This window comes from Collinsella sp. CLA-AA-H302, from assembly GCF_040093305.1.
Classification (GTDB): Bacteria; Actinomycetota; Coriobacteriia; order Coriobacteriales; family Coriobacteriaceae; genus Collinsella.
Map to the genome: position 1 here is coordinate 115,344 of NZ_JBBNJW010000006.1, position 57,457 is coordinate 172,800.

General features: G+C 59.3%; 54 protein-coding genes (2 of these 54 only partly in view). 43 read left to right on the top strand and 11 right to left on the bottom strand.

All coding sequences use genetic code 11. The annotated features are described in order from the left end of the window. The 30 genes from holA to hflX all read left to right on the top strand — a co-directional run. On the top strand, positions 1-411 hold the 3' portion of the coding sequence (gene holA / locus AAAV21_RS06005; RefSeq protein ID WP_117654809.1) for a DNA polymerase III subunit delta. 552 nt of this gene lie to the left of the window's left edge; the window shows 411 of its 963 coding nt (coding positions 553-963); its start codon lies beyond the left edge, outside the window; it ends in the stop codon at positions 409-411. Between the two features lie 134 nt (positions 412-545). Next, positions 546-812 carry a 30S ribosomal protein S20 gene (rpsT, locus tag AAAV21_RS06010; RefSeq protein ID WP_022094714.1) on the top strand — a complete coding sequence of 89 codons (267 nt, stop codon included), beginning with the start codon at positions 546-548 and terminating at the stop codon, positions 810-812. 96 nt (positions 813-908) lie between these two features. Then, positions 909-2,720, top strand: coding sequence for a translation elongation factor 4 (gene lepA / locus AAAV21_RS06015; protein WP_117776228.1), 1,812 nt, complete (start codon positions 909-911; stop codon positions 2,718-2,720). A gap of 4 nt (positions 2,721-2,724) precedes the next feature. Then, a complete protein-coding gene (dusB, locus tag AAAV21_RS06020) occupies positions 2,725-3,768 on the top strand; it encodes a tRNA dihydrouridine synthase DusB (RefSeq protein WP_349108123.1) in 1,044 nt (347 codons plus the stop codon). Positions 3,769-3,770: 2 nt separating this feature from the next. After that, positions 3,771-5,003 carry a radical SAM family heme chaperone HemW gene (gene hemW, locus AAAV21_RS06025; protein ID WP_349108124.1) on the top strand — a complete coding sequence of 411 codons (1,233 nt, stop codon included), beginning with the start codon at positions 3,771-3,773 and terminating at the stop codon, positions 5,001-5,003. Positions 5,004-5,061: 58 nt separating this feature from the next. Next, on the top strand, positions 5,062-6,165 hold the full coding sequence (locus AAAV21_RS06030) for a DnaJ domain-containing protein (protein WP_349108126.1): 1,104 nt from the start codon (positions 5,062-5,064) through the stop codon (positions 6,163-6,165). Between the two features lie 81 nt (positions 6,166-6,246). After that, positions 6,247-7,395, top strand: a complete 1,149-nt coding sequence (gene dnaJ / locus AAAV21_RS06035; RefSeq protein WP_117635252.1) for a molecular chaperone DnaJ — start codon at positions 6,247-6,249, stop codon at positions 7,393-7,395. 9 nt (positions 7,396-7,404) lie between these two features. Beyond that, positions 7,405-8,697: a MiaB/RimO family radical SAM methylthiotransferase gene (locus AAAV21_RS06040; protein WP_349108127.1), complete on the top strand. Its 1,293-nt coding sequence runs from the start codon at positions 7,405-7,407 to the stop codon at positions 8,695-8,697. Next, a complete protein-coding gene (locus AAAV21_RS06045) occupies positions 8,678-9,664 on the top strand; it encodes a PhoH family protein (RefSeq protein ID WP_349108129.1) in 987 nt (328 codons plus the stop codon). Before AAAV21_RS06040 ends, AAAV21_RS06045 begins: the two co-directional genes overlap by 20 nt. Further along, complete coding sequence (gene ybeY / locus AAAV21_RS06050) at positions 9,661-10,170, top strand: rRNA maturation RNase YbeY (RefSeq protein WP_349108130.1); 510 nt, start codon at positions 9,661-9,663, stop codon at positions 10,168-10,170. The genes AAAV21_RS06045 and ybeY overlap by 4 nt, the downstream gene beginning before the upstream one ends. Before the next feature lie 9 nt (positions 10,171-10,179). Further along, complete coding sequence (locus AAAV21_RS06055; RefSeq protein ID WP_118289032.1) at positions 10,180-10,557, top strand: diacylglycerol kinase family protein; 378 nt, start codon at positions 10,180-10,182, stop codon at positions 10,555-10,557. Positions 10,558-10,569: 12 nt separating this feature from the next. Further along, positions 10,570-11,625 (top strand): GTPase Era, encoded by a 1,056-nt coding sequence (era, locus tag AAAV21_RS06060; protein WP_349108132.1) that lies wholly within the window; start codon positions 10,570-10,572, stop codon positions 11,623-11,625. Between the two features lie 14 nt (positions 11,626-11,639). Next, positions 11,640-12,389, top strand: coding sequence for a DNA repair protein RecO (recO, locus tag AAAV21_RS06065; RefSeq protein ID WP_349108133.1), 750 nt, complete (start codon positions 11,640-11,642; stop codon positions 12,387-12,389). 138 nt (positions 12,390-12,527) lie between these two features. Continuing rightward, positions 12,528-12,806: a 30S ribosomal protein S15 gene (gene rpsO / locus AAAV21_RS06070; protein WP_035138510.1), complete on the top strand. Its 279-nt coding sequence runs from the start codon at positions 12,528-12,530 to the stop codon at positions 12,804-12,806. 149 nt (positions 12,807-12,955) lie between these two features. Next, complete coding sequence (locus AAAV21_RS06075) at positions 12,956-15,202, top strand: polyribonucleotide nucleotidyltransferase (protein ID WP_349108135.1); 2,247 nt, start codon at positions 12,956-12,958, stop codon at positions 15,200-15,202. A gap of 621 nt (positions 15,203-15,823) precedes the next feature. Next, entirely contained in the window at positions 15,824-17,494 is a 1,671-nt protein-coding gene (locus tag AAAV21_RS06080) for a ribonuclease J (protein WP_349108136.1), read from the top strand. A 1-nt stretch (position 17,495) separates the two neighbouring features. Further along, positions 17,496-20,273, top strand: a complete 2,778-nt coding sequence (locus AAAV21_RS06085) for a DNA translocase FtsK 4TM domain-containing protein (RefSeq protein ID WP_349108138.1) — start codon at positions 17,496-17,498, stop codon at positions 20,271-20,273. After that, the gene (locus tag AAAV21_RS06090) at positions 20,273-21,766 is read left to right on the top strand and encodes a RodZ domain-containing protein (protein WP_349108139.1); all 1,494 of its coding nucleotides are present in this window, start codon (positions 20,273-20,275) and stop codon (positions 21,764-21,766) included. Before AAAV21_RS06085 ends, AAAV21_RS06090 begins: the two co-directional genes overlap by 1 nt. Before the next feature lie 26 nt (positions 21,767-21,792). After that, positions 21,793-22,290 carry a YajQ family cyclic di-GMP-binding protein gene (locus AAAV21_RS06095; RefSeq protein WP_117654798.1) on the top strand — a complete coding sequence of 166 codons (498 nt, stop codon included), beginning with the start codon at positions 21,793-21,795 and terminating at the stop codon, positions 22,288-22,290. A gap of 27 nt (positions 22,291-22,317) precedes the next feature. Then, a complete protein-coding gene (gene rimO, locus AAAV21_RS06100) occupies positions 22,318-23,667 on the top strand; it encodes a 30S ribosomal protein S12 methylthiotransferase RimO (RefSeq protein WP_349108141.1) in 1,350 nt (449 codons plus the stop codon). Positions 23,668-23,676: 9 nt separating this feature from the next. Beyond that, a complete protein-coding gene (gene pgsA / locus AAAV21_RS06105; RefSeq protein ID WP_349108142.1) occupies positions 23,677-24,315 on the top strand; it encodes a CDP-diacylglycerol--glycerol-3-phosphate 3-phosphatidyltransferase in 639 nt (212 codons plus the stop codon). A gap of 12 nt (positions 24,316-24,327) precedes the next feature. After that, positions 24,328-24,858 carry a CinA family protein gene (locus AAAV21_RS06110; protein WP_349108144.1) on the top strand — a complete coding sequence of 177 codons (531 nt, stop codon included), beginning with the start codon at positions 24,328-24,330 and terminating at the stop codon, positions 24,856-24,858. Positions 24,859-25,115: 257 nt separating this feature from the next. Beyond that, the gene (gene recA, locus AAAV21_RS06115) at positions 25,116-26,264 is read left to right on the top strand and encodes a recombinase RecA (protein ID WP_022094695.1); all 1,149 of its coding nucleotides are present in this window, start codon (positions 25,116-25,118) and stop codon (positions 26,262-26,264) included. Between the two features lie 11 nt (positions 26,265-26,275). After that, on the top strand, positions 26,276-26,968 hold the full coding sequence (locus AAAV21_RS06120; protein ID WP_161154667.1) for a regulatory protein RecX: 693 nt from the start codon (positions 26,276-26,278) through the stop codon (positions 26,966-26,968). A 257-nt stretch (positions 26,969-27,225) separates the two neighbouring features. Further along, entirely contained in the window at positions 27,226-28,776 is a 1,551-nt protein-coding gene (gene rny, locus AAAV21_RS06125) for a ribonuclease Y (RefSeq protein WP_089573375.1), read from the top strand. A 1-nt stretch (position 28,777) separates the two neighbouring features. Then, on the top strand, positions 28,778-29,863 hold the full coding sequence (locus tag AAAV21_RS06130; RefSeq protein WP_006235981.1) for an ATP-binding protein: 1,086 nt from the start codon (positions 28,778-28,780) through the stop codon (positions 29,861-29,863). Positions 29,864-29,937: 74 nt separating this feature from the next. Continuing rightward, a complete protein-coding gene (locus AAAV21_RS06135) occupies positions 29,938-30,255 on the top strand; it encodes a stage V sporulation protein S (RefSeq protein WP_006235982.1) in 318 nt (105 codons plus the stop codon). 45 nt (positions 30,256-30,300) lie between these two features. Beyond that, positions 30,301-31,671, top strand: a complete 1,371-nt coding sequence (gene miaB / locus AAAV21_RS06140) for a tRNA (N6-isopentenyl adenosine(37)-C2)-methylthiotransferase MiaB (RefSeq protein WP_022094691.1) — start codon at positions 30,301-30,303, stop codon at positions 31,669-31,671. Then, positions 31,671-32,609, top strand: a complete 939-nt coding sequence (gene miaA, locus AAAV21_RS06145) for a tRNA (adenosine(37)-N6)-dimethylallyltransferase MiaA (protein ID WP_349108146.1) — start codon at positions 31,671-31,673, stop codon at positions 32,607-32,609. Before miaB ends, miaA begins: the two co-directional genes overlap by 1 nt. Beyond that, entirely contained in the window at positions 32,609-33,898 is a 1,290-nt protein-coding gene (gene hflX / locus AAAV21_RS06150) for a GTPase HflX (RefSeq protein WP_117654789.1), read from the top strand. The genes miaA and hflX overlap by 1 nt, the downstream gene beginning before the upstream one ends. Here the strand turns inward: hflX and AAAV21_RS06155 are convergent. Together AAAV21_RS06155 and lexA are read right to left on the bottom strand one after the other, a co-directional pair. Then, positions 33,883-34,587 (bottom strand): heparan-alpha-glucosaminide N-acetyltransferase, encoded by a 705-nt coding sequence (locus AAAV21_RS06155; protein WP_117800112.1) that lies wholly within the window; start codon positions 34,585-34,587, stop codon positions 33,883-33,885. The two genes, hflX and AAAV21_RS06155, sit on opposite strands and share 16 nt — an antisense overlap. Then, on the bottom strand, positions 34,587-35,231 hold the full coding sequence (gene lexA, locus AAAV21_RS06160) for a transcriptional repressor LexA (protein ID WP_040359862.1): 645 nt from the start codon (positions 35,229-35,231) through the stop codon (positions 34,587-34,589). Before lexA ends, AAAV21_RS06155 begins: the two co-directional genes overlap by 1 nt. A 163-nt stretch (positions 35,232-35,394) precedes the next feature. Between lexA and AAAV21_RS06165 the strand changes: the two genes are divergently transcribed. From AAAV21_RS06165 to dut, 3 genes are read left to right on the top strand one after another with little or no spacing between them, the layout of a single operon-like run. Next, on the top strand, positions 35,395-35,844 hold the full coding sequence (locus tag AAAV21_RS06165) for a LysM peptidoglycan-binding domain-containing protein (protein WP_158566569.1): 450 nt from the start codon (positions 35,395-35,397) through the stop codon (positions 35,842-35,844). Between the two features lie 51 nt (positions 35,845-35,895). Further along, the gene (nrdR, locus tag AAAV21_RS06170) at positions 35,896-36,339 is read left to right on the top strand and encodes a transcriptional regulator NrdR (protein WP_022093781.1); all 444 of its coding nucleotides are present in this window, start codon (positions 35,896-35,898) and stop codon (positions 36,337-36,339) included. A 4-nt stretch (positions 36,340-36,343) separates the two neighbouring features. Then, positions 36,344-36,787 (top strand): dUTP diphosphatase, encoded by a 444-nt coding sequence (gene dut / locus AAAV21_RS06175; protein WP_349108149.1) that lies wholly within the window; start codon positions 36,344-36,346, stop codon positions 36,785-36,787. A 454-nt stretch (positions 36,788-37,241) separates the two neighbouring features. Here the strand turns inward: dut and AAAV21_RS06180 are convergent, their stop codons facing one another. Continuing rightward, positions 37,242-38,543, bottom strand: coding sequence for a glycosyltransferase (locus AAAV21_RS06180; protein WP_349108151.1), 1,302 nt, complete (start codon positions 38,541-38,543; stop codon positions 37,242-37,244). A gap of 118 nt (positions 38,544-38,661) precedes the next feature. Between AAAV21_RS06180 and AAAV21_RS06185 the strand changes: the two genes are divergently transcribed. Both AAAV21_RS06185 and AAAV21_RS06190 read left to right on the top strand, forming a co-directional pair. After that, on the top strand, positions 38,662-39,600 hold the full coding sequence (locus tag AAAV21_RS06185) for an FAD-dependent oxidoreductase (protein ID WP_349108152.1): 939 nt from the start codon (positions 38,662-38,664) through the stop codon (positions 39,598-39,600). 154 nt (positions 39,601-39,754) lie between these two features. After that, on the top strand, positions 39,755-40,366 hold the full coding sequence (locus AAAV21_RS06190; protein WP_192934515.1) for a DUF1836 domain-containing protein: 612 nt from the start codon (positions 39,755-39,757) through the stop codon (positions 40,364-40,366). A 73-nt stretch (positions 40,367-40,439) separates the two neighbouring features. Here AAAV21_RS06190 and AAAV21_RS06195 read toward each other — a convergent pair whose 3' ends face one another. The 6 genes from AAAV21_RS06195 to AAAV21_RS06220 form a co-directional block, all read right to left on the bottom strand. Beyond that, the gene (locus AAAV21_RS06195; RefSeq protein ID WP_117773501.1) at positions 40,440-41,306 is read right to left on the bottom strand and encodes a DegV family protein; all 867 of its coding nucleotides are present in this window, start codon (positions 41,304-41,306) and stop codon (positions 40,440-40,442) included. A 178-nt stretch (positions 41,307-41,484) separates the two neighbouring features. Next, the gene (locus AAAV21_RS06200) at positions 41,485-42,597 is read right to left on the bottom strand and encodes an NlpC/P60 family protein (protein WP_197032151.1); all 1,113 of its coding nucleotides are present in this window, start codon (positions 42,595-42,597) and stop codon (positions 41,485-41,487) included. Between the two features lie 32 nt (positions 42,598-42,629). Then, entirely contained in the window at positions 42,630-43,160 is a 531-nt protein-coding gene (locus AAAV21_RS06205) for an adenine phosphoribosyltransferase (RefSeq protein ID WP_117773500.1), read from the bottom strand. 40 nt (positions 43,161-43,200) lie between these two features. Beyond that, positions 43,201-44,079 carry a MerR family transcriptional regulator gene (locus AAAV21_RS06210; protein ID WP_117773499.1) on the bottom strand — a complete coding sequence of 293 codons (879 nt, stop codon included), beginning with the start codon at positions 44,077-44,079 and terminating at the stop codon, positions 43,201-43,203. A 3-nt stretch (positions 44,080-44,082) separates the two neighbouring features. Further along, positions 44,083-44,517, bottom strand: coding sequence for an FHA domain-containing protein (locus AAAV21_RS06215; RefSeq protein WP_199569376.1), 435 nt, complete (start codon positions 44,515-44,517; stop codon positions 44,083-44,085). Positions 44,518-44,583: 66 nt separating this feature from the next. Continuing rightward, complete coding sequence (locus tag AAAV21_RS06220; RefSeq protein ID WP_349108155.1) at positions 44,584-45,288, bottom strand: CDP-alcohol phosphatidyltransferase family protein; 705 nt, start codon at positions 45,286-45,288, stop codon at positions 44,584-44,586. Between the two features lie 396 nt (positions 45,289-45,684). Between AAAV21_RS06220 and AAAV21_RS06225 the strand changes: the two genes are divergently transcribed. The 6 genes from AAAV21_RS06225 to AAAV21_RS06250 all read left to right on the top strand — a co-directional run bounded on the left by AAAV21_RS06225 (position 45,685) and on the right by AAAV21_RS06250 (position 52,907). Beyond that, positions 45,685-46,413, top strand: coding sequence for a lantibiotic protection ABC transporter ATP-binding protein (locus AAAV21_RS06225; RefSeq protein WP_349108156.1), 729 nt, complete (start codon positions 45,685-45,687; stop codon positions 46,411-46,413). Then, positions 46,410-47,180, top strand: a complete 771-nt coding sequence (locus AAAV21_RS06230; RefSeq protein ID WP_349108158.1) for a hypothetical protein — start codon at positions 46,410-46,412, stop codon at positions 47,178-47,180. The genes AAAV21_RS06225 and AAAV21_RS06230 overlap by 4 nt, the downstream gene beginning before the upstream one ends. Further along, a complete protein-coding gene (locus tag AAAV21_RS06235; protein ID WP_349108160.1) occupies positions 47,180-47,995 on the top strand; it encodes a lantibiotic ABC transporter permease in 816 nt (271 codons plus the stop codon). The genes AAAV21_RS06230 and AAAV21_RS06235 overlap by 1 nt, the downstream gene beginning before the upstream one ends. Before the next feature lie 439 nt (positions 47,996-48,434). Further along, the gene (locus AAAV21_RS06240; RefSeq protein WP_349108162.1) at positions 48,435-49,097 is read left to right on the top strand and encodes a response regulator transcription factor; all 663 of its coding nucleotides are present in this window, start codon (positions 48,435-48,437) and stop codon (positions 49,095-49,097) included. Positions 49,098-49,123: 26 nt separating this feature from the next. After that, complete coding sequence (locus tag AAAV21_RS06245; RefSeq protein WP_349108163.1) at positions 49,124-50,521, top strand: HAMP domain-containing sensor histidine kinase; 1,398 nt, start codon at positions 49,124-49,126, stop codon at positions 50,519-50,521. Between the two features lie 898 nt (positions 50,522-51,419). Further along, positions 51,420-52,907, top strand: a complete 1,488-nt coding sequence (locus AAAV21_RS06250) for a site-specific integrase (RefSeq protein ID WP_349108165.1) — start codon at positions 51,420-51,422, stop codon at positions 52,905-52,907. Positions 52,908-52,997: 90 nt separating this feature from the next. On the opposite strand, the gene AAAV21_RS06255 is transcribed toward AAAV21_RS06250, so the two are convergent. Beyond that, entirely contained in the window at positions 52,998-54,146 is a 1,149-nt protein-coding gene (locus tag AAAV21_RS06255; RefSeq protein ID WP_349108167.1) for a hypothetical protein, read from the bottom strand. 538 nt (positions 54,147-54,684) lie between these two features. Between AAAV21_RS06255 and AAAV21_RS06260 the strand changes: the two genes are divergently transcribed. Together AAAV21_RS06260 and AAAV21_RS06265 are read left to right on the top strand one after the other, a co-directional pair. After that, a complete protein-coding gene (locus AAAV21_RS06260; protein WP_349108168.1) occupies positions 54,685-55,653 on the top strand; it encodes a BspA family leucine-rich repeat surface protein in 969 nt (322 codons plus the stop codon). 274 nt (positions 55,654-55,927) lie between these two features. Further along, positions 55,928-56,779, top strand: a complete 852-nt coding sequence (locus AAAV21_RS06265; protein WP_349108170.1) for a BspA family leucine-rich repeat surface protein — start codon at positions 55,928-55,930, stop codon at positions 56,777-56,779. A gap of 50 nt (positions 56,780-56,829) precedes the next feature. Here the strand turns inward: AAAV21_RS06265 and AAAV21_RS06270 are convergent, their stop codons facing one another. Continuing rightward, a protein-coding gene (locus tag AAAV21_RS06270) for a hypothetical protein (RefSeq protein WP_349108173.1) crosses the window boundary here: on the bottom strand, positions 56,830-57,457 show its 3' portion. The gene runs 65 nt beyond the window's last position; 628 of the gene's 693 nt are visible here — the last part of the coding sequence; its start codon lies off the right edge, out of view — the gene reads right to left on this strand; it ends in the stop codon at positions 56,830-56,832.

Below are 57,457 nucleotides of genomic sequence, written 5' to 3' on the forward strand. Positions count from 1 at the left end.
CAGATTGAACTTGCCGATGTTGAGCGCTGGATTGTACGTACGGCCGAGGTCCAACCCTGGGACTTCCTCAACGCCGTCTCGGCTCGCGATATGCGGCGTTCGCTCGAGCTCTTTAAGCTCCTGCCCTCCAAGAGCTACGTGTGGACTTACACATTGCTGTGCGGTCGCATTCGCGAGCTTATCGTCGCCAAGGCGCTCGACGCGCGTGGGCAGGGTCGCGAGCTGGCCGCAACGCTCAAGCTCCAGTCCTGGCAGGTCAAGAATCACCTTACCTGGGCGCGTCGTTTTTCGATGACCGAGCTCGTCGCAGCGCTCGAGGGTGCCGTTGATGTGGAGCTCGCGCTCAAGGGTTCGGCCGATTCTCAGACGGCGCTTTTGCTCTGGATTACGAACATCTTGAGAAAATCGTGATGATACCTGCCTATTTGACAAATTCGTTCTATCCCTTTGAGGAGGAGCGTGCTATAGTAGGCGCTTGCATGACCTCACCGTGTCTCAGAGGTGTCATACATTTTTTTGCAAGGAACTCGAAAGGAACTCCAGAAGTGGCAAACATCAAGTCTCAGAAGAAGCGTATCCGCACCAATGAGGCAGCTCGCATGCGTAACAAGGCTGTCAAGTCCGAGCTCAAGACGCTGACCAAGCACGTCCAGTCCGCCGTCGCCGAGGGCGACGCCGAGAAGGCCCAGGCTGCCCTCAAGACCGTCACCAAGCGTCTCGACATGGCTGCCGCCAAGCATGTTATCCACAAGAACCAGGCTTCCAACCGCAAGTCCGGTCTTGCCAAGCTCGTGAACAGCATCAACGCCTAAGTTGTAAATTTCACACCACACAGATTACGCGCATAAATGGAGCCTGTTTTATGGAACAGGCTCCATTTTTTGTACCGCTCGGGTAAGATAGTCCGCATGAATACTTCAATTGACATTTCCCACATCCGCAACTTCTCGATCGTTGCGCACATCGACCATGGCAAGTCCACGATCAGTGACCGCATCCTCGAGCTCACCCATACCGTCGACGAACGCGACATGGAGTCGCAGCTGCTCGACACCATGGATATCGAGCGCGAGCGCGGCATTACGATCAAGTCCAATGCCGTCCGCGTTTCCTATGACGCCGACGATGGTGAGACGTATCAGTTCAATCTGATCGATACGCCGGGCCACGTGGACTTTACCTATGAGGTCTCGCGCTCGCTGGCAGCCTGTGAGGGCGCGGTACTCGTTGTCGACGCCACGCAGGGCGTCGAGGCGCAGACCGTTTCCAACGCGACGCTCGCCATGAACGCCAATCTGGACATTGTGCCGGCCATCAACAAGATCGACCTGCCCTCGGCCCATCCCGATGAGGTTAAGACCGAGATCGAGGATGACCTGGCGATCCCTGCCGATGATGCTGTGTGCGTCTCGGGCAAGACCGGCGAGGGCATTCACGATCTGCTGGAGTCCATTGTCTTTTTGATTTCGCCGCCTAAGGGCGATGCAAACGCTCCGCTCAAAGCGCTCATTTTGGATTCGTACTTTGACGAGTATCGCGGTGTGGTGGCTACGGTGCGCGTCTTCGATGGTTCCATCAAAAAGGGCGATACCCTGCTTATGATGCAAGCCAAGGGCGACTTTTTGGTCGACGGCGTGGGCGTCAAGCGTCCTGCCGAGACCCCGGTCGACGCGCTGACGGTCGGCGAGGTCGGATATGTGGTCACGGGCTTGAAGGATCCCGAGGCCGTTCGCGTGGGCGATACCCTTACGTGGGCGTCGAACCCCTGCCCCGAGCCGCTTCCCGGTTATCGCGAGGCCAAGCCCATGGTCTATACGGGCCTGTTCCCGATCGACAATAAGGACTACGAGAACCTGCGTGACGCGCTCGATAAACTGCACGTCAACGACCCGTCGTTGGTGTGGGAGCCCGAGACCTCGGTGGCGCTCGGCTTCGGCTTCCGCGTGGGCTTCCTGGGCCTGCTGCACATGGAAGTCGTCAAGGAACGCCTGGAGCGCGAGTTCAACCTGGACCTCATTGCCACGAGTCCCTCGGTTGATTATCACGTCTACAAGACCGACGGCGAAATGATCGATGTCCGCAGTCCGCAGGACCTTCCCGAGGCCACACGCATCGATCGTATCGAGGAACCCTACCTCAAGGCAAAGATCATCTGCCCGCCTGAGTACACGGGTGCCGTCATGCAGCTCGCCATCGAGCACCGCGGCGTCACAACCGACATGATCCACCTGACGAGCAAATCGGTCGAGATGCGCTTCGATATGCCGCTCGCCGAGCTCATCTTGGATTTCTTCGATCAGCTCAAGAGCCGCACCAAGGGCTATGCCTCGCTCGACTACGAGTTCAACGAGTACCGTCCCTCCGAGCTCGTGAAGCTCGATATTTTGCTTTCGGGCGACGAGGTGGACGCGCTTTCGTTTATCGTCCATAAGGACAAGGCATATGGCCTGGCCCGTGGCCTGTGCGACAAGCTCAAGGAGATCATCCCGCGTCAGCTGTTCGAGGTGCCTATCCAGGGTGCTATCGGCAACAAGATCATCGCCCGTTCCACCGTCAAGGCGCGTCGCAAGGACGTTCTTGCCAAGTGCTACGGCGGCGATATCTCGCGTAAGCGCAAGCTGCTCGAGAAGCAGAAAGAGGGCAAGAAGCGCATGAAAGCCATCGGATCGGTCGAGGTTCCGCAGGAGGCCTTTATGGCGATCCTCAAGGTGGACGAGTAGGTCCATGGGGCTTTCTGATTACAGCAAGCGGCTGCTGGGTGCCTATGCCGAGCAGCCGTTCCTTATGGCTCCCATGGCGGGCGTAACCGACCCTGCCTATCGCATCATGTGTCGCCGCCGCGGTGCCAACCTTGCCTACAGCGAGATGGTGAGCGTGGCGGGCCTTGCCTATGCCAGCAACAAGACCTGGCGCCTGGTGCTACCGGCCGACGAGGAGCAACAGATTTGCGTGCAGCTCTTTGGCTCCAAGCCCGATCAGTTTGCGAGCGCCGTTGCCGCCGTCGAGGAGCGCGTTGGCGATCGCCTGTCGCTCATCGATATCAATATGGCATGCCCCGCCCGCAAGGTCGTTACCAAGGGCGAGGGTTCGGCACTCATGCGCACGCCCGACCTGGCGGAGAAGATCGTCGAGGCCACGGTGGGCGCGGCGCACGTGCCCGTGACCGTCAAGATTCGCAAGGGCTTTTATGCCGAGGACCGTAATGCCGCGACATTTGCCCAGATGCTTGAGAGTGCAGGGGCTGCCGCAGTCGCCGTGCATGGTCGTTGCGCCACGCAGCTCTACACGGGCCAGGCCGATTGGTCGGTCGTCGATGAGGTTGCCGACGCTGTCGAGATTCCCGTGATTGGTTCGGGCGATGTGTTCTCGGCCGAGGACGCTGCTGAGCATCTGCACGGCTCGGGTGCCAGCGCGGTGTTTATCGCGCGCGGCATCTACGGCAATCCGTGGGTGTTCGGCGATGCCCGAGCCCTTGCACTCGATGGCACGCCGGTTCCTTCTCGCTCCTCGGTCGAGCGCCTGGAGGCTCTGCGTGAGCACCTGACGTTGACGCACGAGCTTCTGCCGCTCATGTCGCGTGCTCGCACGTACGCAAGCTGGTACTTAAAGGGCATGCCCCATGCCGCCGCCTGGCGCGCTCAGGTGGTGCGTTGCTCTACGTACGAGGAGTTCATGTCGCTGGTCGATGATATCGAGCGCGATGTGGTGGCCTGCGAGGCCGCGCTTGCCGCCGGTGAATCGGTGCCCTCTCATCCGCTGGAGGCCTAAGGGTGGCCGTTACCGCGCTGTACGTGCACGTGCCGTTTTGCGCTCAAAAATGCCGCTATTGCGACTTTGACTCGTGCAGCTTTGCTGCGTGTGATTTGGATGCCGCGCTCGATTCCTATTTTGAGCAGCTGTATGCGCGCCTCGATTCCTTTGGCGACGCCGGGGCGCTTGCGCAGGTCCGCACGGTCTATATTGGCGGCGGCACGCCGTCGCTGGCTGGGGAGCGCCTGGTGAAACTTGCCCGGCGTATCTCCATGTGGTGCAAACCCGTTGAATTTACTTGCGAAGCCAATCCTGAGTCCCTGACCGCTGAGCTCGCCACCGCGCTTGCCGAGGCGGGTGTCACGCGCATCTCTCTGGGCGTGCAAACCCTCGACGATACCGAGCTGGCCGCTATTGGCCGCATTCACGATGCTAATCGGGCACTTGCGGCTATCGCGACGGTGAAGGATGCTGGCCTTGATGTGTCGTGCGACCTGATGTGCGGCCTTCCCGGGCAGACGGCCGCAAGCTGGCGGAGCACGCTCGATGTCGTGTTGGCAGCGGCGCCTCATCATGTGTCGGTCTACCCGCTCACGCTCGAGGAGGGCACGCCACTCTATCGCATGGCGTGCCGTGACGAGTCGCTCGAGCCCGACGAGGATTTTCAGGCTTCGTGCATGGACGCGGCGCGTGAGCGCCTGGGTGCGGCCGGCTATCATCCGTATGAGGTGGCAAGCTACGCGCTCGATGGCCATGAGTGCGCCCATAACATTGCCTACTGGACCGGACGAGGCTACCTGGGCCTGGGTCGTTCTGCCGCGGGCATGCTCGACGACGAGGATTTCGACCGTCTTGCAGGCTTGTTCCCCGGCGTGTCTTCTCGGGGCGATGCGTACCGCGTGCGTCTGGTGCAACGTGACGATGACGCGACGGCGTTCGAGGCCGAATATCTGTCGCAGCGCGAGGCTGTCGCCGAAGACTTGATGCTCGCTTGTCGCATGACGCGCGGTGTTGCGTCCGACCTGTTGGCTCGTGCAGCTTGCGTCATCCCAACGGGCGAGCTGGCAGCTGCCTGCGATCGCGCGCTCGAATTGGGTCTTGCCACTTGGGTGCCCGAGACGCTCTGGGGTCATGAGGGACCCTTCACTACGGCAGATGTCGTCGCGGGCCATGTTCGAGCTCGTCTGGCGCCGACCCATCTGGGCTGGCTCGATGGAAATGTTCTGTTCGAGCTGTTTTGGGATCTAGCTTAGGCCGCTCGGGTAGAATTACCGGAATATATACGCTGCTGTGAGCAGGAGGTTGCCGCGCATGGCGACGATGAACGAAAAAGATTACTACGAGATTCTGGGTGTCTCCAAGGACGCCACCTCGCGTGATATTCAAAAGGCCTTCCAGCAAAAGGCCCGTAAGCTCCATCCGGACGTCAATAAAGAGCCGGATGCCGAGGAAAAGTTTAAAGAGGTTTCCGAGGCCTACGCCGTGCTTTCGGATGAGCAAAAACGTGCGCGCTACGACGCCATGCGTTCTGGCAATCCCTTTGCCGGTGTTCCTACGGCTTCGCCCTATGGTGGCGGCTACGCCGGCAGCACGGGCTATGGCAATCCCTTTGAGGGCGGCTTTCCCTTTGGTGGCGCCTGGGGCCAGCAGCGTCGCGGCCAGGCTGCCTACAATCCCGAGAACGGCGCCAACGTGGTCGTCGATATCAAACTCGACGCCAAGGAGGCCAAGGGCGGTGCCCGCAAGACCGTCCGCTACACGCGCTTCGATACCTGTAGCAACTGCGGCGGCTCGGGCTCCGTTTCGTCTGAGCATGCCCATACCTGCCCGAGCTGCGGTGGCCGCGGCCACATCGACGTCGACCTGTCCTTCCTGTTTGGTGCGGGCACGTTCCAGTCGGTCTGCCCCGAGTGCGGCGGTTCCGGTAAGGTCGTGGCCGACCCCTGCCCCGATTGCGGTGGCAGCGGGCGAACCCGTGTGACCTCCGAGCAGACGATTGAGTTTCCTGCCGGCACGCACGATGGCGACGAGGTCCGCATTAGCGGCATGGGCCATGCTGGCACTAACGGTGCCGCGGGCGGCGACCTGGTCGGCCGCGCCCATGTTGAGGCCGAGCGCTTGGAAGGCAAAGCTCGTACTGGCTTTTACCTGATGGGCATTGTGGCGCCGTTTTTGGTGCTGTCGGCCATCTCGGGAGTGTTCTCGGCCTTTGCCGTGATGTGCTTTATTCCGTTTACCATGGGCCTGTTCATGGTGCTTTCGGACGGTGTGCTTCATCGCAGCCTGCTGTGGTGGAAGCGCGGTGCGATGCAGTTTGCCAACGGTTTTGCCAACGGCTTCATGTTCGCGCTCGTGTCGGTTTGGTTCGCGAGCTGCTCGCAACGGGCCATGCTTTCGCCGTATCAAATGCAATAACATCAAACCCTTTGTTTGCGGTCGGCCCAGCTTGGGTATAGGACGCACTGTGACAATAATGAAAGTCGGAAGGATTCGGTCGTGTCGGAAAATAGGGATTACTACGAGGTGCTTGGCGTCGACAGGGATGCCGACGCGCGGACGATTAAGCGTGCGTTTTTAAAGAAGGCCCGTACCGTACATCCGGATGTTTCGGACGATCCCGAGGCCGAGGCCAAGTTCAAGGAGCTCAACGAGGCCTATTCCGTTCTTTCCGATGAGCAGAAGCGTGCTAACTACGACCGTTACGGCACTGCCGACGGTCCTGGTGGTTCTGGCTATGTCGACATCAACGATATCTTTGGTGGCATGGGCATGGACGACCTGTTCTCGTCGTTCTTTGGCGGTGGCGCCGGTGGTGGCGCCCGCAGCCGTCGTGAGCGTCGTCGCGGACGTGACATGGCCATCTCCCTTTCGGTGACGCTCGAGGAGGCGGCGCTCGGTTGCAAAAAGACGATCAGCTATGATCGCCTTGCTCCTTGCGAGGACTGCAACGGTACCGGTAGGGCCGAGGGTGCACAGGAAAAGCAGTGCAGTCGCTGCCACGGTACGGGCTACGTCACGACGGTTCAGCGATCGTTTTTGGGCCAGGTTCAGTCTTCCTCGCCTTGCCCCGACTGCCATGGCGAGGGCACGGTTATCGACCATCCCTGCGAGACCTGCGACGGTCAGGGTCGCACGCCTTCGCACGAAAAGATCGACATCGATATTCCCGCCGGCGTTTCGACCGGTCGCCAGCTGCGTGTGAGCGGCTTTGGCGAGGCCGGCCTTCGCGGCGAGCCTTCGGGCGACCTGATTGTCAACGTGCGCGTCGCCGACCATGAGCGCTTTAAGCGCAACGGTGACGACCTGTACCTGGTGAGCGATATCTCGATTGCGCAGGCTGCGCTCGGCTGCGAGATCGAGGTCGAGGGCATTATGCCCGACGAGGTCGTTAAGGTGACGGTTCCCGCCGGCGCCCAGTACGGCGACACCGTGAGCGTCAATAATTACGGCATGCCGCGCATTGGCGGTGGCGGTTCGCGTGGCCGCCTGATCGTGCAACTGCGCGTGGTCGTTCCCACCAATCTTTCCAATAAGCAACGCGAGCTGCTCCGTGCTTTTGCCGATGAGATGGGCGATGACGTCGCTTCCGGTAAGAAGTCGGTGACCGACCGTATCAAGAGTGCCCTCGACGATATCCTCGATTAAGGAGCCCGCGTGCTCGCACCCCATATTTCCGTCGTCAACCTCGGCTGCCGTGTCAACCGGGTTGAGTCTGACCGTATCACTGCCGATCTTATGCGCCTGGGCTTTGCCATTGTGGAGCCCCAGGATGCCGATTTGATCGTCATTAACACCTGTGCCGTTACGGGCGAGGCTGAGGCCAAGACCCGTAAGGCCGTCCGTCATGCGCTGGCCCATCCAAATGAGCCCTATGTGCTCGTGACCGGTTGCGTGGTCAATTTGCATCCCGAGGAGCTGTTGGAGCTTTCGGATCGCGTGATCGCCGAGCCGTCCAAGATCGATGTCGCCGAACGTGTCTGCGAGGTGCTGGGCGTTGAGTCCGATAGCGTTCCCGCCTGCAGCGATGGCGAGGTGGTCGATGCGCTCGGTCGCTCTCGCCTGGGCGTGAAGATCCAGGACGGCTGCAACCATCGCTGCACCTATTGCATTGTGTGGAAGGCGCGCGGCCCCGAGCGCTCCGTGCCCGTCGAGTCCGTGCTTGAGCAAGTTCGCGAGGCCCGGGAGGCCGGCGTGCCCGAGGTGGTGCTGACCGGTGTGAACCTGGGTGCCTACGATGGCAAGAGCGCGACCGACGAGCATGTCGAAATCGATGAGCTGCTCGAGGCCATCATGGAGCGCACGACTATTGCGCATGTGCGCATTTCCTCGGTCGAGCCCATGGATATCTCTGAGCGCCTGCTTAAGGTTATGGCGCGCTATCCGCAGCGTATCGCCCCGTTTTTGCACCTGCCCGTGCAGTCCGGCTGTACGGCGACCCTTCATCGCATGGGTCGTCCCTATAGTGCGGAGGCCTTTGAGGACACGGTGCGTATGATTCGCGCCAACTTGCCCCAGGCGTCTCTTTCGTGCGATGTCATCGTCGGTTTTCCTGGTGAGACGGACGAGGAGTTCGAGGAGTCGCTGGCGCTGTGCCGCCGTGTGGGTTTCTCGCGTATGCACGTGTTCCGCTATAGCAAGCGTCCCGGTACCCTTGCTGCCGACATGCCCGACCAGGTGCCGCCCGAGGTTATGGCCGAGCGCAGCCGCCGTATGCGAGACACGGCGCAGGAGCTCGCTATTGCCGATGCTCGTCGTCGCGTGGGCACTGTCGAGCGTGCCGTGCTCGAGTATGGTGACAGCCTGACGCTCGGTTCGTTCCATCATGCCCGTCTTGACGATACCTGTGGACTTACAGCCCCGTGCCTGCTCGATGTTGCTATCATCGGAGTCGATGATTCCGGCTTGGTCCATGCGCGCAGGGAGGTCCATGGAAGCCTCGAAGATTAGACTTACCGTTCCCGAGGGAGTTGATCCCTCGCGTGTTTTGGGCGCCGGCGACGGCGTCCTTCGTGCGCTCGAGAGCTTGGTTCGCGCTCACGTGGTCGCCCGTGGCGATAGCATCTCCGTGAGCGGCGACCCGGACGAGGTCGAACTCGTGGCGCGTTTTTTTGAACACGCTTTTCGCGAGGCGGCTGCCGGTCGCACGCTGTCTGCCGACGACGTCTCGCGTTGCTTGGCTGTCTTGCGCGATGGAGAGCACGATGCCTCGTCGTTGCGCGATGACGTGCTGCTTTCGTATCGAGGCCGCGTCATTCGTCCTAAGACGCTCGGCCAAAAGCGCTATGTTGACGCCATCCGCTCGCATACCATCACGTTTGGCCTGGGCCCCGCCGGTACCGGTAAGACCTATCTAGCCATGGCGCTCGCCGTCGCCGCGCTCAAGCGCCATGAGGTGGGTCGCCTGGTCCTTACGCGGCCCGTTGTCGAGGCGGGTGAGAATTTGGGCTTTTTGCCCGGCACCCTCGAGGAAAAGATCGACCCTTACATGCGTCCGCTCTACGATGCCCTGTTTGACATGATGGACCGCGAGCGTACCGACGAGCTCATGGAGCGTGGCGTGATCGAGATTGCCCCGCTCGCCTACATGCGCGGCCGAACACTGAGCGACGCCTTTGTGGTACTCGACGAGGCGCAAAACACGACGCCTGAGCAGATGAAGATGTTCCTGACGCGCCTGGGCTTTAACTCCAAGTTTGTGATTACCGGTGATCTGAGCCAGCGCGACCTGGTGGGTCGCCGCGGCGGCCTGGCCGATGTCGAGAAGATATTGGGCCGTGTCGACGATGTGGCATTTTCGCACTTGGAGCGCGCCGATGTGGTGCGCCATGCCCTGGTGGGCAGGATCGTCGAGGCCTATGATGCGTATGATGACGTGCGTGAGCAGCGCTCGCGCGACCGAAAGGAGTCCCGTTGAGTGTATTGATCAGCAACGATGCCGAGCTCGATACGCTGCTCGACGCCCAGGAGGTGGAGCACATCTGCCAGTTCGTGCTTTCTGCCGAGGGCGTTGAGCGTGAAGTCGAGATTTCCCTTTCGTATGTCGACGAGGACGAGATGCACGAGCTCAACCACGAGTGGCGCGGTATCGATCGCACCACCGACGTTCTTTCGTTTGAGTGCGACTCTGCCTTTGACGAGGATATTCCCGCCGACGAGACGATCGAGCTCGGCGATATTATCTTGGCACCGCAGGTCATCGCTCGTCAGGCTCCCGGTTTTGGTAACAGCCCCGCCGACGAGTGCCGGCTGATGCTTGTGCACGGCATGCTGCACCTGCTGGGCTATGACCACATCGAGGACGATGAGGCCGAGGTCATGGAGGCCCGTGAGGATGCCATCCTGCGCGATCTGGCGCTCGAGCGCGGCGAGGACCCCAAGTTGGTCCACGTCGGTCCCATCACCAACCATGCCCACGACTAGGAGCCGTCTATGATTCCCGGATCGAACAAGGACCATCCGTCCTTTCTAAAGTCGTTCTCCTACGCCATGGAGGGCTTTGTCACCGCCGTTAAAACCGAGCGCAACATCAAGGTCATGCTCGCGGCGGGCGTGTGTACCGTCATTGCCGGCTGCATTGTCGGCCTCGACATTGCCGAGTGGGCCACGGTTATCATCTGCTGTGGCCTGGTGATTCACGGCGAGCTGTGCAATACCGCTATGGAGGCGATTGTCGACCTGGCGACCCAGGAACTTCATCCGCTGGCGAAGCGCGCCAAGGATATCGCCGCCGCTTCCGTGTACGTTCTTTCCATCACCGCCGCAATCGTGGGCCTGCTGGTCTTTGCCCACGCGCTTGGCTTTATTTAGAAAGGGATTCCCATGTCCGACAATATGCAGCCTACCGATGAGGTTCTGGACGAGGTCGAGGATGCCGATTCGATTGACGAGGTCGAGGAATTCGACCCGTTTGAGGGTATGAGCGACGAGGAGCTCGACGCCCTATGTGACGAAGACGAGACGTCTCTGGGCTTTGGCGATGTGGAGCCCGGGTTCCGCAGCGGCTTTGTGGCCCTGGTCGGTCGTCCCAACGCCGGTAAGTCCACGTTGCTCAACGCATGCTATGGCAAAAAGGTCGCCATCACCTCGCCGGTGGCCCAGACGACTCGCCGCCGCATGCGCGCCGTGGTTAACCGCTCCGGCTACCAGCTGGTCTTTGTCGATACTCCGGGCATTCATAAGCCCAAGGACGGTCTGGGCTCCGAGCTCAACAAAAGCGCCCTGTTCGAGCTCAACGACGTTGACGTTGTCGCGTTTTTGATTGATGCCACCAAGCCCATCGGCAGGGGAGACGCCTGGGTTGCCGAGCGCGTCAGAGGCGCCCGCTGCAAGAAGGTCTTGGTGCTCACCAAGGCCGACGAGGCCGACCCCGCGCAGGTCATGGAGCAGCTCAAGGCAGCGCATGAGCTTATGGAATACGACGACGAGATCGTGACCTCGTCGGTGAAGAACTTCAACGTCGACGCCTTCATCGAGACCGTTGCGCACTTTTTGCCCGAGGGCCCGCGTTGGTTCCCCGAAGACATGGGTACCGATGCTTCCGACGAGACGCTTGTTGCCGAGTTTGTGCGCGAGAAGGTCTTGCGCCGCACCCGCGACGAGATCCCGCACTCCGTGGGCGTGATCTGCGATGCGCTCGAGCAGACCAAGAAGGTGCTGCGCGTGCATGCCACCATTTACGTGGAGCGCGAGGGCCAAAAGGGCATCATCATCGGCAAGGGCGGCGAGATGATCAAGCATATCGGTATTGACGCCCGTCGCGATCTTGAGCGTATTTTTGGCACGCAGGTCTTTTTGGAGCTGGACGTGAAGGTCAAGGCCGGTTGGCGCGACGACGAGGCCCAGATCCGCCGCTTTGGGTATAACGCCGAAGACTAACCTTTCGAACGCATATGGCAGGTTCTCGCACATATCGCACAAAAGTGCTCGTCCTCGATAAGACCAAGCTCAAGGAAACCGATCTGATTTTGACGATGCTTGACGAGCGAGGCCGCCAGGTGCGTGCCGTGGCAAAGGGCGCGCGCAAGCCTGGCGGTCGCTTGGCGGCGCGCTGCGAGCTGTTCTGCACGGTGGATATGCTGCTCGCGCACGGACGCTCGCTCGACATCGTGTCTCAGGCCGAGTTGTTGGAGGCTCCCCTTGGCGCCGCCCCCGACTATGAGGTGACCTGTGCGGCGAGTGCGATCGCCGAGGTCGCGCGCGTATGTTCGTTTGAGGATGCAGAGGATCCTTTTACCTTTGCCATTTCCTCGCGCGCCTTGGAACTCGTGGGCGGCGGTCTCGATACGGCGCACATGGACCTCCTGGTAGCCGCCTTTGTCTTTAAACTGCTGTCGCATATTGGGTATCGTCCCGATTTTTCTGCCTGTGTGTCGTGCGGCGACCCCATGTTGTCGCATTTTTCGTCTCAGGCGGGCGGCTTGCTATGCGGGTCGTGCGCGTCGAGCGTTCCAGGTGCAGAGCTGGTGTCGACCGGTGAGGTCGCATGGCTGCGCGCCCTCATGTTCATGACCTTCGACGAACTTATGGATCAAAAGATCGACCCGCATACTTCGGCGTTTTTGCTCGGGCTTTCGCATGTCTGGGCGGCAACACATACCGATCAACGGCTCCGTGCGATGGAATTCATGTTGGGTCGGTGATGATGCGCAGGCGCATGCTGCTTGTGGTAACATACCGACCTGTTGGTACCTCGACCTTGGTTGCTCGCTCCACCGGCGACTTCCCAGTCCGAGGCGAATCGAGTCGCCCGCGGGCGACGTAAAACGAAAGGTGAAACAATGACTGTTTCCAAAGAGCGCAAGGCGGAACTGACTGCCCAGTTCGGTAACACCCCGGTCGACACCGGTAACCCCAAGGTTCAGGTTGCCATCCTGTCCGAGCGCATCAAGGAGCTGACCGAGCACATGAAGTCCCACCAGAAGGACTTCCACACCCGTCGTGGCCTGCTTATGCTCGTCGGCCGTCGTCGTCGTCTTCTCTCCTACATCAAGAAGAACGACATCGTCGAGTACCGTGAGCTCATCAAGGCTCTGGGCATCCGCGACAACATCCAGTAGGATTTGTACATGCTAAGAGCGTCCTGCGCAGCGGGGCGCTCTTTTTGTGTAAGGGCGTGAACAATCACGCTCTGAAGCGTGGCGGGGGCAGGGGGCCCGCGTCACATGAGAAGCCCGCAGGCAAGGGGCCTGTGGGGTAAAGGAGAACAATGACACTCGTATCCAAGACCTTTGAGCTGTACGGCAAGACCTACACCTTTGAGTCCGGCGAGCTTGCCAAGCAGGCCACCGGTGCCTGTCTGGTCAAGCAGGGCGACACCACGATGCTCGACACCGTGGTCGTCTCCAAGGAGCGCAAGAACTACGACTTCTTTCCGCTGACCGTCGACTTCAACGAGAAGATGTACGCTGCCGGCCGCATCCCGGGTGGCTACCTCAAGCGCGAGGGCCGTCCCAGCGAGAAGGCCACGCTCACGGCCCGCATGATCGACCGCCCGATCCGCCCGAGCTTCCCGGACGGCTTCCGCAACGAGGTGCACATCGTCGCTACCTCGCTCGTCGCCGATCAGGTCAACCCCTTCGACGTCATCAACGTCATGGGCGCCTCCCTGGCCATGACGCTTGGCGGCGTGCCCTTCGAGGGCCCGCTTGCCTGCGTGCGCATCGGCCGCAACGTGGAGACCGGCGAGTTTATCGTCAACCCCACCTATGAGGAGCGCGAGAACTCCGACCTGGACCTGGAGCTGGGCGGCTCTGCCGACTTCATCTCGATGGTCGAGGCCGGCGCCGAGGAGATCTCCGAGGACGACATGCTCGCCGCCATGAAGTTTGGCCAGGAGGCTCTCGCTGCCTTCTGCCAGGCCCAGGATGAGTTCGTCGCCGAGTGGGAGCAGGTCAACGGCGCCATCGTCAAGAAGGAGTACCCGCTCGACCAGCCCGTCGAGGAGGTCCAGGAGCGCATCTTCGCCCACTACGACGAGATGGCTGCTGCCCTGCGCGACGCCGACAAGCTCTCCCGCATCGGTAAGGTCGAGGCTCTGAAGGAGTCCATCCGCGCGGAGTTCACTGACGAGGAGCAGGCCGCTTGGGAGCGCGAGATCCCTGTCGCGCTCAAGAAGCTCGAGAAGAAGGCCATGCGTACCATGGTCGTTGAGACCGGCGAGCGCGTTGACGGCCGTGCCGCCGATGAGATTCGCCCCATCATGGTGAAGGACAACTACCTGCCGCTCGTTCACGGCTCCGGCCTGTTCCAGCGTGGCCAGACCCAGGTGCTTTCCGTCCTGTCGCTCGGCATGCTCAACGAGGGCCAGCGTCTGGATACCATCGAGCCCACCGAGGGCAAGCGCTACATGCACCACTACAACTTCCCGCCGTTCTGCACCGGCGAGACCGGCCGCATGGGCAGCCCCAAGCGCCGCGAGATCGGACACGGCAACCTGGCCGAGCGCGCCCTGCTTCCGGTGCTCCCCGACGAGAACGAGTTCCCCTACGCCATCCGCGTGGTCTCCGAGGTCATGGAGTCCAACGGCTCCTCTTCGATGGCTTCGACCTGCGGCTCCACGCTCGCCCTTATGGACGGCGGCGTGCCCATTAAGCGCCCGGTCTCCGGTATCGCCATGGGCCTGATCCAGGAGGAGGGCAAGACCGTGGTCCTGTCCGACATCCAGGGTCTCGAGGACTTCCTGGGCGACATGGACTTTAAGGTCACCGGTACCACCGAGGGCATCACCGCCCTGCAGATGGACAACAAGGCCACCGGTCTTACCTTCGACATCTTGGCCCGCGCCCTGCAGCAGGCCAAGGAGGGTCGCGCCTTCATCCTGCAGAAGATGCTCGATGTGATCCCCGAGCCGCGCCACACCACGCGCAGCACCGCTCCGCGCATCGTCTCCATCCAGGTTCCGACCGACAAGATCCGCGACGTTATCGGTTCTGGTGGTAAGGTCATCCGCGGCATCCAGGACGAGACCGGTGCCTCGGTCGACATCCAGGAGGACGGCACCGTCTTTGTCGGCGGCACCGGCGAGTCCGTCGACCAGGCTGTCGAGCGCATCAAGCTCATCATCAAGGTTCCCGAGCCGGGCGAGGAGTACACCGGTCGCGTTGTCTCCATCCAGCCCTTCGGTGCCTTCGTGAACCTTCTGCCCGGTAAGGACGGCCTGCTGCACATCTCCCGCGTCGCCAAGGGTCGCGTGGAGAAGGTCGAGGACGTCCTCAACGTCGGCGACGAGGTCAAGGTCGTCGTTATCGAGGTCGACGATCGCGGCAAGATCTCGCTCGATCGTCTTGACAAGCCCGAGGCCCCGGCTCGCGCCGAGGGTTCCTCCGAGGGCGACGGCGAGCACTTCCAGCGCCGTGAGCGTCCGCGTCGCGAGCGCACTGAGCGCAGCGACCGTCCGCGCCGTCCCGGCGACAACGGAGGCCGCAAGCCCCGCCGTCACCACGACGCCGAGTAAGCGCAGCACATAAGCAGCTCAACAAGGGCGACTCCTCGTGGGAGGGGTCGCCCTTTTGCTAGCACCCGGCTGGGCGGCATATGAAGTTTCCTGCTCTACAGTCCTGCGCAAGACGGAAAGCACATTAAGTGCTTTCCTTTGCGTGCGGAACTCGCGATAAACTTCATATGCCGCCCAGCCGGGTGCTAGCAAAAGGGCTGGTTAACGTTAATGTAAGTCCTCTTTTCTCTGCTGGCGTCTTATCGGTCGGCATTTCCTCTAGATAGAACTGGGCACCCATATAGCTGGTCAAATTCGATAGGCCTTCCGTGGGGCTGGCGCTGATGAAGTTTATCGCGAGTTCCGCACGAACAGGAGGCCACTTAATGTGGCCTCCGTCGTGAGCAGGACTGTAGAGCAGGAAACTTCATCAGCGCCAGCCCCACGGAAGGCCGGTGGGATAGACCGCCTCAGATGGGGCTTTGATGCATGGGTGGTCTGTTGGTGGGCAAATGGGTATCATACTGTGGTTATTGCATCGACTCTGTGATGCATGTTTGTACGTTCCCGGCGGTCGGTTTGCCAGAAGCGCCCCGTCGGTTGTTCCAGACCCGTTTCGAAGAAAGGAAACCACACTTACCTATGGCAGCTAAAAAATCATCTCCCTTGAAGATCATCCCGCTCGGCGGCCTTGATGGCATCGGCAAGAACATGACGGTTTTCGAGTGCGGCGACGACATGGTGCTCGTCGACGCCGGTCTCATGTTCCCGGATGACTCCCAGCCCGGTATCGATCTGGTGCTTCCCGACTACACCTACGTTCTGGAGAACGAGGAGAAGCTCCGCGGTATCATCGTTACCCACGGCCACGAGGACCACACCGGTTCGCTTCCGTACCTGCTGCAGGACCTCAACAACAAGGTGCCCATCTTCTCGAGCAAGCTGACGCTCGGTTTTATCGAGGGCAAGCTTTCTGAGTTCCGCATCCGCGCGCCTAAGTTCCGCGAGGTCAAGGGCGGCAGCCATGTCAACCTCGGCGGCATCTCGCTCGACTTCTTCTCGATGACGCACTCCATCCCCGGCGCTCTGGGCGTGTTCATCCGCACCAATCAGGGCACCGTTATGCACACCGGCGACTTTAAGCTCGACCAGACGCCCATCGACGGCGTCACGCCCGACTACGCCGCTATCAGCCGCTTTGCCAAGCAGGGCATCGACCTGCTGCTTTCCGACTCAACCAATGCCACGGTTCCCGGCTTTACCAAGTCCGAGGCCGAGGTTGGTCCCAACCTGCTGCACGCCATCAAGAACGCCCCGGGTCGCGTGTTCGTCGCATCGTTCTCGAGCCACATCCATCGTTTGCAGCAGATCTGCGATGCCGCCCGCAAGTGCGGCCGTAAGGTCGTTGTGACCGGTCGCTCCATGCTCACGAACACCCGCGTGGCGCGCGAGCTCGGTTATCTCAACATCGATGATGCCGATATCATCGATGCCTTCGATATCGATAACCTGCCTGACGACAAGATCGTCGTCATGTGCACTGGTTCGCAGGGCGAGCCGCTGTCGGCTTTGTCCCGCATGGCCAATGGCGAGCACAAGACGCTCTCCATTCACGAGGGCGATACCGTTATCCTCTCGGCAACTCCCGTTCCTGGCAACGAGAAGGCCGTCCAGCAGGTCGTCAACAGCCTGGCCAAGCTCGGCTGCGACGTGTGGGATAAGAACCGCGCTCTCGTCCACGTCTCGGGTCACGGTAGCCAGGAGGAGCTCAAGCTCCTGATGGCCATGGCCAAGCCTACGTACTTTATGCCGGTTCACGGTGAGGCCGTGCATCTGCGCGCCCATGCCCAGCTGGCCCGCAAGATGGGCATCAAGGACGATCATATCTTTATCCTCGATAACGGTGACACGCTCGAGATGCGCGGTGGTATCGTCAAGCGCGGTGCGCCCGTCGAGTCCGGTGTCGTTTACGTCGACGGCCTGCGTATCGGCGATACCGACCCCATCGTCCTGCGCGATCGCCAGAAGCTCGCCAACGACGGTATGGTCACGGCCGTTGCCATCGTCTCCCTCAAACATAAGAAGATCGAGGCCATCGAGTTCTCGGGCCGCGGCGTCTCGTTTGCCATCGACGACCAGTTCTCCGAGGATGCCTCCGCGTCCATTATGAAGACGATCGAGAAGGGTAAGTTCAGCTTTACCAGCAGCGGTTCCGATGCCATTCGCAAGGCCGTGCGCGATTCGCTCTCTAACTTTATCTGGAGCCGTACGCGCACCCGTCCGATGATCATCCCGGTCGTCATGGAGGTTTAATTTGGCGCGCGGATCTGCACAAAACGCCAAAGGCAATAAGGCCAATAACCAACCGGCATCTGCTAAGGGTGCCGGTTCCCATCTGCGTGCCAATAAGGGCCACGAGTCCGAGTTCGATGAGTTTGAGCCCTTGGTCGAGCCTTCGGCCAATCGCGATATCGCCGGTGTGGTCATCGCCGTTTTGGCGATCGCGTCCTTCATTGCCGTGATCTCTCCGGCAACAGCGCCCGTGACGGCTGCGGTTGCCGGTTTCTACCACCTGGGCTTTGGTCTGGGCGCCTACGTGCTGCCGATCGTCATCTTGCTGTTTGCCGCCACGCTCTTTTTGGGTGAGGACTCGCCGCTCAACGTGCGCTCTGTTGCGGGCGGCGCCTTGGTCTTTATCGCCGTCGTCTCCATTCTTTCGCTGATGGTGCCGGGCACGAGCGATTCGTGCGACCTTATGTTTACGCCGCAGAACCTTTCCGTGTCGGGCGGCTACATTGGCGCCTTTATCGCAAGTGCCTTGCAAAACGCCCTGGGTAAACCTATCGCCATGGTTGTCTTGCTGGGGCTTGTCGTCGTTGGTTTGGTCATTATCGGCTTTTCGGTGGGTGGCGTTTTGCGCTCCGCACGCGATCGCGCTGCCGATTTTGCCGAGCGTCGACGTGCCGATGTCAATGCGAGCCCGTGGGGCGATGAAGAGGCCCTGTCTGTTCCCGGCGTCGCTCGTCCGCACCTGAGCATTCTGCGCCAGAAGGGGACTGACGCCGCGGTGACCACGGTCATGGGTGGCGATGTCGACCCGGTTTTGGATGACGACGAGGACGATGACCCATTTGTCGACGTATCCGAGTCGGTTGAAGCCGAGCGCGCCAAGACCACGCTGCTGCCGCGCCGCCATGCCAAGAAGGGCAAGGCTGCGCCCAAGCTCAACACAAGCGAGCCCGACCCGTCTTGGTCCGATAGCGAGATTGAGCTCACCGAGGGTGACGACGAGGACGACGAGGCTCCGCTCGAGACCGCCAAGACAACCTTGCTGCCGCGTCGCCACGCCAAGCGCGGTCAGGTCACTGGACAGCTTTCGATGGAGGACGATCCGGACAAGGTTGACGAGTCCGAGCCGCCGTTTGTCGTGAATCCCGTCTCGGCCGCACCTCAGATTCCCGACTTCCTGAAGCATCCCAAGGTTGCCGGTGCGCCTGCCACGAGTGCTATCGAATCGGCTGCGGCTCGTGATGGGGGAGTGGACGACGGCGCCGCAGATAACGAGGGCGAAGAAGAGGACGGACTCAAGCTTCCGCCGCTCGAAATCCTGCATGCCAACCCGCAGTCGGCTTCCGCCGCGTCTTCGGACAAGGAGCTGGAGCAGACCGCTGAGTCACTGCAATCCACCTTGCTTGAGTTTGGCCGCAGTGCCCGCGTGGTCGGCTGGATCGCCGGCCCCACGGTGACGACCTTTAAACTGCAGCCCGGTGAGGGCGAGCGTGTGAGCAAAATTTCGAGCCTCGAGGACGATATCGCGCTTTCGCTCGCTGCCCAGTCGGTGCGTATCTTTGCCCCGATCCCCGGCACCTCGCTCGTGGGCATCGAGATTCCCAACCGCAAGCGCCAGAACGTCAATCTGGGCGACGTGCTGCCCTATGTGAAGGGCGGTCCGCTCGAGCTCGCCATCGGCCGCGACGCCGAGGGCACGCCGGTTGTCGCCGACCTCGCCAAGATGCCTCACCTGTTGATTGCCGGTACGACCGGTTCTGGTAAGTCGGTGATGATCAATTCCATCATCACGACATTGCTCATGCGCGCCCTTCCCGAGGACGTTCGCCTGATCATGGTCGACCCCAAGCGCGTCGAGCTTGCGGGCTATAACGGTCTGCCGCATCTCTATGTGCCCGTGGTGACCGAGCCCAAGCAGGCCGCGAGCGCTCTGCAATGGGCTGTGTCCGAGATGGAGCGTCGCCTGAAGGTCTTCGAGCGTCTCAACGTGCGTAAGATCTCGACCTACAACGAAAAGCAGGCTGCTGGCGAGTTTGAGCATTACGACAATCCGCCGCAAAAGATGCCCTACCTTGTCATTATCATTGACGAGCTCTCTGACCTGATGATGGTCGCCGGTAAGGATGTCGAGGCCTCGATCGTGCGTATTGCACAGCTGGGCCGTGCCGCCGGTATTCATCTTATCGTTGCCACGCAGCGCCCCAGCTCCAACGTGGTGACGGGCCTCATCAAGGCCAACATCACCAACCGCATCGCCTTTAACGTCGCTACGGGCATCGATTCGCGCGTCATCATCGACCAGATGGGCGCCGAGAAGCTCACCGGTTTGGGCGACATGTTGTTCTCCAAGGTCGACTGGGGTAAGCCTCGCCGTATCCAGGGCTGCTTTGTCTCGGACGACGAAATCAACGAGATTGTCGAGTTCGTCAAGTCGCAAAGCGAGCCCGACTACCACGAGGAGATCCTGTCTGCCGTGGCGCCCGCTTCCATGTCCATGGCGGGTGGCGGCGGCATTGTCCGCACCGGAGTAGCCGAGCCGCAAGACGATGATCCACTCATTTGGGAAGCCGCCCATATTGTGGTGGAATCGCAGCTTGGCTCCACATCTGGCCTGCAACGTCGTCTGAAGGTTGGCTATGCGCGTGCCGGGCGTATTATGGACATGCTGGAAGAAAAGGGTGTCGTCGGCCCGCCCGACGGTTCCAAGCCGCGCGAGGTCCTGTTGGACGAGGAGGGGCTTGCCGCGCTGGAATCTGTCGACGCCGAGATGGCACGTGAAGATCGTGAGTTTGGAGGATTCTGATGGCTGCACGCTTTGGTGACATGCTGCTCGAGCAGCGTCGCCGAATGGGCCTTTCCATTCAGCAGGTCGCCAACACCATCAAAATCAGGCCGCAGATCATCGAGTTTTTCGAGACCGGTAACTTTGCTTCGATGCCGCCGCGCGGCTATGCGCAGGGCATGATTTCGAGCTATGCTCGTTTTTTGGGCCTCAATCCGCGCGAGGTCGTCAATGCCTACTTTGACGACCTGATGGCATACGAACGCGAGACGTCGCAGCAGGGCGGTCGTTTCCAGGACGCCGCCGGCTACGTCAATTCGCGTTCCTCTGTCGATAACGGGCGCTTCCTGATGGTTCAGGGCGGTCGTTCGACCCGTTATGGACAGCGTCCTCAGCAGGCCGGTTATATTACCGAGACGGGTTCGGGCGAGGAGATTCGCTCACAGCGTGACCGGTTCCGCAGTACGCCGATGCCCGAGGACCGTGCGCTTCCCGCTGCCCGCGGCGTGGCGCGTGACCCTCGTGCCGGCTACGGCGACGGCGGCTATTCCGATCGCGGTTACCGTGGTGTCTCCACCGGACGCTCTCGCGGTGGCTATGCGGACGCCGATACCACGCAGGTGACGCCGCGTCTTCGCTCTCAACCACAGCCGTATGGCCAGCGCTCTTCGGCTCCGCGTGCGGGCCAGCGTGGCTATCAAGGCCGCGGTGAACTTGCGCCCCGCTCGGGTCAGCGTAGCCTTCAGGGCCAGGGTGGCTATCGCGGCCGTTCCGACAGCAATCGTGGTCGTATGCCTCAGGGAGGCGGCCGCAGCAGTTCCAGTCGTGGACGCGGCGGTTCCCGTGCTCCTCAAAACAACGGGCTCGATCCGCGTATCGTCTACGCCGGCATCGGTGCCGTGGCGTTGCTGCTGATCGTGCTCATCGTGGTACTTCTGCGCGGCTGCGCATCTTCGACGCCCGAGGCCACGCCCGAGACGCCCGCTGTTACCAAGACGACGACCAAGAAGTCTTCTAAGAAGACCGAAACGGTCGACGAGGACGAAGACACCGATGAGCCGACTGACGAGTCGACTGATTCGGACGCCGCCAAGACGACGGCCAAGAAGGAAGAGAACGAGGTCACAAAGGTTAAGGTCTCCGTTGCCAAGGGAAAGACCGCGTGGATTGAGGTCAAGGTCGACGGAAAGTCGGTCTATGGCGCTCAGGCGACTGGCCCCTTTGAGCAGGAGTACACGCCCGAGTCCTCGATCGAGATCACCACGTCTAAGCCTTCCGATGTCACCGTTACCAAGAACGGCGAAAAGGTCCGTTACGATACCAAGACCTCGGGCGTGGCGCGCGTGACGATCACCGTTCCCAAGAAGGAGACGACTGATTCCGAGAATGGTGAAAGTTCTGATGGTGCCGACACCACCGACGGCACCGATGCCCAGTCCACGGATGGCGCCGATACCGCAACTGACGGCCAGGCGCCCACCGATTCTACCGACTATTCGTACGATAGCTACTAAGCCGCTCGTACGCGAAAGGAAACATCATGGCTAAAGATTCCAGCTTCGACGTCGTGTCCGAGGTCAACATGCAAGAGGTCGACAACGCCTTCCAGCAGACCACGCGCGAGATTTCCCAGCGCTATGACCTGAAGGATTCCGGCGCCACGATCGAGCTTTCGAAGGGCGACAAGCTCTTTACGATCAACGCCCCGGCCGACTTTGTCTCCAAGCAGATCATCGATGTCCTGAGCTCCAAGCTCATCAAGCGCGGCATCGACCTCAAGGCTGTCTCGTGGGATGCTCCGCAGGCGGCATCGGGCGGCACCGTGCGCGTGCTCGGCCATATCGTCGAGGGTATCGACCAGGCGACCGCCAAGAAGATCAATAAGGACATCAAGGACCAAAAGCTCAAGGTCAAGGTGACCATCGAGGCCGAGAAGCTGCGTGTTTCCTCTGCTTCGAAGGACGCGTTGCAGACCGTGATCCAGTTCCTGCGCGACCAGGACTACGGCCAGCCGCTGCAGTTCACCAACTACCGCTAATATCATTCGAAAGGACTGCTCTCCAACATGGATACACCGTTGGGCTCCGTGCTCTACATCACCCTCGGGTGCGCTAAGAACGAGGTTGACACCGACCGCATGCGTTCTCTTTTGACCGCCGCGGGCTACGAGGAGGCATTCGACCCACAGGATGCCGATATCGCCATCGTCAATACATGCTCGTTCCTCGCCTCCGCAACGTCCGAGAGCATCGAGACCACGCTCGAGTTCGCCAACGAGGTTCAGGACGGCGTTCGTTCTTGTCCCATCGTCATGTGCGGCTGTGTGCCGTCGCGCTATGGCGACGACCTGCCTGACGAGCTGCCCGAGGTCGCTGCCTTTGTGAAGGCCGACGAGGAGGACGGCATCGTGGCGGTCATCGATGGCGTGCTGGGTGTCGAGCGTGAGATCGCTGCCTATATTCCGCAAGTCAAGCGCACTGTCGAGGGCGCCGTTGCTTACGTCAAGATTTCCGATGGCTGCAACCGCTTCTGCAGCTTCTGCATGATCCCGTATATCCGCGGTCGTTATCACTCGCGCAATGCCGAGAGCATTATCTCCGAGGTACGCGACCTGGTTGCCGGCGGTGTGCGCGAGATCGTGCTGATCGGCCAGGACACGGGTATTTGGGGCACCGACTTTGCCGACGAAGACGTCATCGATGGCTCGCCGCGCAATCTGGCGCAGCTGCTGCATGCCGTCGCCGAGTCCGTGCGCCCGCACAACGTCTGGGTCCGCGTGCTCTATCTGCAGCCCGAGGGCATGACCGACGAGCTTATCGATACGATTCGCGATACGCCCGAGGTGCTGCCTTATATCGATATCCCCGTGCAGCACTGCGACGCGCGCATCCTCAAGGCTATGCGTCGCTCCGGTTCGCGCCAGGAGCTCGAGGACCTGTTCCGCGATCTGCGTGAGCGTATCCCCGGCATCGTGATCCGTTCCACGGCCATGGTCGGCTTCCCGACCGAGACCGACGACGAGTTCCGCGACCTTATCGACTTTATGGACACCGTCGGCTTTGACTACACGAGCGTCTTTGCCTACTCGCAGGAGGAGGGCAGCCTGGCCGCTAAGATGGAGGGTCAGGTCGATGAGGAGGTCAAGCTCGAGCGCGCCCAGGAGGCCATGGACCTGGCCGAGTCGCTCGGTTTTGCCGCCACCGCCGCACATGTGGGCGAGCGCGCCCAGGTGATCGTCGACGGCATCGAGGAGACCGAGGACGGCGCCGAGCTGATCGGCCATGCTTGGTTCCAGGCGCCTGATTCCGATGGCGCGGTGCACTTGGACGCCAGCGAGGCGTCCGTGGGCGATATTCTGACGGTCGAGTTTACCGATAGCTTCTGCTATGAGCTTATCGGCCATGTTGTGGAGTAGGAGAGCATCGTGACAAACGAGAGCAATAAGGAACTGACGAGTGTTTGGACGCCCGCCAACATCGTGACGTGTGTGCGCATCGTCTTTATCCCGGTGTTCATGATCGTGTCGGCGCTTTCTCACACGAGTGTTGCCGGTACAGATTGGAGCACCTTCGACGGCCCGCTCGCCGCCGCAGCCTTCATCCTGTATGTCATCCTGTCGTGCACCGATAAAGTTGACGGCTATCTGGCGCGCTCGCGCAACGAGATTACCGACTTCGGTAAATTCTTGGACCCCATCGCCGACAAGCTACTCGTGTTCTCGGCCTTGCTGATGTTCTTGGACTTTGGCGCTGTGTCGGTTTGGTCCGTGTTCATCATCTTGTTCCGCGAGCTGTTGGTAAGCGCCCTGCGCATGGTTGCGAGTGCCGCCGGCGTGGTCGTTGCCGCCGATAAGCTTGGCAAGTACAAGACGGCGACCACGATGGTCTCCATCTGCGGTTACCTGTGCGTCTTTGCGATGGCCGGCTTGCACCTTGGCCCGCTGGCGCTGACGCTCGGCATCTACTCGGTGTCGCGCTTCCTGTACGCCGTTGCCGTTGTCCTGACCGTTATCTCGGGCGCCCAGTACTTCTGGAACTGCCGCAAGATCGTCTTTTCGGTCTAGGTTCAGGTGGGTATGACGGACTCTTTTGAGCAGATTTCCGCACATAACGAGGAGCTGGCGCGTCATATTGTCGAGCGCGCGAGCGCTCGGGGCGTGACGGTTTCGACGGCTGAGTCGCTGACAGCAGGTATGATCGCCTCGACGATTGCCGATATCCCGGGCGCCTCGGCGGTGCTGCGTGGCGGTGCGGTGACCTACTGCGATGAGATCAAGCATCGCGTTTTAGGTGTTGATCAGGAGACGCTCGACCGCTATACCGCGGTGTCGCATCAGACCGCGCGCGAGATGGCGGCGCGTTCGCTGGAGCTGTACCAGAGCGATATTGCAGTGAGCGCAACGGGTTATGCCGGCCCCGGCGGCGGCACTGAGGACGATCCGGCTGGCACTTTCTATATTGGCTGGGCGTATCGCTCGGCTGATGGGGAAGTGCCGGTCGTGGACTCTGTGCGCTGCCACTATGAGGGCGACCGTTCGTGTGTTCGTGCCCATGCGGTCGCGGAGGCATTGGGACGCATTGCCCTTGTGCTTAACTCTATGGAATAGACGTGTTTTAAGGGGCCTTCGGGCCCCTTAATTGTGGAGATAGGGACCCCTGACGAATTTTGCGTTTGCGCTGGTCATAGGTGTATTTTTGCCTTTCTTGTTCTTATTTGCCCCTTTGTGGTCAAGCATTTGGTCAGTGTTTGGTCGGCGTTTGGTTGGGTTTTGGAAAGACTGCCTGCATATGATTGGCCTGAACGGTTGACCACGAACAGCCGTTCGTTTATTATCGATGCAGGTTGTTAAGAGGAGGGCTATTCATGGCCAAGAATTCAGGTCCCGTACGTACCGTTCATGCTCGCACGACGGGTAAAGAGCGCGATGAGATGATCGCCACCACCAAGGCCGAGATCGAGAAGAAGTTCGGTCAAGGCTCCATCATGAGGTATGGTGACGGCGGCCCCGAGCTTGAGGTTGAGGCCATCCCCACGGGCGCTCTGGCACTCGATGCCGCTCTGGGTATCGGCGGTGTGCCGCGCGGCCGTATCGTCGAGATTTACGGTCCTGAGTCCTCCGGTAAGACGACGCTTTCGCTCGAGATCCTGGCCGAAGCCCAGGCAATGGGTGGTGTGGTGGCATTTATCGATGCCGAGCACGCGCTCGATCCCACGTATGCCGCGCGCATTGGCGTGGATATCGACGAGGTACTGATTTCCCAGCCTGATACGGGTGAGCAGGCGCTCGAGATTGTTGACATGCTCGTGCGTTCCGGCGCCATCGATGCCATCGTCGTCGACTCCGTCGCCGCGCTGACCCCGCGTGCCGAGATCGAGGGAGAGATCGGCGATACCACGGTCGGTTTGCAAGCTCGTCTGATGAGTCAGGCGCTCCGCAAGCTCGCCGGCTCGCTGTCCAAGTCCAACACGACATGCATCTTCATTAACCAGCTGCGAGAGAAGATCGGCGTCATGTTCGGCAACCCCGAGACCACGACGGGCGGCCGCGCCCTTAAGTTCTTCTCTTCGGTGCGTATCGACATTCGCCGCATCGACAGCATTAAGCTTAAGGATGAGGTTATCGGTAACCGCGTGCGTGCCAAGGTCGTCAAGAACAAGGTGGCAGCTCCGTTCCGTTCTGCTGAGTTCGACATCATGTACGGTACGGGCATCTCTAAGGAGGGCTCGATTCTGGACATGGCTGTCGAGTGCGGCATTTGCAAGAAGATGGGCTCCTGGTTTGCCTATGGCGAGGACAAGCTCGGCAACGGTCGCGAGGCCGCCAAGGCGTTCCTGCGCGAACACCCCGATTGCGCCGACGAGATTGAGCATAAGGTCCGCCTTGCCTGCGGGCTTGAGTTTGATGACGATGCTCCGTCCGAGGTCGAGCTGACCGATCAGCCTGCGCCTGAGGAGTTTGACGAGCTTTACGCCATCGATGGTTCCGCCATGCTCGATGATGACGACGAGTAGCGGTTACGCTCATGTCGTATACGGTGACCGAGGCCACGGTCGTCTTTCCCGATAAGAAGGCGGCCTCCTCGTTCTCGAGCGGGTATGCGTCCAAAAAGCCTTGCGCACATATCGATTGTGAGCTTGAGGGCGGTTTTGAGCGGTCCATTTGGATTCCCGTGCGGGTCGCGCGCCTGTATGTCAAAAATCGCCCCGATCTTCCCTGTGATTGGGATAACTTTCGTGAAGCGGTGCAGCTCATCGAGCGTAAATGTGCACTTACCATGGTGACTGAGATGCTATCGCGACGCGACCATGCGACGGGTGAGGTCTGTGACAAGTTGGCACGCTACGGCTTTCGCCAGCCCGCAATTGATTTCGCCGTCCAGCGTGCCACAGAGTATCGCTTTTTAGACGAGAACCGCTTTTGCTCGTACTTTATCGAGGAACGCAAACGACGCGGCTGGGGACAGCGCAAGATTGAGACCGAGCTTAAGCGCCGTCATGTCGTACTCGATGACATTCCCGGTTATCCCGAGGATTATTTTGCCGTCGAAGACGATTTGGCGCGTGCGTCAGCCCTGCTCGCCAAGCGGCGTGTTCCAGAGACGCGCGGATTCGAAAAACTGGTTCGGTTTTTGATGGGCAAGGGCTTCTCGTATCACATCGCTGCCGATGCCGTTAAGGCACGTCTTAATGCCGAACGCGAGGAATGTGCGGTTTAGGCGTATGCGTTTTGTGGCCCTGCCGTTCACCGCGTTTTAGCCGCCGTGCTGGGGCCATTTATTTGACAGTTGTTGTGGTTCAACGTACGATAAACACTGTCATTTGCTTTGTGATATGTGCTCATCTGTGATGAGTTTGTTTATATGTTTATCTGTATCCGACCCGCATAAGCTGCGCCCATATTACTCAAATGTCGCGAGCCGTTCGTAAGGACGGTTCGCTTTGTTGTGTAACGAATCCATAAAAAGGAGTGAGCATGCCTATCATCGCAGCGCTCGTTGGCATCGTTTTGGGTGCCATCGCCGCCATTGCCTACATGCGCACCGCCAAGCAGGGTAGTCTTCACGAGGCCGACGAAAAAATCCAGTCGGCACACGCACAGGCTGAGTCCCTGATCGGTGATGCTAAGCGTCAGGCCGAGACCCTCAAAAAAGAGGCTCTGCTCGAGGCTAAAGAGGAGATCATCAAGAACAAGCAGGCCGCCGAGGCCGAGGACAAGCAGCGTAAGAACGAGATTCGTACGCTCGAGAACCGCGTGATGCAGCGCGAGGAATCCCTTGATCGCCGCAACGACGCTCTCGACAAGCGCGAGCATCAGCTGTCCAGCCAGGCCGGTCAGGTCGAGAAGCGCTCCCGTGAGCTCGAGGAGCTCTGTGCAAAGCAGACCTCCGAGCTCGAGCGTATCGCCGACCTTACCCGCGAGGACGCCCACAAGGAGCTCCTCGATAAGGTTCGCGGCGAGGTCACCCACGAGGCCGCCACGATCATTCGCGAGTCCGAGCAGCAGGTTCGCGCCGAGTGCCACAAGACCGCCCAGGAGATTCTGTCTCTGGCGATTCAGCGCTGCGCTGCCGACCACACTGCCGAGGTCACCGTTACCTCCGTGCACATTCCCTCTGATGACCTCAAGGGCCGTATCATCGGTCGCGAGGGTCGCAACATCCGGACCTTCGAGCAGGTTTCCGGCGTCAACCTCGTGATCGACGACACGCCCGAGACCGTCGTTCTTTCGAGCTTCGACCCGGTCCGTCGTGAGACCGCCCGTGTCGCCCTCGAGAACCTCATCGCCGACGGCCGCATTCACCCTGCCCGTATCGAGGAGATGTATCACAAGGCCGCCGACCTGGTTCAGCAGCGCGTGCGCGAGGCTGGCGAGCAGGCTGCCTTCGATACCGGCATCCACGATCTGCACCCCGAGATCGTCAAGACCCTTGGTGCCCTGCGCTACCGTACCTCGTTTGGTCAGAACGTGCTTCAGCATTCCCTCGAGGTCTCTGATCTGTGCGGCGTGATGGCTTCCGAGCTTGGCCTGGACGTTGTGACCGCCAAGCGCGCCGGCCTGCTTCATGACCTGGGCAAGGCAATCGACCACGACGTCGAGGGCCCGCATGCCGTCATCGGCGCCGAGCTTGCCCGCCGTTATGGCGAGAAGCCCGTTATCGTCCACGCTATTGAGGCTCACCATGCCGATGTCGACCCCAACACGGTGCTCGATGTCCTGGTGCAGGCCGCCGATGCTGTCTCTGCCTCTCGCCCCGGTGCCCGTCGCGAGTCTGCCGAGAACTACATCAAGCGTCTTGAGAAGCTCGAGGAGATCGCCAACTCCCATGACGGCGTCGAACGTACCTATGCCATGCAGGCCGGTCGCGAGGTCCACGTCATGGTCCAGCCGGACAAGATCTCCGATGCCCAGTCCACGGTCCTGGCTCACGATATCGCCCATCAGATCGAGGAAGAGATGGAGTATCCCGGTCAGGTGCGCGTCGTCGTGATTCGCGAGAGCCGCGCTGTCGATATCGCTAAATAACATGAGCGACGCGAACGAGCTCATCTCATTTATCGCGTCGATGTCGGGGGAGGGCAACCTTCGCGTCGAGGAGAACCTTGGCGAGGGGTATGTCCGCCTCCGCGTTTCGGAGGCCGAGCGGCGCCAGGCTAAGCACGACATTCAGCATGTCGAGGATATCGTCATCGAAATGCTCCGTAATGCTCGCGATGCCGGCGCCGACAAGGTCTATCTCGCCACGACCAAGGAAGATGGCGTCCGCACGCTTGTCTTTCTGGATAACGGTTCGGGCGTTCCGCAGGATATGCAAGAGCGAATCTTCGATGCCCGCGTTACCTCCAAGCTCGAGAGCATGAAGATGGACCGTTGGGGCGTTCATGGTCGTGGCATGGCATTGTTTTCGATCAAGCAGAACACCGACGAGGCCCGTGTGGTCACGTCCGGCGTCGATCTTGGTTCAGCCTTCAAGGTAAGCGTTGCGGCCGACCGTCTCAGTGAGCGTGCCGATCAGTCCAGCTGGCCCCAGGCCGTCAAGGATGAGGACGGACGTTATGTCTGCGCTCGCGGTCCACATAATATTATTCGCGCTGCTTGTGAGTTTGCGCTCGAGGAGTTGCGTGGTTGCGATGTCTATCTTGGTTCTCCGTCTGAGATTGCCGCGACCCTTTATGCTCAGGCGTCAAGTCGGCTCGATACGTCTCGTCTCCTGTTCATTGATGACGAGAGCGAGCTTCCGGTTGTCGATCGTTTAGGCCTTGCTTCTGATGCCGAGGACTTTATCCGTATTTGTTCGGGTTTGGGTCTTGAGATGTCCGAGCGCACGGCCCATCGCATTTTGGCAGGGCAGATTAAGCCCGTTCGCGGTGTGACCGCGCGTCTGCTGCGCGAGCGTGATTCGTCCTCGCATGCGCCGGCTCCTGTCGATCTCGCGAAGGATCGTCGCGGGCTACGTATTGCCAAGGATGACATGGCACAGTTTTCGCGCGCTGTGGAACGCGACTTTAATGACCTTGCCGCCCGGTACTATCTCAACCTTTGCGGCGACCCAAAGATTCGTGTTTCGCGTGATCGAATCACCGTGACCTTTGATCTTGCCAAAGAGGAATAGTGCCTTTACCGAGTCCACTCGGTACGATACAGTTATTGCAGTTAAAACGTACTTTTAAATGCAGGAGTTTCTTCATGGATTGCCTGAAGGTATCAAGCAAATCATCGCCCGCGTCCGTTGCCGGCGCCATCGCCGGCATGGTCAAGGATGGTGTACCCGTCAACATCCAGTGTGTCGGCGCCGGTGCCGTCAACCAGGCCATTAAGGCCGTTGCCATCGCGCGCGGTTTTTTGATTCCAACCGGTTTTGATATTTCCTGCGCGCCCGTGTTCTCCGACATCCTCATTAACGGGGAGTCGCGCACGGCCATCCGCCTTTCTATCTACGTTCACCAGATCAATCGAGCTGCTATGGATAACGTCGTCATGGATGATGTTAAGCCTGTGGCATAGCTTCTGCTTGCCTCGTTCCACTCCCCATCGTTAGGACTTATGCACATGGACCAGCGTTCCGTACGCGATATTCTTGCCGGTAAAACCTACTTTATCCGCACCTTTGGCTGCCAGATGAATCAGCACGACTCCGAGCGTGTGAGCGGTCTGCTTGATTCGTATGGCTGCCTCATGGCGCTCGATCCCGCGCATGCCGATATCGTTGTCTTCATGACGTGCTGCGTGCGCGAGGCCGCCGATACTCGCCTGTACGGTCAGTGCAATTCCTGCAAAAGCCTGCCGCCTTCGCCTTCGGGCAAGCGCGTGGTTGCCGTTGGCGGTTGCATCGCGCAGCGCGATGGCGAGGGCCTGCTCACCAATGTCGATAACGTCAATGTCATCTTTGGCACGCATTCCATTGCACATGTGGCCGAGCTCATTGCCGAGGCGTTCCTTGATGGTAAGCGTCATATCCGCACCAATGAGCATGAGGATACGGATGCCATGAGCATGCCGTGGCATCGCGAGACTCAGTATCACGCCTGGGTGCCCATCATGACGGGCTGCAATAATTTCTGCACCTATTGCATCGTGCCGTACGTGCGCGGTCGCGAAAAGAGCCGCCCCTTCGAGGAGATTGTCGACGAGGTGACCGGTTTGGTGCGCCAGGGCGTGCGTGAGATTACGCTGCTGGGCCAAAACGTTAACTCATATGGTCGCGATCTGTTTGGCAAGCCGCGTTTTGCCGATCTGCTGCGTGCCGTGGGCGATACGGGCGTGGAGCGTATCTTCTTTACGTCTTCGCATCCCAAGGACCTGTTGCCCGAGACCATCGACGCCATGGCCGAGACGCCTGCCGTTATGCCGCAGCTGCACTTGGCCGTCCAGTCCGGTTCGACGCGGATCCTCAAAGAGATGAATCGCCGTTATACACGCGAGGACTATCTGGGCCTTGTCGATCGCATTCGCAACCGCATGCCCGATATTGCGCTCTCGACCGACATTATCGTTGGCTTCCCGGGCGAGACTGAAGAAGACTTTGAGCAGACGCTCTCACTTGCCGAGACGGTCCGCTATGCTCAGGCCTATACCTTCATCTATTCCAAGCGCGCCGGTACCCCGGCCGCCGAGATTGACGATCCTACGCCGCATGAGGTTATTCTCGAGCGTTTCAATCGCCTGGTTAAGGTTATCGAGACCACGGCACACGAGTATAACCAGGGCGAGCTTCATACTGTGGTTCCCGCGCTCATTGAGGGAACGAGTAAAAAGAACGATGCGGTCCTGCTGGGCAAGAGTCCCAAGAATCAGACCGTGCATGCGCCTATCCCCGAGGGTTACAGCATCGATCAGCTTGTTGGCAAGATCGTTGATGTTGACGTTGACGTTGCCAAGACTTGGTATTTGTCCGGCTCCGTTGTGGGCGAGCCGCGCTAATGGTTTCTCCCGGGGCAGGTCTTTCCGCCGTTGCGATCGTCGGTCCGACGGCGGTTGGTAAGAGCGATGTTGCCGACCGTTTGGCAGCCCGTCTTTCGTCCGAAGTGCTGTCGTGCGACGCGATGCAAATCTATCGCGGCATGGACATCGGTACCGCAAAGATGGCGCCCGATGAGTGTACGGCGCCGCTGCGTCTCGTCGACATTGTAGAGCCGGGTGTGGCATATTCTGCTGCGCTTTATCAGGCTGACGCTCGCGCGCATGTTGAACGTCTCCTTGGTTCGGGTTGCCTGCCGGTTTTTTGCGGAGGTACGGGGCTATATCTCAAGGCAGCCCTCGATGAGATGGACTTTCCCTCGGGTGAACTTGAGGACGATCGCCGTGCGGGCTATCAGGAGCTTGCCGAGCGTATTGGTGAGGAAGAACTGCATGCCCTGCTTGCCGAGCGCGATCCAGAATCAGCTGCTGTTATTCATCCCCATAACGTGCGGCGTGTGATTCGCGCGCTTGAGATGCATGATGATGGTATCTCCTATGCACAGCAAAAAAGTCAGTTTAGTGTTCCGCGCGAGTATTATCATGCGCTGTGGTTTGGCCTGACCCGTAATCGCGAGGTGCTCTACGAGCGCATTAACCTGCGCGTCGATCTGATGTTTGAGCAGGGTCTTGTCGATGAGGTCCGCGGTCTTATGGACCAGGGGCTGGGAGATGCCCTGACGTCGATGCAGGCAATTGGCTATAAAGAGATCATCGATGCTTTCAATGGCGTGATGAGCATGGATGAGGCTCGCGAACTCATTAAGATGCGTTCGCGTCGTTATGCCAAGCGTCAGCTTTCGTGGTTTAAGCGCGATGACCGCATCGTGTGGTTTGATATGGATGAATGTACGATCGATGAGGTCGTTGAGAATATCCTGCATCGTATTGAGGCTGCCTAATGGCCCGTTTCCCCCTTGTTCCCACGGCACCCGAGCCCGAGCGTGCCATTTTGGTTGGTGTTGAATGGCGCGACAATGCATGGCCGCTCGATCGCTCGCTCGATGAGCTGGAGCGCCTTGCCCACACGGCTGGTGCCCAGTGCGTGGCTCGCTTGTCTCAGCGTTTGGTTAAGCCGTATCCCAAATCGTTTATCGGTTCCGGTAAGGTAGAGGAGCTTTGCGGCCTGGTACATCGCATGGATGCCGATGTCGTTATTTTTGACGACGACCTGACGCCCTCGCAGCAATCCTATTTGGAGAAAGCCGTGGGCGAGCCGGTAAAGATTATCGATCGTACAGCATTGATCCTGGATATCTTTGGCCTGCATGCTCAGACGCGTGAGGGACGCCTGCAGGTGCAGCTGGCACAGCTTCAATATCTGTTACCTCGTCTGCGTGGCATGTGGAGCCATCTCGCCAAGGAGCAGACGCGCGGCGGCATCGGCTCACGTTTTGGTCAGGGCGAAAGTCAGCTCGAGGTCGACCGTCGCCTCATTCGTAATAAGATCGCTGCGCTTCGTCGTGAGCTCAAGCAGGTTGAACAGCGTCGCGATGTTCAATCCAAGAGTCGCATTGAGTCACCGGCGTTTCGCGTCGCGTTAGCCGGTTATACCAATGCCGGTAAATCGACGTTGCTCAATCGTCTGACCGGCTCTACGGTACTTTCGCAGGACAAGCTGTTTGCTACGCTCGACCCGACGACGCGTTCGTATCGTCTGCCCGGTGGTCGCGGCATGACGATTACCGATACCGTCGGCTTTATTCAAAAGCTGCCCCATGGTCTGGTCGATGCCTTTAAATCGACGCTGTCCGAGGTTTTGGGTGCCGATCTAATTCTCAAAGTCGTAGATGCGTCTGACGAGGACTATGAGCGGCAGCTGGAGGCTGTCGACCGCGTGCTTGATGAGATCGGCGCCGGAGAGCGTTTAACGCTGACCGTATTCAATAAAATCGATCTTCTCGATAGCGTTGATCGATTGAGTTTCCGTCGTCGCTATCCAGAAGCCGTTCTGTTCTCGGCCCAAACGGGCGAGGGGCTCGACGATCTCGTCGATCGCATTGCTCGCGAGGCAGCTGCCACCGATGTGTTGCTCTCCGCTGATATCCCGTATCGCGAGGGCGCTCTCATCACGCTGGTGCATGAGCAGGGAACCCTTCTGCATGAGGAATATCTCGAGGACGGCGTTCGCATTGTGGCGAAGTTGCCGGCTCGTATTGCACCGCGGCTCGAGCGTTATCGCACCGAGTAGACGAGCTCCAAAATGCCCAGAATGATGGGCTGATGCAGCAGATAAAAGGGGAGAGCGTGACGTCCAAGGCTGGCGAGCGCCGGCAGGGGGTTGGCGTAGGCCCAGCTAGGGACGGTCTTATCGATTCCCTGCGCTATGTGTGCGGCGAAGTATCCTGCAAGATACATAAAGATAAACGGGATGATGGGGTAGTAATCACCTGAGATAAACCCAGGGCTCGGAAATCCCAGCCACGCCAGGTAGGGGACAGGGTAGATCGTTTTGGGGATGCTCCAGGTGATTGCGAACAACATAAGGCATAGGGGCATGCCCCATCTCGCCGTTATCTTCTTAAGGACGGGATCGGTCAACGCCACGATGCCGGTGCATGCGGCCATGCAGTAGATGATGCCAAAATTAACCGAATCGTCGACTGAGACAAGTGTTGTTGCCAACCAGACAACGAGTGCTGCTAAGGCGTATTTGGCGGCACGTTTGATATTGTTGCGCGAAAGGGTGCACATCCAACCGGCGATAAACAAAAATACCCAGCTGATGCTGGCGCGCCAGATGTCTTGAAAGGCTGACTGGGTAAACCAGGGCATATCCCAGCCGTACAGGTAGGCGAGATCATAGCAAGCGTGAAAACCTGCCATAGAAATCATCGTAAACCCGCGGACGGTATCAAATATGGTTATGCGTTTTTGCATTACGAGAACCGGCGCATCAAGCCGACGACTTTGCCCAGGATAACGGGATTCGTTGCATAGATAGGTTCCATGGTGTCGTTCTCGGGCTGCAAGCGCACACGCCCCTGCTCCTTGTAGAACGTCTTGACGGTCGCCGAACCATCAATCATGGCCACGACAATTTCGCCGTTCATGGCACTCTTTTGTTCACGGACGATGATGTAATCGCCATTGAAGATGCCGACATTGATCATTGAGCTCCCATGCACCTCAAGGATAAAGGAACCCTGATCAGTGGCGATTTCGGTCGGGATAGTAAACGTGTCTTCGATATTCTGCTCGGCCAGAATGGGAATCCCAGCCGCGACGCGACCAACGAGCGGTAGCGAGACCGTTCCGCGAGGTGCGGTGGGCTCGTCAGATTTAGAAATTGAGACAGAGGAACCATCCTCGTTAAAGAGTTCCAGGGCACGCGGCTTGGTGGCATCGCGCTTGAGCAGCCCGCGCGCCTCCAGGGCAGAGAGATGGGCGTGCACGGTGCTTGGGGAGGAAAGGCCCACGGCAGAAGCCATCTCGCGCACGCTGGGCGGATAACCCTTCTCCTGCTGATATTCCTTGATGAAGTCGTAAATTTGCTGCTGACGCTTGGTAATTTTGCGAGCCATCAGGGCATCCTCTCTACCCATGTCAAACAAATGTTCGAATTTTGCTTGACAGGAACAACTGTTCGAAGATAATAATAACCGAACATTCGTTCTCGCGCTAGACATTTTTGTCCGCGCGGCTTGATAAAACTGTTCTCAGCAAAACACGCGAGAGGAGAACATGATGAACGCAACGAATATGGTCCAGGGAAACCTCGCCCTTAAGCTCGAGACGCCTGCAGAACCCACTTTTACGGTTGTTCAGGGTGGCCGCTCCGGCATTCAACCTTTGACCGTAAAGCCTGCTCGCAATCAGCAGGCTGTAGTCGCGCCGGCCCGCGTTGCCCTGAAGGTTCCGACGATTGTCGCCGTCGCCGTTGCGCTTACGCTCTTCTTTGTCCTCGCTACTTCGGTCTTTAGCTCTCGTCACGCCGCGTATGCCGAGTCCGTTTCCAACATTACTTACGAGACCATTCGCGTTCAGACTGGCGATTCTCTTTGGTCGCTTGCCGAGGAATATCCAATCGAAGGCCTTTCCACGCAAGAGACTTCCGACATGATCCGTAACGTCAATCATCTGGAGCATGGTTCGCTCGCCGCCGGTGCGCATCTTAAGGTTCCTGCTCGTTCGTAATCATTATCGCGCTGCGCATGGTACCCTTGTTATCGTTTAAGAGGAGGTACCATGCGCTGTCCCAAATGCGGCAAGGCACATACCCGCGTCGTTGATTCTCGTATGCAGGAGTCAAATAACACCATTAAGCGCCGTCGCGAATGTTGCTCGTGTAACTATCGCTTTACAACGTTCGAGCGATGCGAAGACCCAATCGAGGTCATTAAGTCAGACGGAACCAAGCAGCGGTTCGATCGCAATAAGCTGCTCGTCGGCTTGATGCGCGCCACCATCAAGCGCGATATCGACACTAAGAAGCTCAATGAGATTATCGACGACATCGAGGTCGAGCTGCGCTCTCGCACACTGACGGCCGTCACGTCCCATGAGTTGGGTGACATGGTGCTCAAGCGCTTGGCCAAGATTGACAAGGTGGCGTACATCCGCTTTGCCTCGGTCTACCGCGATTTCAAAGACGTCGATGAGTTTCTGCAAGAGCTCGACAAGCTAAGGTGATTCCATGTCCAACATTACCGTCAACATAAAGCGTCTCGATCCCACCGTTGAGCTTCCCAAATACGCCCATCCCACTGATGCCGGCTTGGATTTGCGCTCCAACGAGGACTGCGTCCTGAAGCCCTTCGAACGCCGTCTGGTCTCTACGGGGCTGGCCATCGCCCTGCCCGATGGCTACGCCGGCTTCGTCCAGCCCCGCAGCGGCTTGGCCATCAAGCAGGGCCTGTCTATAGTCAATACGCCGGGCCTCATCGACGCTCACTACCGAGGAGAACTCAAGGTTATCCTCATCAACCTGGATCCCTCCATTAACATTCAAATCAATAAAGGTGACCGCATAGCCCAACTCGTCATCCAAGAAGTCCCCACGGTCAACCTCATAGAAGTAGAAGAACTAGACGAAACCGACCGAGGAGCCGGCGGTTTCGGTTCTAGCGGCGTATTGTAATGTCCGCTCACCCGTGGGAGGCCCCTATATATCATTCCATGCTCAAACATTCTCGCTGCGCTGCGAAACTGCGCGTGGAACGATATATAGGGGTCTCCCACGGGTGAGCTACGTTTACTTGCTAGCGGCTACGCCGGGTTCGCCCCAGTTAGAGCCTGCGAAGGTGGAAACAAATAATCTAATAACAGTTAGTTGATACGACAAAGGAACTGTTCCTTTGTCGTATCAACTAACCAGTAAGAATAATTTTGTTACAAGCAAGAAGCCTCCCGTTCGGGGCTCACCCATATCGTTCCACGCGCAGTTTCGCAGCGAGCGCAGCGAAGCGAGAATGTTTGAGCATGGAATGATATGGGTGAGCCCCGAACGGGCGGGATTAGTGCGCCCTGCGCAGCGAGAATGTTTGAGCATGGAATGATATATGGGCGGCTCCCGCCGAGCAGCGGACTATCGCCTAGCGGATATGCGCTGGCTTGCCGCCCCAGTAGAAGCGGCAGAAGGCTCGTTTGCGCTTTTGGGGTTTGCCTACGAACTCTATGGTGGCGATGGCGATGTCTTCGGCTGCGTGTGGGCGGCGTAGTACTTCGCCGTTGATGAGCAGTGCCTTGAGCGACTCAGGATGATCGTGGAGATGACGCAGCGTCACGATGAGCTCTCGTGCCGTGGTGACGTGCATGCTGGCTCCCATGCCGGTGAGCATCGTGGTGTTGGCCTTTTCCTGGCCGTATGATTTGCCCAGCAGGATCATCGGCAGATGTGCGCATAGGCACTCGGTGACGGTGAGTCCGCCCGATTTGAGGATTGCCAGGTCGCACCCGTGCATGAGGGCCGCCATGTCGTCGACATAGTCCAACACCGTGACGTTCTCGAGCTTCATGGCATCGAAGAGCGTCTTCAGCCGGGTGGCATACTCCACGTCTTTGCCGGGCAAAAAGACAAAGTGCATGTCTTCGAAGCTGCGCAGGAAGGGGAGTGTGTGGTCCATCGCCGCGCGAAAGCGGACGTAAGGCTGAGGCAAGCTGGCACCGGCCATTACCAGCACGACGGTCTTGTCGGTGGGGAGGTTGAACTTGGTTAGCTCTTCCTCTCGATCGTAATCCGAATCGAATCCCGCTCGGATGGGGATACCCGTAATGTGGATCTTTGCTTCGGGAACCTTACGGGGGCGGAGCGTCTCGGCCATAAACTCGTTTGCCACGCAGAACAGGTCGGTGTCCTTGTGGGGCCAAAAGCCTTCGACTTCATAGTCTGTTGGTACGCAGATGACCGGATAATCGATACCCGTAATTACGCGGGCGCCCACGGCAACATTGGCTGCTGTGATGTGCGTTGCGACCACGGCTATGGGCCTGCGGCTACGAATATATTCGTTGAAGGCGGGGAACATGATTCGCGACCATGCCGTGCCGCCACCCCAGAGAAGATGTCCCGTAAGCGTATATCGCCAGGTCAGGTCGTAAATGGGGCGCGTGGCTCCCGTAAAAGAAGCCGCGGTCTTATTGCCGTCGAATTTAATACGTCCAAAATCAAGGATATCGAGCACTTCAATCTCAACATCCTCGGGGATGCCATTGGTGCCGCGGATGAGGTCGAATGCCTGCGCAATCGCATTTGCGGCGGCCTTGTGGCCCGAGCCGACGGAGGCGTGCACGATGGTCACGAGAGGTTTTTGCTGGGCCAAGAGCGTGGTTTGCTCCGATTGGGGAGTGCTGTGCGTGAGCAGGGGAGCATCGTCACTCGTCTGCGCCTGGTCCATCGATAACTCCCCTTCAGCTTTGTAACACGGATTTATCATTGTAGTGCATGAGTGTCATGTTCACGTAAATTTGGGTATGAGCGCAAAGAACGCCAATCTTTCGACAGGAGGTCTCTTCATGACTACCGATCAGCCGATCGATGTTGCGATTATCGGTGGCGGCCCCGCGGGCTATGCTGCCGCCATTTACGCTGCGCGTGCCAACCTAACGACGACCGTGATTGAACAGGGCATGTCGGGAGGGCAGATTGCCACAACCAATGAGGTCGAGAACTATCCGGGTATTCCGCTCTTGAGTGGCGCCGAACTCGGCGAGCGTTTTCAGCAGCATGCAGAGGGCCTGGGAGCACAGGTTACATGGAGCATGGTTACGGGTATCGATTACGATGCCGATGCAGCGTTGTTTACGGTGCATCACGATATGGGCGATACGCTGGCCTCGAGCGTTATCGCTTGCATGGGTGCCATGCCGCGTCCGGCAGGTTTCGCAGGCGAGGATACGTATCGCGGTCGTGGTGTTTCATATTGCGCAACATGTGACGGCATGTTTTTCCGCGGCAAGCAGGTTTTTGTAATCGGCGGTGGCAATTCGGCATGCGAAGAGGCGCTGTTTCTGTCAGACATTGCCAGCAGTGTGACCATCGTGCTACGCCGCGACCAGTTTCGTGCGCCTGATGGTGTTGTTCAGAAGGTGCTCGAAAAAGACAATATTACAGTTAGGTACCAAACTAGTATTGTGGAGCTCTCGGGCGAAGCTATGCCAACGACGATCACCTTTAAGGACAATGCATCCGGTGAGACTCATACCGAGTCATTTGAGCCCGGCTCGTTTGGCATCTTTGTCTTTACCGGGACGCAACCCCATACCGAGCTTGTTGAGCATCTAGTCGATCTGGCGCCTGATGGCGGCATTCTGACTGATGAATCCATGGCGACCCGCACGCCAGGTCTATTTGCCGCTGGCGATATCCGTTCCAAGCGCTTACGCCAGGTTGTGACCGCCGTTTCTGATGGAGCCATAGCGGCAACCAGCGCATACGCATTTCTCCGTGGATAAGTACGATAATATATCTTATGTAAGGTTGCTATCTTTAAACAAAGTGGTTGGACGATGCATCAATGTGTTGTCCAACCACTTTTACTTGCCGGCTATGTGGTATGCAAAACTAGATAACCTAGAATACAATATAGAAAATGAACGGAGGACCTTTATGAACCACGTTAAACACGTTATTCCGATGTCCGATTCGTCGGTAAGCATTAAGCCCGAGGATATTCAGCCCACGGTGCTGCCCGATGCATTCATTCAGTCCGATATCGTGCGTAAACTCAATACGTTGAGTCTGCCGCGCTATAACCAGTTGCCCAATGTGACACTCTACCGCGACCAGGTCATTGAGTATGTTGCGCTGTGGATGGAGCCGCTGTCCATTTGCGTTGAGCACCCTGTCATTACGCCATCGATGATCAATAACTACGTGAAGGTCGGCCTGGTGCCTGCTCCGGTCAAAAAGCAATATGGCCGCGAGCAGATTGCCCGCCTGATCGCTATCTGCCTCTTTAAGCAGGTGCTACCTATTGCTGCGGTGCAGGCACTCTTTAACATTCAGCGTTTGAGCTACGATGCCCCGACGGCCTTCGATTATGTGGTCGATCAGCTCGAGGCATCGATTCGTTCGGCGTTTTCCGTCGAGCAGGCGCCGGTTCCCGATACGGCGCATCAGGTAACGCGTGAGTCGCTGCTTGTGCGCAGTGCGGTTTCATCCTTCGTTTCGAAAGCGTACCTGATGAGCTATCTAAAGTTTAATGGGTTTAATAGCTAGCCGACGTATAAAACGGGCGGAACAAAGGGCTATCTGCCACTTTGTCCCGCCCGTATTTTTGCTTGGTTGGACGTTATTGGCCCGAAGCCACGCCCATGCCGTAGCCGATAATGAGCCCATACATTTCGGCATAGTATGAATCTAGCCCGTTACAGGGCATGATGATAGTCTTGGAGCCTGGCCAGCGCTCCACAATTCGGCTGGCAAGTGCTTGGGCGCCTGCCTCATTCTCGACATGGTCGATAACGACCTCGCCGCCCGTAAAACCTTCGGCTTCCATGGTGTCGATGATCTTGTTGAGCATCTTCTTTTCGCCACGCGTGTGCCCGACGAGCTCGATTTTACCGGCCTCGCTCGCCGTGCCCAAAATGCGAATATTGAGCTTGTTGGCAATGACGCCGGCTGCCTTAGGAATGCGTCCTGCCTTTGCAAGGTTCTCGTAATTACACAGGCTAAAGAGAATCTTGCTGTTTTGCTCGAGACTGTCGAAGTAAGCGCAGGCGTCCTCAAAGGAAACGTCCGGGTTACTTGCAAGATAACGATCAAACAGCAAGAAGATCAGATCCATCTTGCCGCCTGCTGCCCGCGAATTGACCAGGTGAATCTGACGATTGGGCTCCTCGGCAAGTACCATATCGCGTGCCGTAGCGGCAGCGTTATAGCTTCCAGAGACACCCTCCGAGATTGGCATGCAGATCGTCTTGTCGGCGAGCTTAAAGAGCTCAGCCCACTCCCCCACGCTTGGGCAGGCGCTCGATGATGCGCTGGCTTCCGACTGAATGGCAACATTAAGCTCGTGAACATCGAGCAAAAGGTCGTCGACAAATTCGCGCTCCCCTACTCGAATTTTGAGAGGAGCGAATGCAAAGGTGGTACGGGGTGCAGTCGGTTGCCAATCGCGAAGATTGCAGCTCGAATCTGAGATAAGTGCCCAGCTCATTGAGGGTCCTTTCTAGTTGTTCCCCAACAATTATAGCCATCTTTTTGATTGATTGGACGGCTATCTAGTTTTGAATACTAGATAGCCGTCCTGATTTTATGGCAAACGGTAGGGAAAAAAAGAATGGGCCTCGTGACTCAAGATCGCGAGGCCCACGTTCGTTCGCTGCAGTAATAAATTAGTAGCGCACGAAAATGTAATTGTTGTTCATGCCGGCGGCAACGGAGCTGATGATGACGCCCGTTTTGTAGTCGGAAGCATGGATCATCTGACCATTACCGATATAAATGCCGGTATGGTAGGAGTTAACCACAACATCGCCGGGTTGCGGATCGGACACACGGGTCCAACCCATGAAGTCGACCGTGGTGCCCAGACGGCAGTAGCGTCCCGTGAGGCAATAGCTTACAAAACCGGAGCAGTCAAAGCTGTTCGGTCCAATGCCGCCCCAAGAATACGCATAGCCGAGCTTGCTGTAGGCGCGCGAAACAACGGAGCCACCATCAACAGACTGACTCGGTGCTGAAGGCGTGGGAGCCGGAGCGGGCGTGGGGGCAGGCTGCGGTGCGGGAGCCGGCGTGTTGCCGCCCTGGTTGTTGTTATTGTTGGTCTGGCCGCCATTGTTGGTGTTCTCGGTCGTACCGGCGGTGTCGTTGCTCACCGTGGCCTTTTCGGCGGTGCTAGCATTAATGCCAGCCTGCAGCGCAGCGTTGGCCTCGGCCTCGGCAGCGAGCTCGGCCTGCAGCTGCGAATCCAGGGAGTTTACGACGTTCTGGGCTTCAGCCTGCTGGGCATTAAGCTCGTCGACCTTCTTTTGCGTGGTGGCGACGTTCTTCTCCTGCTCGGCCTGCTTATCGGTGAGCTGCTGCTTAAGCTCCTTGACCTCTTGAATGGTCTGAGCTTGCTTATCGGAAACTTTGCCGTAGTAGAACAGACGGTTGAGCATATCGCTCAGATCATCGACACCCGTCAAAACCTGAAGCAGGCTCAGACCGCCGGTTTTGTACTCGCCGGCGACATAGGTCGAGAGCTTGGCCTGACCATCGGCGATCTCCTGCTGCTTTTGCGTGATCTCGCCGGCAGTCTGATCGAGCGCCTGCGTCTGCGTGGCAAGCTCATCGTAAATCTGCTGGGTTTGGGTGCCGATCTGCTCGAGTTTCGTACGAGCAGCGGCAAGGTCGGATGCGGTATCGGCGTAGGCAGGAGCCGCGAGGCCCAAGCCCAAAACACAAGCGAGGGTTGCCGTAGCAGCGCAGCGTGCCATGTTTTTGTGCGTGTTTGCTGTGCGCATGTAGCTTCCTTTCCAGTAACTAAGGGTAACGGCTAGCCTACCGTCACCAGGCTAAAGAGCTCCACATCGTCATCAGACGGCGTGAGCTTCTCGCGCGGGTTGAGAAACGCAAGCTCAAGTATACAACCGTAACCGATAAGCTTTGCGCCCATATCTCGCACCAGTTTACCTGTTGCCTCGACGGTTCCGCCCGTCGCGACCAAGTCGTCCAGAATCAACACGGTATCTTTAGAGCTGATAGCGTCGGCATGGATCTCAATTGAATCGGTGCCGTACTCGAGCTCGTAGCTCTGGCTTACGGTCTCGCGCGGCAGCTTGCCCGGTTTACGTGCGGGAACAAAGCCGGCGCCAAGGGCTACAGCCACCGGTACGCCAACCATAAAGCCGCGAGCCTCGGGACCCACGACCTTGGTGATCCCCATGCCGGCAAAGTGCTCGGCGAGGGCATCGGTCATGGCTTTGAGCGCCTCGGGATTGCCAAAGAGCGGCGTGATGTCTTTAAAGACGACTCCGGGCTCGGGATAGTCGGGGATGTCGACGATTTGAGATTCGAAGTCGTACATTGCATGACCTTTCAATGAGTTGCCGAAATATCAGCAGCGGTTATTTGCCCGCGGTGACGGTGCCGGAGTGCGAAGGGGCGACGACCTTGAGCGGCTTTACGAGAGAATCCTCGTGCGAAGCAGGCGCGGCAGTTTCTTCGTTTTTGGCCTTGGTGGACTCGGAGCGAGCGATTTCCTCATCGAGTGCATCGATGTCGGCGTCCTCGACCACGGCGTTGAGCGACTCAAAAACGCGGTTTTTGAGCAGCGCGGTGTGCACGCCCTCCGTCAGGTCGTGAAGCTTCTTAAACGCACGCTCGAGCTTGGCGTCGCGCTCGTCATCGGAGGTATCCATGCCGAGCATGCTCACGAGCACCTGCTCAAACATCGAGGACTCGCGGTTGGCGGAAGACACGTACTGACGCAGGTTGCGCGGCTCGATATGGAAGCGTGACAGCTCGGAGCAGTAACGGATGATCGGAAAATCGCGACCATCGACGAGCTCACGATTCTGCGGACTCTTGATGATGCGAATAAGGTCGTTCTCGGCGAGCGAGCGGATAAACGAAATCTCGACGCCCAACATATCGGGAATGGTCTCGATGGGATGCAGCTTTTGTTTAGTCTCCTTGGGCTCCGTCTTGAGCGGAACATCGGACAGTAAGCCCACCTCGTAGGCGAGCGTTGACAGGTCCGTAGCGTTTTCCAAGCGCTGCTTAATCACGTTGAGCGGCATGTAGCGGGTCTTCTGCAGGTGCAGAATGACCTCCAGGCGATCAACGTCCTCCTTGGAGTACTGACGGTATCCCTTAGGCGTACGATGAGGGGTAATGAGCCCCTCATCCTCTAGAAATCTAATTTTTGAGTTCGAAAGATCGGGGTATGCGCCTCGAAGAAGGTTGACGACTTGGCCGATACTCAAATAGTTGCGTTCGGCCATGCCCTACTCACCGGTTTCGATGCGCTCCGGCGTGCTCTCGTGGTAGATGAGCGTAAACGTACCGATCTGGACGGAAGAACCGTCGTGCAGCGGGGCCGCGTTGACGATGGCACCGTCGACCCAGGTGCCATTGAGCGAACCCAGATCCTCGATGCGAGCGCCGAGGCCCTCGCGAATAATGCGCGCGTGGCTACGCGAAACGGTCATGTCATTGAGGAAGATGCCGTTCGCAGGATCGCGGCCGATGGTGGTCACGTCGTCCTCGAGCTCAAAGGCGGCACCAGTCTGCGGACCCTTGACGATGGACAGAACGGGGGCGGTGATGCGCACGTTGGCCATGAGGTCGGGAACGGTGACGTCGCTTGAAGGTACGCGGAATACGCAGGTAGCGTCAGCAGTCTTATCATTGTGAGGCATATTGTTAACCATGTTGTCCATGACAACCCCTAACTTATCGCGGACGTGCCGCAAATAATGAACCGTACGTAATCATACCCCAACGAATCAGTCTTCGATTTCAGGGTTCAGAAAGTCGATGTCCTCGTCCTCGGGATGCGTGAGAGCCTGTTTAATGGCCGCTCCGCCCTTAATGGAGTAGATGACAGCCGTGAGCATGGAGAAGATCACGCCGCCGTACACAAAGAAGATGCCGAGGGGCACCGAGCTTCCGTTGAGGCCCGGGAAGGCCGCGAGGGTCGAAGGTAAAAGGTGCAGGCCGTCAACAACGGGGAACCCGAGCAGCATGAGCGAGAATCCGGTCATGAGCAGCGCTGTGGCAATCTTTCCGGGGAAGACGACATCGATGGGGCGACGGTGATAATGACGCACGATAAGCGTGCCGATGCCTAGATAGATGTCGCGGCCAATAATGAGCACGCAGACCCAGATGGGCAGCTCTCCGCGAACCACCAGTCCCAGCACGCCGGTGAACAGCAGCGCACGGTCGCAGATGGGATCCATGACCTTGCCGAGCCACGAGACCGTCTTAGTCATACGGGCGATCTGACCGTCCATCCAGTCGGTGGAGGCGGCAACGGCGTAGATAACGATGGCGATGATGCGGTTGTTGTCCGTCACAAACAGGTACAGGAAGACGAGCGTGAGGATCAGGCGCGTAAAGGTGATGAAATTGGAGATCGTAAAGATCTTATTCGACGGGTAATCGGAAGTGCCGATAAGCTCCTTTTTGATCTTCTTCTTGATGCCCACAGGACTCCCCCGCTGGTAAACGACAAAACTTTCGATACTATACCCGTTCTGGCGATGTCTATCCAGCGTAAGCATAGAGAGTCCAGACATATGGAGGATGCTACTGGGTTGTGCGGGATTCTGCATTTGTGTACATCAGCCTCCAAATATGACATTTTTCGGCATCTTTGATGGCTGATGTACACGTTTTGATTCGGTGATTACATCGATCGGGAAAGTTGTTGCCTTAAGCAAATTAATCATGATGTGCGGGTCGAGAAGGGTTGGCGCCAAAAGAACCCAACGGCCGTTACGGCTTCGTTAGAAACGCGCCCCACCATGGATGGTGAACCCGAAAGGTAAGGCGCGTGGGCACGGTGGCTCGGCCCGCGCGCCCGGAAGAGAAAGGATAAACCCATGGGTTATATGCTCGAGACACGTGGGCTCACCAAGCGCTTCGGCCGCGGCGACCAGGCGCAAGACGCCGTGGCCGACGTGAGCCTTCATATCCGCGAGGGCGAGGTGTACGGGCTGCTCGGTCCCAACGGCGCCGGCAAGTCGACAACGCTCAAGATGATCTGCGGGATGCTGCGGCCGACGGCCGGGGAGATTCTCTTTGCCGGGCACGCCTGGCGCCGCGAGGACCTCTACGCAATCGGCAGCCTCATCGAGGAGGCGCCGCTCTACCCCAACCTCACCGCGCGCGAGAACCTGCGCGTGCGCACCACGCTGCTGGGCCTTCCCGAGAGCCGCATAGATGAAGTGCTCGCCGCCGTTGACCTCGCGGACACCGGGAAGAAGCGCGCCGGGCGCTTCTCGATGGGCATGCGGCAGCGCCTTGGGCTCGCGCTGGCGCTGATCGCCCGGCCACGCCTGCTCGTGCTCGACGAGCCTACCAACGGCCTCGACCCCATCGGCATCGAGGAGCTGCGCGACCAGATCCGCGGCTTCGCGGCGGCGGGTACGACGGTAATCGTCTCGAGCCACATCCTCTCCGAGGTGCAGCAGATGGCGGACACCATCGGCATCATCTGCGGGGGGCGCCTCGCCTACGAGGATGCGCTTCGTCCCGGGCAGGACCTCGAGGAACTCTTCATGAGCTTCTGCCGGGAAGGGCGACAAGCAAGCGGGGAGGTGGCGGCATGACGGGCGAGAAAGACGGCCTGCTCGCGGCCCTGCGCGCCGAGGCCCTGAAGTCGCGCCACGCGGCACCGGTTCGCCTGGCCGTGCTCATGGCGCTTCCGATGCCGCTGCTCGGCGCGATGCCCTACCGGGGCGTGCAGATCTTCAGCGCGTGGAACTACTGGTACGCGCTCTTCCTGCCCGTGTGTCTCTCGCTCGTGGTGGCGTGCGTCGCGCGGGCGGACGCTCGCACGCGGATGCGGGGGCTTCTGGGCCTGGGCTTCCCGCTCGGGCGCGCCTGGTGGGCCAAGGCGCTCTGGTGCCTCGCGCTCTGCACGCTCTCGAACCTTGTGGTCTTCGGCATCTACCTCGCGGGATCGGCGTTCACCTCGCAGGGCCTCACGGCCGCGGGCACGCTCACGATGCTCCTCTGCGCGCTCGTCAACACGGTGACCGTGGCGTGGATGATCCCCGCAGGGCTCTTCCTCACGGCGCGGCTCGGCATGCTCGCGGGCATCTTCTGCCCGCTCGCCGCGCAACTCGTAGGTGGGTTCGCCTGGTCGTTGGTGCCGCTGCCGCAGCTCTTTCCGCCGTCGGCGAACATGGTCATCCCCACGAGCTTCATCCCCGTGCTGCCGAGCGGCGAGCCACTCGCGGCGGACATGGCGCTCGGCGAGGCGCTCGCGTCGGACGGCATGCTCACGCTGGCGGGCCTTGCGGTCTGCGCGCTCGCGTTCGCCGCGCTCACGGCGGCGGGCGCGGCCTGGTTCGCGCGCTCCGAGGAGAGGTGATGGCCATGACACGACTCTCCGACCCGATGCCGCGCATGACTCTCCCGCGGGCCCTGCTCTCCGAGGCCCTGCGCCTGGTGCGCTCCCCGCTCTCGGCGGTGCATCTCGTCTGCGGCTTGGCAGCCGGTCTTGCCTGCGGCGAGTACTTCTCCGTAACCCGATGGGACCCGGCGCTGGGCGCGGACGCCTACGCCCAGTTCCTCGGCGCTCTCATGCCGCTCATGTCCGCCATCGTCTGCGGGCTCGCTGTGGACGAGGAGCGCGCTGCCGGGCGCCTCGCCAACCTCACGGCGGTCCCCTCGCGCGGGCGCGCCGTCGCGGCGAAGCTGCTCGCCCTTGCGGCGCTCGGCGCGGGCGCGCTGGCCGTGGCGCTCGGCGTGTTCGGGGCCGTGCTCGCCGTCGCCGGGCGCCTGCCGCTCGGGCCCACTCCGCTTGCGGCCGCCTGGGCGGGCATCGTGCTGGGCAGCCTGCCCCTCTACGCGCTGGGGCTCGGCGTGGCCCTGCGCCTCGGCCGCAACGCCGTCATCGGCGCCGGCGCGGCGGGGATGCTCCTCGCGTTCTTCTCGGTGGGCGGACTTGCGCACGGTCTCATGACCGGCGAGCTCACTGGTGCCCTGGCGACGCCCCTGAGCTGGGTGCCGCTCGCCTGGCCCGCGCGCCTGGGGTCGCTCGGGGTGGAGGCCTTCATCGACGCCGTACGCGCGGCGGGCCCACTCCTCACGACTGCGCTCGCTGGCCTCGTGCTCACCCTGGCAGCCGACGCCGTCCTTCTCGCCTGGTTCTGCCGCTTCGAGGACGGGAGGGCAGATGCGTAGGAGGCCGCTCGCCGCCATGCTCGCCCTCCTCTCCGCAGCGCTCCTTCTGGGCGGGAATGCCCTGCTCGACGCCGGCTGGGGGTCGGCATTGCGCTCGATTGCCGACCGCGTGCTGCCCAACCCTGAGATCGCTATGTGGGCGCCCGCGCCCGAGCCCGGCAGCCACGCGAGCTCCTACGCCGACGCCACCGGGGGCGGGGACAAACTATGTCTACCTGGTGGACGCTGCGGACGACAGGGGCAATGTCTGAGAGCTCCAGCTCATCTTCTTCGGGCGGGAGTCGGACGGCGAGGGCTGGCTCGGGATCGAGGCGCGCGGCGGCTCAGGCGTGCGCTACCGCGCGTGCGACGCGGCTGAGGCGCCCGCAGCTGCGCGCAGGGCTCTGGACCGCTGAGTGCGGCGCTAGTACAATTCCGACGAGAGTTTCAGGAGGTCAACATGGCGAGGATACTGGCAGTGGATGATGAACGGGCGATTCTCGACGCGCTCGCGCGCGTCCTCGGCCGCGACGGCCATGAGGTCGTCAGGGCGGCGGACCCGACGGCGGTCCCGGGGATGGACCTCTCGCGCTTCGACCTCGTGCTCTGCGACGTCATGATGCCGGCTCTTGACGGCTTCGAGCTCGTGCGGCAGATCCGCCCGGACTTCGACGGGCCCATCGTCTTCCTGACCGCGCGCGTGGCCGAGGAGGATGCCGTGGCCGCCTACGGCCTGGGCGCCGACGACTACGTCCGCAAGCCCTTCGGGGCCGCGGAACTGCGTGCCAAGGTCGCGGCCCATCTACGCCGTGAGCGCCGGCCGCGCTCGCACGCCCTCTCCTTCGGGGAGGTGCGGATCGACCTCGGGGCGCGCGACCTCGCCGTGGGCGGCGAGACCGTGCCGCTCACGCCCACCGAGTACGCCATCTGCGAGTACCTCGCGCGCCACCCCGGGCAGGTCATGAGCCGCGCGCAGATACGCGAGGCGGTGCTCGGCTGGGAGAGCGACGCCGACGATGCGGCCATATCCATGCAGGTCAGCCGCGCCCGGAGGAAACTCTCCGAGGCCGGCGCCGATCCGATCGCGACCGTCTGGGGGATGGGGTACAAGTGGCAGCTCTGAGGATCGGGGCGCGAGGTCGCGGGGGCATGCCGCTCTCCTTCGTCATCGCGCGCTACTTCGCCTACGCGTTCGCGGCGGTCGCCACGGCGTGGCTTGCCTCGTTCATGGTGCTCTCCGCGGCGATCAACGCGGGCTTCGTCTACGAGGCAAGCTGGGGGCCGGCCAATGCGCGCGATGTCGCGGAGGGCCTGGCACGCGACGGCGTCTGCGGGCAGCAGGACGTGCCGACGGCCTACCGCTACCTCATCCTGAACAAGGACGGAAACGTGATGATGACAGACCTCGAGGGTACGCGGCTCGAGGATGCGACGGAAATGGCCAGTACGGCACTCGCCGCGGATCCGGGCACAGTGGAGATCGAGGGCGGGGGCTCAGGCCTCACCTACGCTGCGTTCCCGCTCAAGGGCGGCGGGGCCTGCGCACTCGTCAGCGAGTACCTGCCGCAGTGGGTCTCGCGCGATCTCGCCAGCCTGCTTCCCAACCCGCAGAACCTCATGCTCGTCGGCGCCGCTGTGGGAAGCGCGCTCGCGCTCGCGCTCGTGGCGCGCCGTGCGAGCCGCGTGATCTCGCGCAAGATGGCGCCGCTCGCGGAGGCGGCGGGGCGCGTTGGCGCGGGGGAGCTCGACTTCGCGGTCGGCAGCACCAACGTGCGTGAGGTGAACGACGTCCTCGCCGCGATGGACGCCATGCGGGCCTCCCTCGCCGAGTCGCTCGAGGCCCGCTGGGCCGCGGAGCGGGGGCAGCGCGAGCAGGTGGCGTCGCTCGCCCACGATCTCAAGACGCCGCTTACCGTGCTGCGCGCCAACGCCGACTTCGTGGCGGAGGAGCTGGAAGACGAGAATGACAGCGACCTCTCGGCCGCCGCGCGCGACATAGCCGGCGGTGTCGAAAGGCTCGACGGCTACGTGCGCCTGCTCATCGAGGCCTCGCGCGGGTCCGGCGGGGCGGAGAGGGCCCCCATGCGGCCGGCCGAGCTCTGCGAACAGGTCCTCGCCGAGGCCGCCCAGATCGCCCGGGCGCGAGGCGTGACGCTCGACGCGGCCACGGGCCCCGCTGTCGCGGACGCGCCCGAGGCCCCGCTCGACCGAACCGCCCTGGCGCGAGCCGCCGCGAACCTCGTGGCCAACGCCGCCGAGCACGCGCGCTCGCGTGTGGCGGTCTCCTGCGACGTCGCGGGCGGACACCTCGTCATCGAGGTGGCCGACGACGGACCGGGCTTCTCTCCCGCCGCCCTTGAACGCGGCTGCGAGCGCCTCTTCACAGACGACTCCTCCCGCTCCTCGCGTGACGGAGGTCGCCACTACGGGCTCGGCCTCCACGTCGCCTCCGAGGCCGCGAGCGCCCACGGGGGCTCCGTCTCGCTCGCCAACGGCCCCTCGGGCGGTGCGGTGGCCACCATCGCGGTCCCCCTGTGCGGGATCTGACGAATTCCTCGATGTCTACCTCGACTGCGATATGTCGCTCGCCGAGGCCGCGACGAGATGGTGTTGCGTCTGCCCCGTTTGGTGCTTCTGGCTCAAATTTGATCTGATGTAAGGCCCATGCAATCCTGCATGGGCCGTTCTTTTGGCAATTGCTCGACCGATTCGTGGCTTGAAACACAAATTATCGAGTTAAGGAGACATGGGGTCACACAGCGGCTTTCAGAGCGCCCGCCGCACTCCCCCGCCATTACCCTGCGGCGTCCTCGTATAGAGCCCATCCTGCTTGGCGTTTCGTTGCAACAGCCCACTTGTCCACCGATCAAGTGAACTACTGGAATAAATACAGCGACACGCTTGTCCGTTATAGTCGCTATATCTGTGTTAATCGCCGCGATAAATACAGCCTGTACTCGGCTGCATACCAGCTACGCGTATGTAGATTCATATCGCGTTAATAAATCGGCTCAAGCGCGTGCAAAACGCGCAAGTAGCCGCAAAAGGCGATTATCGCGTAGGTAGATTTTTGGCACCCTGTTGCTTACTGAAAATAAAGCAATTGCTTAAAACAAAAAAGGTCAGGCACTAAGTACCTGACCTGCAAACTTCTGGTCGGGACGACTGGATTCGAACCAGCGACCCCTTGACCCCCAGACCCCTATTTTTGGCTCTACCTGTGGTTTTTTTTATAGCACGCGCAATTAGCGCATGTAAGCTGTATCCGCATATGTAAATTAACGCAGGTAAACACAGGTTTCTATATCTCGTTATAATTCGACTTACAAACTCATGGCGCAGACGTTGATTCTCTGGTGACTCCGGAGCGCCCAGAATCGACAGCACTCGGGTTTTCGCAGGCAGAAATGTCTATCTGGAATCAAAAAGTGTTTTGGGGAGAATCATGGCAAACGGAAAAGACTGCAATAAGAACTTACGCATATGTGGAAACGGCTCCGTCAGGAAGAACAAGGGGAAGTGGCAGGCCATCGTCACCCTCGTCGACGAGGGGTCGGGTGAGCGCACACAGAGGACAAGGAACACGGGCATCGCGTGCTTTGCCGAGGGCACCCGCGGCAAGAAGGCCGCCCTCGATGCGCTCGCGGATTTCAGGCATGAGATCGAGGCGGAACTCGCCGAAATCGAGGAACTGAGGGCAGCCGTCGAGGAACGGCAGGCGAAACTCGAGGCGGACGATTACGCGCTTCTCCCCTTGAGCGCCGCGCTCGAAAAGTTCATCGACTTTTGCCTGCAGATGAACCGGATAACCCCGACCACGCGAGATGACTACCACTTCAGCGCCCTTCATATCGAACGTGATGAGCTGGGAGCGATCCCAGTGAACGAGGTGACGACCGATGACATCAACGCATGGTCCACGCGCAGGATCGCGCTCGGGACTGCCCCCGACACGCTCAACAAGGCGTTTAAATTGGGAAAGCGCCTCTACACCGTCCTCGTCAAGCGTAGCAACGACACTATCGGGAAGAACCCGTTCGACGGTGCGCTTGCACCCCGTATCATGGGAAAACCGCGCAACGCGCTCAGGTCCGACCTCGTACCGAAGCTCAACTCCATCTGCTCCATGATGCCCGATTCCCGTTTCAAACGCGCGGTCGTGCTCGCCCTGCACACTGGTATGCGCATCGGGGAGGTCTGCGGCCTGCGGTGGTGCGACGTGGACCTCGAAGCGGGGTCGATCTCGGTCAGGCACTCGGTGGCATACGCGAAGGGGATGGGCTCCTTCATCAAGGACACCAAGACCCATGACTGCAGGTCGATTCCCATCGACCCCGTGGGTCTGCTTCCCTTCCTGAAGGAGATATATGACTTAGACCTCGGTAAGATACGTTTGCGCGGGCTTACCGGCTCGGTGGAAATCGGGGATTGCTACATCCTCTCGGAGCCGGGCGCGACCTTCGCGACAACCAGCTATATCCGCAGGGCGTTCAAGACGTTCTCCGAGACCAACGCCCTCATGGGCACGAACGACGAGCTGATCACCTTCCACGGCCTTCGCCATACCTTCGCAACGCAGTGGATTCGGCAAGGCGGCGACATCAAGGCACTTCAATCGATCTTGGGACACAAGGACGCCATGGTCACCCTCAACGTCTACGCCGACATTGAGCCGATTTCCAAGATTCACAACATGCTCCGCGTCTCGCCATGCCTGTGGCGCGGCTACCTCGGACTTCGAGTCGATCCGGGTCCGATGTTCCAGCAGCGTATCCAGGGGGCTATCGAGACGCTCCAGGCATTCGGGTACGGCATCACTGAACCGGACGACCGCAATATCGTCATCCGCGACGTGAAGACAATCAGCCGGCTCTACCCCACCGAGTATGCGGCGGTACTGGGCGCGATACCGACCGAGGCGACGGTACTTTGATATAAAGACCGCCGGCGGTGACGGTTCTGAACACTGTCTGGTAAGGCGCATCCCCCGATTAGCGGGGAATGCGCCTTGCTTTGTGTGCGTTTAGGAAATAGCCGAATTTCCTTCGGATGCAATGCCGTACCTTTTGCCAAAATCCGCATATCTTCGACACGCTTCGCCCGGATACATTCCTTGCAGAAGGCGTAGAACGATGCTTGCCGAGAATTCGCCTCGATACTTCTCGGCCGCGTACCGAACAGTTTCGTAGCCCGCCTGTATTGATGCGGTCGCCGCAAACGGCTTTCGGCATCTTGCCAGGTTCAACGCTTCCGCCGTCTTTGAAACGCACTGGTTCGCGATATCAAACGGTCGCATGGGATCGTCGTCTCGATAGAACCAAATCTGTGTCTGATCAGAATCTTCTTTAGGCGAGTAATGGTCATATCCGACCCTTCGCTTGCGACCGTCCTCGATACGGAGCAACTCTACTTCCGTCAGCTTCTGTTTTCTACAGCTCGCAGAGAACCGTCCTTCTCGGCAATCGATAATTCTGGCGTCGACGATCTCCCCAGTCACGTTAGGGTAGAAGCCCAGTAACAGCCAGTCAACGTCCTTAGATACGCGTTTCAGCAGATCGAACGTTTCAGGAGGCAAGACGGCCTGCCCTTTCTCGACTCTCCTTGTGCCTCGTTCGTCATTGATGAAATACCCGCTGAAGTCAGAGTGTATTTCGATTAGGAAACCTGTCTCGACTTTTGAAGCTCTCGCGCTCGACAGGTTTCGTCGATAGGTGTCCAGCTTGCATGCATGCCCGCTACCTGTGCCGTAGAGCCTCGCTTCGAGCGATCTTGCAAGGTCTCCGGGCTTCGCATCAAAAGCGTGCTGCATGTAATTTGCTGCGGCTTTTCCAACTGTATCGAACATCGCTGCATCCCGGTCTGGCCCATCATCCATCTCCAGCACCTCTAACCTCCGTTTGTTCATCAAGCCCGAGGTCTCCAAATCCTTCGATTCATCCTTTTTTCCGCCCTTGATATTCTGGTCGATCCGGAAGTGCTCAATTCCCACGATTGCGTCCCGCTTAGCAATGCTGACCCTGATATCGGGGCTCTCTGCGCTCGAGTCAACATCGCCCTCGACTTTTCGAGCCACCTTGGCTCGCTGTCCACCAGACGAAAGACATAGCGACAAGACATCCTCGAAAATCTTCGCTTCGTGAACTTTTTTATCCCTGACCTTGCCTTGCGCCATGCGAACACCTCTCCGGTAACATCGATGATCTTAACGCTAGATAACTGTTCGTCGAGTTCGTCGACACCGTCGCAATCTAGCTCGGTATGAATTAGCGGTCTTCTAGAATCGGGTTAACAAAGCAGTTAATTGAATCTCTCATTCAGCTGCTTAACAAGTTCAACCAGCTTTTGATATACCCCTAATAACAAAGCGCTTGACTCAAGAGCGCCTTTGAAGGGCGCTTTTTCTGTTTGGCTGCACGTATAGACGCATAACTCTGCAGTTGTGCAGTCCTGTAGGTGTGTAGGTCGGTAGGTATGCAGCGCTGTAGCCGTATGAGCATGTAGCCATATAGTTCAATGACTGGGATTCGGCATCCCCCATATGCCGCTGCGGCATTGTGATCTCACCAGTAGAAATCGCGTCTATCCTCTGCAGCATCAGCCAATCCAATCCGAAGGGAGCCGCACATGAACGTAGCGGAAATTCCTTTCGGGGGGGGGTATCTCCCAGATTTACCCGCCGCCCGAAGGGGCAGTCGACAGTAGAGTACGTATTGATCATCGCGATTATGGTCCTGGTGGTGCTGATCGCGGGGCCGTGGGTCTCGTCTGCGATCAGGAACCAATTCAACCTTGTGGCGGGGGCAATAGGGTCGGGCACGACCGGCGAGAACTTCTACGAGCCGCAGGACATCCCCGACCCTCAGAACGGCACGGCGTTCGCCGTGTACTCCGAGGACGACCACAGCCTCATGTTCTACAAGAGGCGCGGGGTTCCCAAGGTGGGAGACATGTTCAACTGCCGCAGGGTGACCGAGGTGTACACGGGATTTGAGACAGAAATCTATAACCTTGTTGAAACCGCTTCCGACCCCTATGGTTCTTCAACCACTCCTTGGGTTAGACGTCAATGGGAAATCGAAAGGGTCGATGTTGTAGATAGCGGCATTTCGCCTAAGAGCATCAGCGTTTGGTTTTCAAACATGATCAATCTTGAAACCATCGATGCCTCGAAGCTCGATACATCTAATTGCCGCCAAATGCTCGACGCATTCTTCAGGGCTAGGAAATTGAAGGCGCTTAATCTCTCGTCTTGGGATGTCTCAAAATGCTACAACTTCAGCTGCATGTTTCAAGATTGCTGGTCACTTGAAAACATCAATATTCACGGTTGGTCTGCGCGTCCGGATAAAAACGGAGTATTCGGAATGTTTCACGGCTGTAGCTCCCTGCAATGTATCGACCTTTCCGGTTTTGATATGTCCTTAGTCGGCACCGCCAACAAAATGTTCGGTTATTGCCGATCGCTGTCCAAAGTCACTCTCGGTTCTAATTGGAAGTGGGTCATCTGTGACGATGACACGGGAACAAACTCCTATCTGCCAGCCCCTTCTTCAAAATATATCGATGGGGCAGACGGCAAGTGGTACAGCGTTTCGACTAGCGAGGGATATGCACCGCAAAATATTCCCAACTACGCCGCCGATACCTACGTCGCGTCGAAAAGCTTGTTGGTGAAATAACCAGCGCCATCAAGAAGCGCCTCGCCGAATAAATGCTCCTCGCCTACCTAAAGCCTGCTTTCAGGTAAATGTGGTCGCTTGCCACTGCGGCATTGTCTGGCCAGTCAGCGAGGCCATGTCTATCCTCTGTAGCATCAGCCAATCCAATCCGAAGGGAGCCGCACATGAACGTAGCGGAATTTCCTTTCGGGGGGGGGTATCTCTCAGATTTACCCGCCGCCTGAAGGGACAGTCAACAGTAGAGTACGTCCTGGTCATCGCGATCGTAATCCTGGTGGTGTTGATCGCGGGGCCGTGGGTCTCGTCTGCGATCGGGAACCAGTTCAACCTCGTGGCGGGGTCAATCGGCAACGGGATCTCCAAGGGGAGCTGGGAATCGGGCGGCACCGGCGGCGGCAACGGGTCGCTGACCGACGCCGACATCGTCGACCCCGTACACGGGACCGCGTTCGCCGTGTACTCGGAAGACGACCACAGCCTCATGTTCTACAAGCGTAAGGGCATGCCAGAAGTCGGCTGTATGTTCAACAGCCGTAGGGTGACGGAAGTCTACCCCGATATCGAGAACTACGACTTCGCTATCCCAGGCGGCCGTGGGGATGGCAATGCACCTTGGTGGCCCCATAGGGCCGACATCCTTTCCGTGAAAGTCGTAGACAGCATCAAGCCCAAAAACATGACTGGTTGGTTCTACTGGTTCGTGAACGTCACGTCCATCGACCTCGGAACTATCGACACAAGCGAAGTCACAAGCCTTTTTGGAACGTTCGATAGGTGCTTTAAACTCCAGACCCTGGACGTGTCCATGATGGATACGTCAAAAGTCAAGAGCATGGGATGCGTCTTCTTCGGCGATGGCGAACTTACGGAACTCGACCTTTCGGGCTGGAATTTCTCGAATGTGTATGACTCCAGTTACATGTTCTTCGAATGCAAGAAGCTCGAGGTTCTCAACATGCCTCCCTCATCGAAGTTCGCATCGCAAATCAGTTTGTTCCATTACATGTTCTGGCGTTGCGAGGCTCTTAACCTCGATTGCTCGGGATGGAATGTACTGGTCTACGCCAATCATGACAGTTTCAACGAGGACGCTCCCGGTGTGATTCTTCCAAAGGTCTGGCAATAACTTAATGGGAGGGGCAAATACCTATCGAGTGGTCCAGTTTCCTCTTCTATTTAATTGGAGAGCAGCTTACTGACAATCTCAGCCATGGAATACCTCGCAGTATCGATATCGCCCTCGTAGGGGTCCATGTAGCCGTGGAGCCAGACTTCCAGATCACGTTCCTCGGCTTCGGTATCGCCGAAATCGATGAGTTCCTCAACGGACATGTCGGCACGGTTGCGCGAATCGTCCTTTCCCGCAAGTTCCCAGCCGAGCTGCAGGTCACACTTCTCGTGCAGGCCGAGGTCATCCATCCCGATCTCCCCGAAGTCGAGCGGGGATGACCACTTGTGGTACGGGAGGGCATCGTACTGGAGGGCTACGTTGAAGAACTCAATCGGGTCATAAATCTCACGGAGATCACAGTACTGGAAGAGGACGTCGCAGTCGATTTCGGGGTTATGCATGACCACCGCAGCGAGCAAGTTGGCTTCCTCGAAGGTGTAGTCCTCGCCGAGGGGAATCCACTCGAAGGGCGCGAAGCGACCAATGTACTCCCATGCGCAGAGTCGGAGGGACTCCGGTTTAACTCCCTCGCGCCCGGCCTCGCGTGCGAGCGCGTCCGTCAGCGCGGTGGGTGCCAGCGGCAGGTGGATCTCGGCGCCGGCGCTCGGGTCGTTTCGGTAGGTCTCGAAAGAC

Excerpts from the sequence above, each read along its gene's own strand:
- AAAV21_RS06215 (WP_199569376.1), bottom strand. The coding sequence starts at position 44,517 with ATGGACAACATGGTTAACAATATGCCTCACAATGATAAGACTGCTGAC.
- AAAV21_RS06240 (WP_349108162.1), top strand. The coding sequence starts at position 48,435 with ATGGCGAGGATACTGGCAGTGGATGATGAACGGGCGATTCTCGACGCG.
- rpsO (WP_035138510.1), top strand. The coding sequence starts at position 12,528 with ATGACTGTTTCCAAAGAGCGCAAGGCGGAACTGACTGCCCAGTTCGGT.
- dusB (WP_349108123.1), top strand. The coding sequence starts at position 2,725 with ATGGGGCTTTCTGATTACAGCAAGCGGCTGCTGGGTGCCTATGCCGAG.
- AAAV21_RS06245 (WP_349108163.1), top strand. The coding sequence starts at position 49,124 with ATGCCGCTCTCCTTCGTCATCGCGCGCTACTTCGCCTACGCGTTCGCG.
- AAAV21_RS06055 (WP_118289032.1), top strand. The coding sequence starts at position 10,180 with ATGATTCCCGGATCGAACAAGGACCATCCGTCCTTTCTAAAGTCGTTC.
- AAAV21_RS06045 (WP_349108129.1), top strand. The coding sequence starts at position 8,678 with ATGGAAGCCTCGAAGATTAGACTTACCGTTCCCGAGGGAGTTGATCCC.
- AAAV21_RS06205 (WP_117773500.1), bottom strand. The coding sequence starts at position 43,160 with ATGTACGACTTCGAATCTCAAATCGTCGACATCCCCGACTATCCCGAG.
- nrdR (WP_022093781.1), top strand. The coding sequence starts at position 35,896 with ATGCGCTGTCCCAAATGCGGCAAGGCACATACCCGCGTCGTTGATTCT.
- AAAV21_RS06225 (WP_349108156.1), top strand. The coding sequence starts at position 45,685 with ATGGGTTATATGCTCGAGACACGTGGGCTCACCAAGCGCTTCGGCCGC.
- AAAV21_RS06110 (WP_349108144.1), top strand. The coding sequence starts at position 24,328 with ATGACGGACTCTTTTGAGCAGATTTCCGCACATAACGAGGAGCTGGCG.
- AAAV21_RS06030 (WP_349108126.1), top strand. The coding sequence starts at position 5,062 with ATGGCGACGATGAACGAAAAAGATTACTACGAGATTCTGGGTGTCTCC.
- dut (WP_349108149.1), top strand. The coding sequence starts at position 36,344 with ATGTCCAACATTACCGTCAACATAAAGCGTCTCGATCCCACCGTTGAG.
- AAAV21_RS06120 (WP_161154667.1), top strand. The coding sequence starts at position 26,276 with ATGTCGTATACGGTGACCGAGGCCACGGTCGTCTTTCCCGATAAGAAG.
- rny (WP_089573375.1), top strand. The coding sequence starts at position 27,226 with ATGCCTATCATCGCAGCGCTCGTTGGCATCGTTTTGGGTGCCATCGCC.
- AAAV21_RS06165 (WP_158566569.1), top strand. The coding sequence starts at position 35,395 with ATGAACGCAACGAATATGGTCCAGGGAAACCTCGCCCTTAAGCTCGAG.
- AAAV21_RS06185 (WP_349108152.1), top strand. The coding sequence starts at position 38,662 with ATGACTACCGATCAGCCGATCGATGTTGCGATTATCGGTGGCGGCCCC.
- AAAV21_RS06190 (WP_192934515.1), top strand. The coding sequence starts at position 39,755 with ATGAACCACGTTAAACACGTTATTCCGATGTCCGATTCGTCGGTAAGC.
- lexA (WP_040359862.1), bottom strand. The coding sequence starts at position 35,231 with ATGGCTCGCAAAATTACCAAGCGTCAGCAGCAAATTTACGACTTCATC.
- AAAV21_RS06250 (WP_349108165.1), top strand. The coding sequence starts at position 51,420 with ATGGCAAACGGAAAAGACTGCAATAAGAACTTACGCATATGTGGAAAC.
- AAAV21_RS06135 (WP_006235982.1), top strand. The coding sequence starts at position 29,938 with ATGGATTGCCTGAAGGTATCAAGCAAATCATCGCCCGCGTCCGTTGCC.
- AAAV21_RS06130 (WP_006235981.1), top strand. The coding sequence starts at position 28,778 with ATGAGCGACGCGAACGAGCTCATCTCATTTATCGCGTCGATGTCGGGG.
- AAAV21_RS06230 (WP_349108158.1), top strand. The coding sequence starts at position 46,410 with ATGACGGGCGAGAAAGACGGCCTGCTCGCGGCCCTGCGCGCCGAGGCC.
- AAAV21_RS06210 (WP_117773499.1), bottom strand. The coding sequence starts at position 44,079 with ATGGCCGAACGCAACTATTTGAGTATCGGCCAAGTCGTCAACCTTCTT.
- recO (WP_349108133.1), top strand. The coding sequence starts at position 11,640 with ATGGCAGGTTCTCGCACATATCGCACAAAAGTGCTCGTCCTCGATAAG.
- miaB (WP_022094691.1), top strand. The coding sequence starts at position 30,301 with ATGGACCAGCGTTCCGTACGCGATATTCTTGCCGGTAAAACCTACTTT.
- rimO (WP_349108141.1), top strand. The coding sequence starts at position 22,318 with ATGGATACACCGTTGGGCTCCGTGCTCTACATCACCCTCGGGTGCGCT.
- AAAV21_RS06095 (WP_117654798.1), top strand. The coding sequence starts at position 21,793 with ATGGCTAAAGATTCCAGCTTCGACGTCGTGTCCGAGGTCAACATGCAA.
- AAAV21_RS06255 (WP_349108167.1), bottom strand. The coding sequence starts at position 54,146 with ATGGCGCAAGGCAAGGTCAGGGATAAAAAAGTTCACGAAGCGAAGATT.
- recA (WP_022094695.1), top strand. The coding sequence starts at position 25,116 with ATGGCCAAGAATTCAGGTCCCGTACGTACCGTTCATGCTCGCACGACG.
- hflX (WP_117654789.1), top strand. The coding sequence starts at position 32,609 with ATGGCCCGTTTCCCCCTTGTTCCCACGGCACCCGAGCCCGAGCGTGCC.
- AAAV21_RS06155 (WP_117800112.1), bottom strand. The coding sequence starts at position 34,587 with ATGCAAAAACGCATAACCATATTTGATACCGTCCGCGGGTTTACGATG.
- AAAV21_RS06200 (WP_197032151.1), bottom strand. The coding sequence starts at position 42,597 with ATGCGCACAGCAAACACGCACAAAAACATGGCACGCTGCGCTGCTACG.
- AAAV21_RS06235 (WP_349108160.1), top strand. The coding sequence starts at position 47,180 with ATGGCCATGACACGACTCTCCGACCCGATGCCGCGCATGACTCTCCCG.
- AAAV21_RS06075 (WP_349108135.1), top strand. The coding sequence starts at position 12,956 with ATGACACTCGTATCCAAGACCTTTGAGCTGTACGGCAAGACCTACACC.
- AAAV21_RS06180 (WP_349108151.1), bottom strand. The coding sequence starts at position 38,543 with ATGGACCAGGCGCAGACGAGTGACGATGCTCCCCTGCTCACGCACAGC.
- AAAV21_RS06080 (WP_349108136.1), top strand. The coding sequence starts at position 15,824 with ATGGCAGCTAAAAAATCATCTCCCTTGAAGATCATCCCGCTCGGCGGC.
- era (WP_349108132.1), top strand. The coding sequence starts at position 10,570 with ATGTCCGACAATATGCAGCCTACCGATGAGGTTCTGGACGAGGTCGAG.
- AAAV21_RS06195 (WP_117773501.1), bottom strand. The coding sequence starts at position 41,306 with ATGAGCTGGGCACTTATCTCAGATTCGAGCTGCAATCTTCGCGATTGG.
- lepA (WP_117776228.1), top strand. The coding sequence starts at position 909 with ATGAATACTTCAATTGACATTTCCCACATCCGCAACTTCTCGATCGTT.
- miaA (WP_349108146.1), top strand. The coding sequence starts at position 31,671 with ATGGTTTCTCCCGGGGCAGGTCTTTCCGCCGTTGCGATCGTCGGTCCG.
- AAAV21_RS06090 (WP_349108139.1), top strand. The coding sequence starts at position 20,273 with ATGGCTGCACGCTTTGGTGACATGCTGCTCGAGCAGCGTCGCCGAATG.